Origin of the sequence: Phenylobacterium sp. (assembly GCF_030697305.1) — a bacterium.
Lineage (GTDB): Bacteria > Pseudomonadota > Alphaproteobacteria > Caulobacterales > Caulobacteraceae > Phenylobacterium.
The window spans coordinates 1-53561 of sequence record NZ_JAUYQL010000036.1 but is presented as its reverse complement, the minus strand read 5'-3'; the positions used below and the strand labels follow the sequence as shown (position 1 = coordinate 53561).

General features: G+C 68.5%; 53 protein-coding genes. 30 read left to right on the top strand and 23 right to left on the bottom strand.

Going from position 1 to position 53561, the window contains the following annotated elements; genetic code table 11:
- A partial coding sequence (locus tag Q8R27_RS04120) for a Fur family transcriptional regulator (protein ID WP_305697810.1) occupies window positions 1–430 on the top strand: 430 nt, incomplete at its 5' end.
- Between the two features lie 106 nt (window positions 431–536).
- Here the strand turns inward: Q8R27_RS04120 and Q8R27_RS04115 are convergent.
- The gene (locus Q8R27_RS04115; RefSeq protein ID WP_305697809.1) at window positions 537–1034 is read right to left on the bottom strand and encodes a GNAT family N-acetyltransferase; all 498 of its coding nucleotides are present in this window, start codon (window positions 1032–1034) and stop codon (window positions 537–539) included.
- Window positions 1035–1242: 208 nt separating this feature from the next.
- Between Q8R27_RS04115 and arfB the strand changes: the two genes are divergently transcribed.
- Window positions 1243–1668, top strand: a complete 426-nt coding sequence (arfB, locus tag Q8R27_RS04110) for an alternative ribosome rescue aminoacyl-tRNA hydrolase ArfB (protein ID WP_305697808.1) — start codon at window positions 1243–1245, stop codon at window positions 1666–1668.
- A 74-nt stretch (window positions 1669–1742) separates the two neighbouring features.
- Window positions 1743–2285, top strand: coding sequence for a hypothetical protein (locus tag Q8R27_RS04105; RefSeq protein WP_305697807.1), 543 nt, complete (start codon window positions 1743–1745; stop codon window positions 2283–2285).
- A 67-nt stretch (window positions 2286–2352) separates the two neighbouring features.
- On the opposite strand, the gene clpB is transcribed toward Q8R27_RS04105, so the two are convergent.
- From clpB to Q8R27_RS04075, 6 genes are all read right to left on the bottom strand, one after another.
- Window positions 2353–4935 (bottom strand): ATP-dependent chaperone ClpB, encoded by a 2583-nt coding sequence (gene clpB / locus Q8R27_RS04100; RefSeq protein WP_305697806.1) that lies wholly within the window; start codon window positions 4933–4935, stop codon window positions 2353–2355.
- Window positions 4936–5041: 106 nt separating this feature from the next.
- A complete protein-coding gene (locus tag Q8R27_RS04095; protein WP_305697805.1) occupies window positions 5042–6136 on the bottom strand; it encodes a hypothetical protein in 1095 nt (364 codons plus the stop codon).
- 77 nt (window positions 6137–6213) lie between these two features.
- Window positions 6214–6642 carry a DUF1178 family protein gene (locus tag Q8R27_RS04090; protein ID WP_305697804.1) on the bottom strand — a complete coding sequence of 143 codons (429 nt, stop codon included), beginning with the start codon at window positions 6640–6642 and terminating at the stop codon, window positions 6214–6216.
- The gene (locus Q8R27_RS04085; RefSeq protein WP_305697803.1) at window positions 6639–7457 is read right to left on the bottom strand and encodes a carbon-nitrogen hydrolase family protein; all 819 of its coding nucleotides are present in this window, start codon (window positions 7455–7457) and stop codon (window positions 6639–6641) included. The genes Q8R27_RS04090 and Q8R27_RS04085 overlap by 4 nt, the downstream gene beginning before the upstream one ends.
- A 9-nt stretch (window positions 7458–7466) precedes the next feature.
- On the bottom strand, window positions 7467–7730 hold the full coding sequence (gene grxC / locus Q8R27_RS04080) for a glutaredoxin 3 (protein ID WP_305697802.1): 264 nt from the start codon (window positions 7728–7730) through the stop codon (window positions 7467–7469).
- Window positions 7731–7763: 33 nt separating this feature from the next.
- Window positions 7764–8549, bottom strand: a complete 786-nt coding sequence (locus tag Q8R27_RS04075) for a ComF family protein (RefSeq protein ID WP_305697801.1) — start codon at window positions 8547–8549, stop codon at window positions 7764–7766.
- Between Q8R27_RS04075 and Q8R27_RS04070 the strand changes: the two genes are divergently transcribed.
- A complete protein-coding gene (locus tag Q8R27_RS04070; RefSeq protein ID WP_305697800.1) occupies window positions 8548–9474 on the top strand; it encodes a methyltransferase domain-containing protein in 927 nt (308 codons plus the stop codon). The genes Q8R27_RS04075 and Q8R27_RS04070 overlap by 2 nt on opposite strands.
- 35 nt (window positions 9475–9509) lie before the next feature.
- On the top strand, window positions 9510–10370 hold the full coding sequence (locus Q8R27_RS04065) for a sterol desaturase family protein (RefSeq protein ID WP_305697799.1): 861 nt from the start codon (window positions 9510–9512) through the stop codon (window positions 10368–10370).
- Here the strand turns inward: Q8R27_RS04065 and mutT are convergent.
- The gene (gene mutT, locus Q8R27_RS04060; RefSeq protein ID WP_305697798.1) at window positions 10313–10723 is read right to left on the bottom strand and encodes an 8-oxo-dGTP diphosphatase MutT; all 411 of its coding nucleotides are present in this window, start codon (window positions 10721–10723) and stop codon (window positions 10313–10315) included. The two genes, Q8R27_RS04065 and mutT, sit on opposite strands and share 58 nt — an antisense overlap.
- Before the next feature lie 326 nt (window positions 10724–11049).
- On the opposite strand from mutT, the gene Q8R27_RS04055 reads away from it, so the two are divergent.
- Window positions 11050–12423, top strand: a complete 1374-nt coding sequence (locus Q8R27_RS04055) for a DEAD/DEAH box helicase (RefSeq protein ID WP_305697797.1) — start codon at window positions 11050–11052, stop codon at window positions 12421–12423.
- A gap of 72 nt (window positions 12424–12495) precedes the next feature.
- Here Q8R27_RS04055 and Q8R27_RS04050 read toward each other — a convergent pair whose 3' ends face one another.
- From Q8R27_RS04050 to Q8R27_RS04040, 3 genes are all read right to left on the bottom strand, one after another.
- Entirely contained in the window at window positions 12496–13599 is a 1104-nt protein-coding gene (locus Q8R27_RS04050) for a phosphatase PAP2 family protein (RefSeq protein WP_305697796.1), read from the bottom strand.
- A gap of 101 nt (window positions 13600–13700) precedes the next feature.
- Window positions 13701–15161 (bottom strand): bifunctional glutamate N-acetyltransferase/amino-acid acetyltransferase ArgJ, encoded by a 1461-nt coding sequence (gene argJ / locus Q8R27_RS04045; RefSeq protein WP_371134642.1) that lies wholly within the window; start codon window positions 15159–15161, stop codon window positions 13701–13703.
- A complete protein-coding gene (locus tag Q8R27_RS04040; protein ID WP_305697795.1) occupies window positions 15158–16132 on the bottom strand; it encodes a peptidylprolyl isomerase in 975 nt (324 codons plus the stop codon). The genes argJ and Q8R27_RS04040 overlap by 4 nt, the downstream gene beginning before the upstream one ends.
- Window positions 16133–16396: 264 nt before the next feature.
- Between Q8R27_RS04040 and secA the strand changes: the two genes are divergently transcribed.
- The 3 genes from secA to Q8R27_RS04025 all read left to right on the top strand — a co-directional run bounded on the left by secA (window position 16397) and on the right by Q8R27_RS04025 (window position 23684).
- Entirely contained in the window at window positions 16397–19156 is a 2760-nt protein-coding gene (gene secA, locus Q8R27_RS04035; RefSeq protein WP_305697794.1) for a preprotein translocase subunit SecA, read from the top strand.
- A 13-nt stretch (window positions 19157–19169) separates the two neighbouring features.
- The gene (locus Q8R27_RS04030) at window positions 19170–20534 is read left to right on the top strand and encodes an MATE family efflux transporter (protein WP_305697793.1); all 1365 of its coding nucleotides are present in this window, start codon (window positions 19170–19172) and stop codon (window positions 20532–20534) included.
- A 228-nt stretch (window positions 20535–20762) separates the two neighbouring features.
- The gene (locus Q8R27_RS04025) at window positions 20763–23684 is read left to right on the top strand and encodes a TonB-dependent siderophore receptor (RefSeq protein ID WP_305697792.1); all 2922 of its coding nucleotides are present in this window, start codon (window positions 20763–20765) and stop codon (window positions 23682–23684) included.
- Window positions 23685–23742: 58 nt separating this feature from the next.
- Here the strand turns inward: Q8R27_RS04025 and Q8R27_RS04020 are convergent, their stop codons facing one another.
- Together Q8R27_RS04020 and Q8R27_RS04015 are read right to left on the bottom strand one after the other, a co-directional pair.
- On the bottom strand, window positions 23743–24690 hold the full coding sequence (locus Q8R27_RS04020; RefSeq protein ID WP_305697791.1) for an SDR family NAD(P)-dependent oxidoreductase: 948 nt from the start codon (window positions 24688–24690) through the stop codon (window positions 23743–23745).
- A gap of 124 nt (window positions 24691–24814) precedes the next feature.
- The gene (locus Q8R27_RS04015) at window positions 24815–25777 is read right to left on the bottom strand and encodes an acetyl-CoA carboxylase carboxyltransferase subunit alpha (protein WP_305697790.1); all 963 of its coding nucleotides are present in this window, start codon (window positions 25775–25777) and stop codon (window positions 24815–24817) included.
- A 183-nt stretch (window positions 25778–25960) separates the two neighbouring features.
- Between Q8R27_RS04015 and Q8R27_RS04010 the strand changes: the two genes are divergently transcribed.
- Window positions 25961–26701 carry a glycine zipper 2TM domain-containing protein gene (locus Q8R27_RS04010; protein ID WP_305697789.1) on the top strand — a complete coding sequence of 247 codons (741 nt, stop codon included), beginning with the start codon at window positions 25961–25963 and terminating at the stop codon, window positions 26699–26701.
- 63 nt (window positions 26702–26764) lie between these two features.
- Here the strand turns inward: Q8R27_RS04010 and Q8R27_RS04005 are convergent, their stop codons facing one another.
- Complete coding sequence (locus Q8R27_RS04005) at window positions 26765–27679, bottom strand: site-specific tyrosine recombinase XerD (RefSeq protein WP_305697788.1); 915 nt, start codon at window positions 27677–27679, stop codon at window positions 26765–26767.
- A complete protein-coding gene (locus Q8R27_RS04000; protein ID WP_305697787.1) occupies window positions 27676–28989 on the bottom strand; it encodes a hypothetical protein in 1314 nt (437 codons plus the stop codon). Before Q8R27_RS04000 ends, Q8R27_RS04005 begins: the two co-directional genes overlap by 4 nt.
- Before the next feature lie 53 nt (window positions 28990–29042).
- Between Q8R27_RS04000 and Q8R27_RS03995 the strand changes: the two genes are divergently transcribed.
- The 5 genes from Q8R27_RS03995 to Q8R27_RS03975 all read left to right on the top strand — a co-directional run bounded on the left by Q8R27_RS03995 (window position 29043) and on the right by Q8R27_RS03975 (window position 34446).
- Entirely contained in the window at window positions 29043–29606 is a 564-nt protein-coding gene (locus Q8R27_RS03995) for a shikimate kinase (RefSeq protein WP_305697786.1), read from the top strand.
- Window positions 29603–30715 (top strand): 3-dehydroquinate synthase, encoded by a 1113-nt coding sequence (gene aroB / locus Q8R27_RS03990; protein WP_305697785.1) that lies wholly within the window; start codon window positions 29603–29605, stop codon window positions 30713–30715. Before Q8R27_RS03995 ends, aroB begins: the two co-directional genes overlap by 4 nt.
- On the top strand, window positions 30712–31992 hold the full coding sequence (locus tag Q8R27_RS03985; protein ID WP_305697784.1) for an HlyC/CorC family transporter: 1281 nt from the start codon (window positions 30712–30714) through the stop codon (window positions 31990–31992). The genes aroB and Q8R27_RS03985 overlap by 4 nt, the downstream gene beginning before the upstream one ends.
- A gap of 70 nt (window positions 31993–32062) precedes the next feature.
- Complete coding sequence (locus Q8R27_RS03980; RefSeq protein WP_305697783.1) at window positions 32063–34069, top strand: HWE histidine kinase domain-containing protein; 2007 nt, start codon at window positions 32063–32065, stop codon at window positions 34067–34069.
- Window positions 34066–34446 (top strand): response regulator, encoded by a 381-nt coding sequence (locus Q8R27_RS03975; protein ID WP_305697782.1) that lies wholly within the window; start codon window positions 34066–34068, stop codon window positions 34444–34446. Before Q8R27_RS03980 ends, Q8R27_RS03975 begins: the two co-directional genes overlap by 4 nt.
- A 7-nt stretch (window positions 34447–34453) precedes the next feature.
- Here Q8R27_RS03975 and Q8R27_RS03970 read toward each other — a convergent pair whose 3' ends face one another.
- Window positions 34454–34726: a BolA family transcriptional regulator gene (locus Q8R27_RS03970; protein WP_305697811.1), complete on the bottom strand. Its 273-nt coding sequence runs from the start codon at window positions 34724–34726 to the stop codon at window positions 34454–34456.
- Between the two features lie 52 nt (window positions 34727–34778).
- On the opposite strand from Q8R27_RS03970, the gene Q8R27_RS03965 reads away from it, so the two are divergent.
- Both Q8R27_RS03965 and cobS read left to right on the top strand, forming a co-directional pair.
- Entirely contained in the window at window positions 34779–35429 is a 651-nt protein-coding gene (locus tag Q8R27_RS03965; protein WP_305596109.1) for a DnaJ domain-containing protein, read from the top strand.
- Window positions 35430–35516: 87 nt separating this feature from the next.
- Window positions 35517–36518 (top strand): cobaltochelatase subunit CobS, encoded by a 1002-nt coding sequence (gene cobS / locus Q8R27_RS03960; protein ID WP_305697781.1) that lies wholly within the window; start codon window positions 35517–35519, stop codon window positions 36516–36518.
- Between the two features lie 77 nt (window positions 36519–36595).
- On the opposite strand, the gene Q8R27_RS03955 is transcribed toward cobS, so the two are convergent.
- Window positions 36596–36775, bottom strand: a complete 180-nt coding sequence (locus tag Q8R27_RS03955) for a DUF1328 domain-containing protein (protein ID WP_305596105.1) — start codon at window positions 36773–36775, stop codon at window positions 36596–36598.
- Between the two features lie 156 nt (window positions 36776–36931).
- Between Q8R27_RS03955 and cobT the strand changes: the two genes are divergently transcribed.
- From cobT to Q8R27_RS03940, 3 genes are read left to right on the top strand one after another with little or no spacing between them, the layout of a single operon-like run.
- Window positions 36932–38857 (top strand): cobaltochelatase subunit CobT, encoded by a 1926-nt coding sequence (cobT, locus tag Q8R27_RS03950; protein ID WP_305697780.1) that lies wholly within the window; start codon window positions 36932–36934, stop codon window positions 38855–38857.
- On the top strand, window positions 38857–39846 hold the full coding sequence (locus tag Q8R27_RS03945; RefSeq protein WP_305697779.1) for an esterase-like activity of phytase family protein: 990 nt from the start codon (window positions 38857–38859) through the stop codon (window positions 39844–39846). Before cobT ends, Q8R27_RS03945 begins: the two co-directional genes overlap by 1 nt.
- A 13-nt stretch (window positions 39847–39859) precedes the next feature.
- Window positions 39860–40606, top strand: coding sequence for a dienelactone hydrolase family protein (locus tag Q8R27_RS03940; RefSeq protein ID WP_305697778.1), 747 nt, complete (start codon window positions 39860–39862; stop codon window positions 40604–40606).
- Between the two features lie 61 nt (window positions 40607–40667).
- On the opposite strand, the gene rpmB is transcribed toward Q8R27_RS03940, so the two are convergent.
- The 3 genes from rpmB to Q8R27_RS03925 all read right to left on the bottom strand — a co-directional run bounded on the left by rpmB (window position 40668) and on the right by Q8R27_RS03925 (window position 42598).
- Window positions 40668–40967, bottom strand: a complete 300-nt coding sequence (gene rpmB, locus Q8R27_RS03935; protein WP_305598368.1) for a 50S ribosomal protein L28 — start codon at window positions 40965–40967, stop codon at window positions 40668–40670.
- Window positions 40968–41219: 252 nt separating this feature from the next.
- On the bottom strand, window positions 41220–41486 hold the full coding sequence (locus Q8R27_RS03930; protein ID WP_305598367.1) for an EscU/YscU/HrcU family type III secretion system export apparatus switch protein: 267 nt from the start codon (window positions 41484–41486) through the stop codon (window positions 41220–41222).
- Window positions 41483–42598, bottom strand: coding sequence for a flagellar hook-length control protein FliK (locus Q8R27_RS03925; RefSeq protein ID WP_305697777.1), 1116 nt, complete (start codon window positions 42596–42598; stop codon window positions 41483–41485). Before Q8R27_RS03925 ends, Q8R27_RS03930 begins: the two co-directional genes overlap by 4 nt.
- Before the next feature lie 148 nt (window positions 42599–42746).
- Between Q8R27_RS03925 and Q8R27_RS03920 the strand changes: the two genes are divergently transcribed.
- The 10 genes from Q8R27_RS03920 to Q8R27_RS03875 all read left to right on the top strand — a co-directional run bounded on the left by Q8R27_RS03920 (window position 42747) and on the right by Q8R27_RS03875 (window position 51092).
- On the top strand, window positions 42747–43379 hold the full coding sequence (locus Q8R27_RS03920) for a TetR/AcrR family transcriptional regulator (protein ID WP_305697776.1): 633 nt from the start codon (window positions 42747–42749) through the stop codon (window positions 43377–43379).
- Window positions 43376–44350: an HlyD family secretion protein gene (locus Q8R27_RS03915; protein ID WP_305697775.1), complete on the top strand. Its 975-nt coding sequence runs from the start codon at window positions 43376–43378 to the stop codon at window positions 44348–44350. Before Q8R27_RS03920 ends, Q8R27_RS03915 begins: the two co-directional genes overlap by 4 nt.
- Window positions 44347–45264 carry an ABC transporter ATP-binding protein gene (locus Q8R27_RS03910; RefSeq protein ID WP_305697774.1) on the top strand — a complete coding sequence of 306 codons (918 nt, stop codon included), beginning with the start codon at window positions 44347–44349 and terminating at the stop codon, window positions 45262–45264. The genes Q8R27_RS03915 and Q8R27_RS03910 overlap by 4 nt, the downstream gene beginning before the upstream one ends.
- A complete protein-coding gene (locus tag Q8R27_RS03905) occupies window positions 45261–46394 on the top strand; it encodes an ABC transporter permease (protein WP_305697773.1) in 1134 nt (377 codons plus the stop codon). Before Q8R27_RS03910 ends, Q8R27_RS03905 begins: the two co-directional genes overlap by 4 nt.
- 56 nt (window positions 46395–46450) lie before the next feature.
- The gene (locus tag Q8R27_RS03900; protein ID WP_305697772.1) at window positions 46451–46699 is read left to right on the top strand and encodes a type II toxin-antitoxin system ParD family antitoxin; all 249 of its coding nucleotides are present in this window, start codon (window positions 46451–46453) and stop codon (window positions 46697–46699) included.
- On the top strand, window positions 46699–46989 hold the full coding sequence (locus Q8R27_RS03895; RefSeq protein WP_305697771.1) for a type II toxin-antitoxin system RelE/ParE family toxin: 291 nt from the start codon (window positions 46699–46701) through the stop codon (window positions 46987–46989). The genes Q8R27_RS03900 and Q8R27_RS03895 overlap by 1 nt, the downstream gene beginning before the upstream one ends.
- Before the next feature lie 49 nt (window positions 46990–47038).
- On the top strand, window positions 47039–49588 hold the full coding sequence (locus Q8R27_RS03890) for a helicase-related protein (RefSeq protein ID WP_305697770.1): 2550 nt from the start codon (window positions 47039–47041) through the stop codon (window positions 49586–49588).
- Window positions 49585–49872, top strand: a complete 288-nt coding sequence (locus tag Q8R27_RS03885) for an RNA-binding S4 domain-containing protein (RefSeq protein WP_305697769.1) — start codon at window positions 49585–49587, stop codon at window positions 49870–49872. The genes Q8R27_RS03890 and Q8R27_RS03885 overlap by 4 nt, the downstream gene beginning before the upstream one ends.
- Before the next feature lie 96 nt (window positions 49873–49968).
- Window positions 49969–50310, top strand: a complete 342-nt coding sequence (gene fdxA, locus Q8R27_RS03880) for a ferredoxin FdxA (RefSeq protein WP_305595879.1) — start codon at window positions 49969–49971, stop codon at window positions 50308–50310.
- Between the two features lie 272 nt (window positions 50311–50582).
- Window positions 50583–51092: a CarD family transcriptional regulator gene (locus Q8R27_RS03875; RefSeq protein ID WP_305697768.1), complete on the top strand. Its 510-nt coding sequence runs from the start codon at window positions 50583–50585 to the stop codon at window positions 51090–51092.
- Between the two features lie 77 nt (window positions 51093–51169).
- Here Q8R27_RS03875 and Q8R27_RS03870 read toward each other — a convergent pair whose 3' ends face one another.
- The 3 genes from Q8R27_RS03870 to Q8R27_RS03860 form a co-directional block, all read right to left on the bottom strand.
- Window positions 51170–51529, bottom strand: a complete 360-nt coding sequence (locus Q8R27_RS03870) for a response regulator (protein WP_305697767.1) — start codon at window positions 51527–51529, stop codon at window positions 51170–51172.
- Window positions 51529–52677, bottom strand: a complete 1149-nt coding sequence (locus Q8R27_RS03865; protein WP_305697766.1) for a sensor histidine kinase — start codon at window positions 52675–52677, stop codon at window positions 51529–51531. Before Q8R27_RS03865 ends, Q8R27_RS03870 begins: the two co-directional genes overlap by 1 nt.
- A gap of 99 nt (window positions 52678–52776) precedes the next feature.
- A partial coding sequence (locus Q8R27_RS03860) for a cation:dicarboxylate symporter family transporter (RefSeq protein WP_305697765.1) occupies window positions 52777–53561 on the bottom strand: 785 nt, incomplete at its 5' end.

Sequence of the window (53561 nt, the reverse complement as noted above, 5' to 3'; positions counted from 1 at the left end):
GGCGCTAAACCATGCGCTTGGCGCGGCCGAACAGCGCTGCGCCGCAACACAGGAGCGGCTGACCGCTCCCCGCCGCCGCGTCCTTGAGCTACTGCTCGAATCCAATTCCCCCCAGAAGGCCTACGACCTGATCGCAGCCTTCGGCGCACACGGCGAGCCAGCCAAGCCTCCGACCGTCTATCGGGCGCTCGAATTCCTGGAACGCCTCGGTTTTGCGCATCGGATCGAGAGCCTCAACGCATATGTGCCCTGCCGCATCGACGGCCAGAGCCACCGGGCCGCGTTCCTGATCTGCGACTGCTGCGGAGCGGCCGCGGAGTTCGAACCGGACTTCACGGCCCAGCTCTCCGCCGCCGCCAAGGCGGGCTACCAGGTTTCGACCATCACCCTGGAAGCCCGCGGTCGTTGCGCGGCCTGCTCGGCGGGATAGGAACGCCACCCGGCCAAGCGACTTTTTCCATCTAAGCTCGTTATCCCCGACACTCCGCTTCGCTCCGGTCGATGATGACGATCTAAGGAGTGGGCCGCACAGCGGCCTACGGACGCAACCGAGCCATCGAAATGGCGTCGGCATACGCGCCGTCTCGCCAGGCATAGTCGCGCATCAAACCCTCCCGCTCGAAGCCGAAGCGTTCGTAGAGCGCGATCGCACGGGTGTTGTCGGTCCACACCGTGAGTTCGAGCCGGCGCAGGTTGAGCCATCGATCGGCCTGCTCCACCGCCGCGGCGATCAGCGCCGTGCCCGCGCCCCGGCCGGCATAGGCGTCGTGGACCGCCATGCCGAACGTGCCGACATGGCTGCGCCGCCCCTCCAGCCGGCTAAGGCCCAAGCTGCCGATGACCTTTCCCTCGATCACGGCGACGAGCATCGTTTGGCTTGCTGAGGTCACCTTGAAGCGCTCGCGCCGAGTGGCGACGCTGGTGAACGGCAATTGCATCGTCCCCCAGACGGCGCGCGGCTGGTTCATCACCTCCGTCAGGTCGGGCACGTCCTCAGGTTCAGACGCACGGATCAGGATTTCATCTTGGCTCATCATGGTCTCTCGGTGGGCCGGAGAACGGAGCCAAAGAAAAAGCCCCGTCCGTCGCCGGCGGGGCTGGTGTCGATGCGAACGCTGGCTGTTCCTAGCGCGCGACCTCTTCCACCAACCCGGCCTGGGCGGTTTGAATGGTCACGTGCATAAGGGCGGTCGCGGCGCGCATGCGCTGAAGCTAGATCAAAAGAGAAAATCGGAAAAGCCGGTGATCGAAGTCACCCCCACCATCAGCCTCTCCGAGGACGAACTGACCGAGCGGTTTAGCCGCTCGGCCGGTCCGGGCGGTCAGAACGTCAACACGGTCTCCACCGCTGTGGAGCTGCGGTTCGACGTGCGTCGCTCGCCCTCATTGCCGAACGACGTGGCGATCCGGCTGATGAAACTGGCGGGGCGCAAGGTGACCCAGGACGGCGTTCTGGTGCTGGTGGCGATGACCCATCGAACCCAGGAACGCAACCGGGCCGAGGCGCTGGAACGCCTGCTGGGGCTGATTCGCCAGGCCGCCGAACCGCCGCCTCCCCCCCGAAAAAAGACCCGGCCGACCCTGGCCGCGAAGAAACGGCGGGTCGAGGCCAAGGTGCATCGAGGCGGGGTGAAATCCATGCGTGGCAAGGTTCGCGGGGACGACTGAGGCCCAGGCGTGATCGAACACGCTCAACCAACCTCTTGGCGTCGGTGCAATGAGACGCATAAGGTGCGCGCGACATGTCACGCATCCGCCTTATCTCCGCCTCCGCCGCCCTGCTTCTAGTCGCCGCCTGCGCGCCGACCCTGGGTCCCCCGCCTCCGCCGCCGCCCGGCGCCGATGGGCCGCCCTCGGCCAATACGTTCCGCGCCGGTGATTTCTCCTGGTCGGCCGTTCCGGGCCAGGGTCGCGTGGATGGCCGGTTGGTCTTCAAGTCGGGCCAGACCCGCTACAGCTGCGAAGGCGCCGGCGTCGTCCTGACGCCCGAGACGCCATGGACGCGGCGGCGGATGACCATCCTCTACAAGTCGCCTGATCGCTCGGCCCTGCCGGCCGACGAGGTCCGCGCCCGCACGCCGAACGCCCCCAGCGGCGACTACTCGGCCTTCGTCAAGCGCACGGTCTGCGACGCGGGCAGCCGCTTCAGCTTTTCGGGCCTGGCCAACGGCGCCTGGTATGTGATCACCGTCGCCAAGCCAATTGCCCCTGGCACGGGGCCAGACATCGCCGTCATGCGCCGGGTGGAAATCCGCAACGGCCGCGCCGTGAGCGTGGATCTGTAGCGACCGCGGCCACCTGCGCGTCGAGAAATGAAGAACGCCCCGGGGTCACCCCCGGGGCGTTCGTCGTTTAGTGGACCTTGGCCCGGCCGATCTCCAGGCCATCGGCCGAGGCGCCGACCTGAATGACCGAACCGTCCTCCAGATCGCCCGCGAGCAGCTTGCGGGCGATGGGGTCGACCAGTTCCTTCTGGATGACGCGCTTCAGAGGTCGCGCGCCATAGACCGGGTCGTAGCCCTTGTCGGCCATCCAGTGCCGGGCGGCGGAGTCCAGCACGATCGACATGCGCCGGTCGGCCAGCAGCTTCTCGACTCGCTGCAGCTGGATATCGACGATGTTGTCCATCTCCGCGCGGCCGAGCCGCTTGAAGAGGATGATCTCGTCGATCCGGTTCAGGAACTCCGGACGGAAGTGGCGGCGAACGACGTCCATCACCATCGGCCGCGCGTCCTCGACATCATCCCCCTCGCCCTGGCTGGCGAGGAACTCCGAACCGAGGTTCGAGGTCATGATCAGGATGGTGTTGCGGAAGTCGACCGTACGGCCCTGACCATCGGTCAGGCGACCATCGTCCAGCACCTGCAGCAGCACGTTGAAGACGTCGGGGTGAGCCTTCTCGACCTCGTCGAACAGCACGACCTGGTAGGGCCGACGCCGAACGGCCTCGGTCAACGCCCCGCCTTCGTCGTAGCCGACATAGCCGGGAGGCGCGCCGATCATGCGGCTGACCGAGTGCTTTTCCATGTACTCGCTCATGTCCATGCGCGTGATGGCGCTCTCGTCGTCGAACATGAAGCCGGCCAGGGCCTTGGTCAGCTCGGTCTTGCCGACGCCGGTGGGACCAAGGAACAGGAATGAGCCGATCGGACGGTTGGGGTCCTGCAGGCCCGCACGCGCGCGGCGCACGGCGTCGGACACAGCGACCAGCGCTTCTTCCTGGCCGACGACCCGCTTGCGCAGGGCGTCCTCCATGGCCAGCAGCTTTTCGCGCTCGCCTTCCAGCATCTTGTCGACCGGGATGCCGGTCCAGCGGCTGACCACGCCGGCGATCTGCTCGGCGTCGACGACCTCGGGACTGACTGGGTTCTCGGCCGCTGCAGCTTCTTCCTCGGCCAGGCGCCGCTCAAGCTGCGGGATCTCGCCATAGGCGATCTCCGACGCACGCTGGAGGTCGCCGCGACGCTGAGCGGTGACCAGTTCGGCGCGTAGCCGGTCCAGGGCCTCACGGGCCTGCGCGGCCTGCCCGACCTTTTCTTTCTCCGAACGCCAGCGGGCGGTCATCTCGGTGGACTGGCCCTCGAGATCGTCGAGTTCCTCGTCCAGCTTTTCCAACCGCGCCTGGGAGGCCGCATCGGTTTCCTTGGCGAGGGCCTCACGCTCGATCTTCAGCTGCACGATGCGGCGGTCGATCTCGTCCAGTTCCTCGGGCTTGGAATCTACGGCCATCCGCACGCGGCTGCCCGCCTCGTCGATCAGGTCGATGGCCTTATCCGGCAGGAAGCGGTCGGCGATGTAACGGTTCGACAGGGTGGCGGCGGCCACGATGGCGCTGTCGGAGATGCGGACCCCGTGGTGGACCTCGTACTTCTCCTTCAGGCCGCGCAGGATCGAGATCGTGTCCTCGACCGTGGGCTCGGCGACGAACACCGGCTGGAAGCGACGGGCGAGGGCCGCGTCCTTTTCGACATGCTTGCGGTACTCTTCCAGCGTGGTGGCGCCGACGCAGTGCAGTTCGCCCCGCGCCAGGGCGGGCTTCAGCAGGTTGGACGCGTCCATCGCCCCGTCGGTCTTCCCGGCCCCGACCAGGGTGTGCATCTCGTCGATGAACAGGATGATCGAGCCTTCGGCCTGGGTGACCTCGTTCAGGACCGCCTTCAGGCGCTCCTCGAACTCGCCGCGATACTTCGCGCCAGCGATCAACGCGCCCATGTCGAGCGCGTGGAGTTGCTTGTCCTTCAGGCTTTCCGGCACGTCGCCATTGACGATGCGCAGGGCCAGGCCCTCGACGATCGCGGTCTTGCCGACGCCAGGCTCACCGATCAGCACCGGGTTGTTCTTGGTTCTCCGCGACAGGACCTGGATCGTGCGGCGGATTTCTTCGTCGCGGCCGATCACCGGGTCGAGCTTGCCGTCACGGGCGACCTGGGTCAGGTCGCGGGCGTAGCGCTTCAGCGCGTCATAGCCCTCCTCGGCCGAGGCGCTGTCTGCGGTGCGGCCCTTGCGCACCCCCTTGGCGGCTTCCTCCAGGCCGGCGGCGTTGACGCCAGCGGCCTTCAGCGCGTCAGCAGCCTCTCCGCCCTCCTCCGCCAACGCCACCAACAGGCGTTCGGTGGTGACGAAGGCGTCGCCCTGCTGCTTGGCGTCCGCCTCGGCCTTGGCGAACACTCTAGCGGCGTCGGGGGCCATGTAGAGCTGGCCAGAGCCGCCCTCGACCTTGGGCATCCGGGCGATGGAGGCCTCGCTCGCAGCGTCGGCCGCGTCGGGGCGGCCACCGGCGCTCTGGATCAGCGCGCGCGCCAAACCGTCCTTTTCCTCCAGCAACACCTTGAGCAGGTGCTGCGGGGCCAGTTGTTGATGTCGGCGGGCGAGCGCGAGGCTCTGGGCGGACTGGATCGCCTGCTTGGCGCGGTCGGAATAGATGTCGATGTTCATGGGCGTCCCCTCAAAGGCGGCGTGCCGCGAGCCGCCTTGCATCAAGCACGGCCCGCGTCACCGGGGATGTAGTGTGGCAATTCCGTCACACAAGGTGGGCGCGACGTTAGAGCGGTGCGATCTCGTCCGAGACCAGCAGGCTACGCGGGAGGATCGCCTTGAACGACGACATTTCTGCGGCGCGCGCCGAGGGGTAGCTGAACTCCAGGCGCACCAGGCCGCCTTCGCGGTTGTGATAGGCGGCGGAGATCTCGCGACCGTTCTCCTCGTAGGTGATCTCCATATCGCTGTTCACCCGCGTGTAGTTGCGGTTGGAGACGCCCGGCCGTTCGGCGCTGAGTTGCTCGACGAGGGCGTTGAACGCGGTGTCGCTGAGCGATGGGTCGACAGCGATCTCCAGCACCGACGCGCCGTCGGCGCTCGCGAAGCGCTGGACCTGGCCGTTACGCTCTGCGCGCGGCAACAGGGTCGCTGGATAGCCTGCGGTCCAGCCGCGGGCGGGATCGCCCAAGGCGGTCCAGCCTGCGCGCGCCTTCGCCGCCTGGGCGCCGGCCCGTAGCACCGCAAGGTCCTCCTTGAGGATCAGTCCGGTCGCCGGGCGGCCCTGGTCGGACTGCCAGTCGGCCAGCGCCTGGCGCTGCAGCCAGCTCACCGGGCCGTCTTCGGTGGAACCGAAGGCGGCCGGCGCGCCATTCCACATCAGCAGATCGGCAAGCTCGATCGCGCCCACGACGCCTGGCGCGGCCAATTCGCCAACGCCCGGGATCGGACCGGTCAGCGAAGTGAAGCGCAGCGTGGTCTCGCCCAGCGTCTTGCCCTCGCCGTCAGTCAGCACCATACGCCCCCCGCCGGGCGCGCCGGAGCCGGCGAGGTCGGCGCTGATCTCGATCTTGCCCTGGTCGAAGTTGGCATAGAGCGCGCAGCGGATCTCGACACAGGCGCCGCGGATCTCGTCGGCCCCGCGGATCGGGGCAAGCGCGGAGAACCAGCCCTCGACCTCGCTGCGGAACGCGCCCTCTCCGGGGAGCACCTGGGCGTCGATGACGAAGCGCGGTTGGACGCCCATGATCGGCGTCAACGCTTCTCCGACCACACGCAGGGTTCTAGGCGATGCGGATTCCGCCGCCGCGCCGCCGCTCTGGCCCGCGGCCAGGATCGTCGCCACTGAGGCGACGGAGAGCCAGTTTCTGATGATCGACATGACGCCCGCCTTCCTAGTCCCCGCCTCGGAACATGAAGCAGGATGCGACGGCGCACAACGCGAGCCTGGACGCAGCGTCAGTTGATATCCGACTTCTTCGGCGGCGCCGGCGGTAGCGCGGCCACCTTGACCCCTTCCTCGGCAAGTGCGCGCACCTGCGTGGGGCTGGCCTCGCCGTAGATGCCGCGGTCCTCCGCGCGGCCCTGGTGGATGGCGCGCGCCTCGTCGGCGAATCCGTCACCGAGGTAGTCGAAGTTCTCCTCCACGTGGCGGCGCACCCGGCTCATCGCCTCCGCCATCATCGCCTGTGAAGGCTCGGGGGGCGCTGGGTCGCGCTTCTTCGCCCCCGCCACGGCCGGCGCCATGATCTGCTTGCTGACCTCGCGCGCGCCGCACATCGGGCACTCGACCAGGCCGCTGGCCACCTGTTCGTCATAAGCTTCGGACGATCCGAACCAGCCCTCGAAGCCGTGGCCATGAGCGCAGGCGAGCGCATAACGGATCATGGGCCGGTGAACGCGCGTGCGTTCTTCAGGGCGGGAATCGCCGCCCGCGCCTTATCCACCGCCTCCAGATCGAGATCGACCAGCAGGACGCCGGGCTCGTCGTGATCCAGCTTGCCGATCACCTCGCCCCAGGGCGCGATGGCCGTGGTGCGTCCCCAGGTGCCGCGACCGTCCTCGTGGCGACCGCCCTGCGCGGGGGCCAGCACGAAGGCGCCGGTCTCTATGGCGCGTGCGCGCAACAGAATCTCCCAGTGCGCCTCGCCGGTGGGCCGCGTGAAGGCGGCAGGGACGGTCAACACCTGCGCGCCTGCCAGCGCCAGCGCCCGGTAGAGCGCCGGAAAGCGGATGTCGTAGCAGACACTCAGTCCCAGCCGCGTGCCGGCGGCGTCCGCCGTCACCGCCTGAGCGCCAGGTTCGTAGGTCTCGGATTCCCGCGCACGCTCGCCGTTCGGCAGGTCGGCATCGAACATGTGCAGCTTGTCGTAGGTGGCGGTGACCACGCCGTCCGGCGAGATCAGGGTGGAGCGGTTCGCCGCCTTGCCATCCTCACGCCGGACCATAGCCGAGCCAATCAGCAGCCAGACTCCGAGCTCGGCGGCCGCTGTACGCAGGCCCGCCACCGCGGGATCCTCATCCAGCGAAACGAGCTGGGCCATCAGCGCCGAACGCCGGCCCTGCAGCATGTTGGTCCCTTCGGGCGTGACGATCAGCTGCGCGCCGCCCGCCGCGGCCTCACGCACCAGCGGCAGGACATGCTCAAGCGCCGCGGCCTGAGAGGCCGGCGAACGGGTCTGGATGAGGCCGACCTTCAGCATCGGCGCAAACTAGGCCTCGGCCTGGAGCAGGACGTCGAGCTTCCCGTCGCGTTCCAGCGCCACCAGGTCGTCGCAGCCACCGACGTGATGATCGCCGACGAAGATCTGCGGGAAGGTCGCCCGACCGCCGGAGCGATCGACCATCTCGCGCTTCTTGTCGGGGTCGAACGCCGCCTCGATCTCGGTGAAGGTGACGCCCTTCTTCTCCAGCAGATCGATCGCGCGGGAGCAGAACGGGCAATAGGGTTTGGTGTAGATGGTGACTTGGGTCATGCGCCTGCTAACGGGTGAAGGTCCTGTGACGCTTCATATGGCGCCTGAATCTCTTTCGTGAACCCTTGCGATGACGGCCACATCGACGCGGGCGGCTCCAGCGGCCAGTAATGCGCGCGCACAGCCCTCGGCGGTGGCCCCCGTGGTCATCACGTCATCGACCAGCAGGATGTTGCGCCCCGCCACCTGTCGCGCCCTCGCGGGAGGCACGGCGAAGGCCGCGGCGACGTTGCGGCGGCGGCCCGATCCGGAGCGTCCGGCCTGGGTTTCGGTGGCGCGCCGACGGACCAGGGCGTCGGCCAGATAGATCACGCCCCTCAGGCCCGCCAGCGGCCGGGCGATCTCGGCGGCCTGGTTGCTACGGCGACGCAGCAGCCGCATCGGATGCAGCGGCACGGGCGCGATGGCGTCGGCCTCTTCCAGCAGGCCGTGGGCGGCGCGCGACAGCCAGCGGGCGAACATCGGCGCCAGATCAAGGCGGTCGGCGTGTTTCAATTTCAGGATCGGATCGCGCGACGTCTCATCGTACAGGCACGCCGCGCGGGCGCGGGAAAACGCCCTGGGCCTGGCCATGCAGGCCGCGCACCGCACGCCTTCGCCGTGGTCGTATTCAAACGGCGCGCCGCAACCGTCGCACACCGGCCCGTCGAGGAAATGGATCCGCGTCCAGCTCTCCGCGGACAGGCCCGCCGCCATGGCGCGGCCCTCGCCGTCGAGCGCGCGCGGCGGCAGCATGAGGTCGAGCACGCTGCGGACCGCGCCCCTGACGCCAGGGCCGGGTTTCCATAAGCCCGCTCCAAGGCCATGTTCCAGGCTCATGCCCGCTTCGCCCCATCTGTTCGACCGCGCCCTGCACGCCCGCCGCCTGACCCGCGCGGCGCCCGGCTTCGCGCACGCCGATTTCCTGCACGCCCGCGCCGCCCGAGACATCGTCGAGCGGCTGGAGCCGATCATGCGCGACTTCCCGCTAACGGTCGAGCTTTCGGCCCGCACCGGCCAGTTCCGCACAGCCCTGGCCGGCAGCGATGCGGCCGCCAGGGTCGGACTGCTGGTCGAGACGGATCTGGTCCTCGGGATGCTGGCGGGCCGCCCCGGGCCCCGGGTGGTGCTGGACGAGGAACGCCTGCCGTTCGCGCACGGCACGCTCGACCTCGTGGTCTCGACGCTGGGCCTGCACTGGGTGAACGACGTGGTCGGCGCGCTGATCCAGATCCGCCGCGCCCTGCGCCCGGACGGCCTGTTCATCGGCGCCTTCCTGGGTGGCCTGACCCTGACCGAGCTGCGACAGTCGCTCGTCGCCGCCGAGGAGGAGCTCACCGACGGATCGGGCCAGCGGGTCTCGCCGTTCGCCGACGCGCCGGACGCCGCAGGCCTGCTGCAGCGGGCGGGGTTCGCCCTGCCGGTCGCCGACGTCGATCGGGTCAAGGTGCGCTACACCCATCCCCTGAAGCTGCTCGCGGACCTGCGGGCTATGGGCCAGACCCACGCGCCGGCCGAGCGACATCCGCACGCGCTCAGCCGGCAGGTGCTGGGCCGTGCGCTTGAGATCTACGCCGAACGGTTCTCCGAGCCCGACGGCCGGGTGGTCGCCACGTTCGAGATCGTCACCCTCACCGGCTGGGCTCCGCACGAGGCCCAGCAGAAGCCGCTGCAACCCGGCTCGGCCAAGATGCGGCTGGCCGACGCCCTCGGCACAGTGGAGATCCCCCTGCCCCGCGACGAACCGCCGTCGTCGCCGCGTTAAGGGACCAGCAGCCCTGCCCGCGCTAGGCAGGGGCCATGTCGGAAGTTGTCGAACTGCTGCGCGGACTGGGCGGGCGCTGGCTGGAGCTGGGCGTCCTCGCCGTGGCGTTCTGCGCGCTGGCCCTGATCGTCAAGCGCGGCCGCGCGCTGGCCGATGGCCGCGCCGCGGCCGCCCAGACCCGCATCAATCTGGTCATCACGGTGATCGACCAGATCACCGTGACCCCGCTGGTGGTGCTGGCGATGACCGCCGTCACCGCCGCGCTCACGGCCGCAAACCTCGTCGCGCCCACCGCCGGGCTGTGGGAGCGCCTGGGATTCGGGGTGACCGGCATAGTCGCCCTGGTGATCGGCGACTTCCTCGGCTACTGGCGCCACCGCGTCCAGCACAGCCGCTTGCTATGGCCGGCGCATGCCATCCACCACAGCGACACCAACCTCACGTGGTTCAGCCTGGAGCGTATACATCCGGTCGACCGGCTGGGGACAGCGGTCGATCCGATCCTGATGGCGTTGATGGGCTTTCCCGTGTGGGCGATCTCGCTGACCGTCCTCGCCCGCCACTACTGGGGCTACTTCATCCATGCCGACGTGCCGTGGAGCCTGGGCAAGGCGGGCCTGATCCTCAATTCGCCGATCCTGCATCGCTGGCATCACGCCCGCGACGTCGAGGGCTCAGGTTCGAACTTCGCCACCCTGTTCTCGATCTTCGACCGAGCGTTCGGCACCCTGCATGATCCCGGGCCCTGCACCGCGCCGCTTGGCGTACGCGAGCCCATGGGTCGCGGCGCGCTGGGCCAGTACCTTCACCCGTTCCGCGTCTGGGGCGCGGCGATCGCTCAGATCAGGTCGCGCAGCCAGGCGACCAGGGGCGCGTCGGCCGGCGGCATCGGATAGGCGTCCATGTCGTTCGGCCTGACCCAGGCCAGCGCCTTGTGCTCGCGCGCCGTCACCTGGCCCTCCCAGCGCCGGCACAGATAAAGCGGCATCAGCAGGTGGAAGCCCTCGTAGGCGTGGCTGGCGAACACGAACGGCGCCAGGCAGGCGTGGCTGACGACGATCCCCAGCTCTTCCTCCAGCTCGCGGATCAGGCAGGCTTCCGGCGTCTCGCCCGGCTCGACCTTGCCGCCCGGAAATTCCCACAGGCCCGCCAGTTGCTTGCCCTGGGGGCGCTGGCAGATCAGGACGCGGCCGTCGACGTCGACGAGCGCCGCGGCGGCGACCAGCAGCATGGGTTTGGGATCGGCCATCGCGGCTCCTTCGCCTCTCCAGGCAGGCTTTGCAACAGGTCCACGCCGTTGCGTCCCCGGCGCCACAGCCTGCGGCCATAACGCATCCATGACTTGACTTGACGGTGGATAACCCCGATGTGCGGCAGGCGTCCTCATCGGACGCTATCGGCGCTCCAGCCGCGTGAGGGCTTCCAGAACAGGAAGCCCAGCCTGTCGAGCGCCCTGAAGATTACATAGATCGCCCGGCCACGCGGGGCGCTTCCCCATCTTCTCAGCCGCCCAGCGCGCGAGACTTCGCATCGTTCGAAGCCGCGCGCTCACGCGGCGTACGTGAAAGACATCACTTGACTCAATTCACCGACCTCGGCCTCGACAAACTGCTGCTCAAGGCCCTCGCCGACGAAGGCTATTCTCAACCGACCCCGATCCAGACCCAGGCCATTCCCGGCGTCATGGACGGCCGCGACCTGCTGGGCATCGCCCAGACCGGCACCGGCAAGACCGCGGCCTTCGCCCTGCCTATCCTCCATCGCCTCGCCGCCGACCGTAAGCCCGCGCCGCGCCGCGGCTGCCGGGTGCTGATCCTGGCGCCGACCCGCGAACTGGCCACCCAGATCGGCGAGAGCTTCAAGACCTATGGCCGCTACCTGGGCTTCACCACGGCGGTGATCTTCGGCGGCGTGAAGTACGGCGCGCAGATCAAGGCGCTGGCCGCCGGCATCGACGTGCTGGTCGCCACCCCTGGCCGCCTGCTCGACCACCTGCAGGAAAAGATGGCTGTGCTCAGCCAGACCGAGATCTTCGTGCTCGACGAAGCCGACCAGATGCTCGACCTGGGCTTCCTGGTGCCGATCCGCAAGATCGTCGCACACCTGCCCAAGCAGCGTCAGAACCTGTTCTTCTCGGCGACCATGCCGAACGAGATCGGCAAGCTGGCCGGCGAGCTGCTGAAGGATCCGCTGAAAGTGTCCGTCGCCCCGCAGGCGACGACCGTTGAGCGCGTCAACCAGCAGGTCCTCTACATCGAGAGCCCCCGCAAGCGCGCCCTGCTCGCCGAACTGTTCGAGGACAAGGCCTTCACCCGCGTCATCGTCTTCACCCGCACCAAGCGCGGCGCCGACCGCGTCGCCCGCTCACTGGAGCAGGTCGGCGTCGAGGCGGCTTCGATCCACGGCGACAAGAGCCAGGGCCAGCGTGAGCGCGCGCTGGCGCAGTTCAAGGCCGGCGAAGTCCGCGCCCTGGTCGCCACCGACATCGCCGCGCGTGGCATCGACATCGACAGCGTCACCCACGTCGTCCAGTACGAGTTGCCGAACGTGCCGGAGGCCTATGTCCACCGCATCGGGCGGACGGCGCGGGCCGGCGCAAACGGCAGCGCGGTCAGCTTCTGCGCCGACGACGAACGCAATCTGCTGCGCGACATCCAGAAGGTGACGCGCCAGACCATCCCGACCTTCGATCGCCGCAACGATCGGCAACTGGGCGCGATGACCGCGGCCATGCCGGAACCAGCGGGCGTGCGGGCCGAACGTCCGGCGCACCCGCCGCGCGACAGCCACGCCAAGCGCGGCGGTCGTCCGCAAGCCAAGTCCGGTCAGGGCAAGGGTTCGGGCGGCGGCGGCGCGGCCAAGACCGGCTTCCGCGGCCCCAAGCGTGGCGGCGGTGGCGGCGGAGAAGCAGCCCCGGCCCGTCGCACCGGCGTCTGGTCCAACCGCTAAACCAAACGAGCCGCCGCATCCGCCATAGAACCGGCGGGTGCGGCCGGCGCGTCCCCGCATCAGCCTAACGGTTCAAGCCCTCGGTGCAGACCCGCCCTCGCGCGCGTCCGCGCCCCGGGTCGCCCAACCGGCGAGCTTCCACAGGCAGACGCTGCTGACGATCGCGAACAGGCCGTCGGCGGCGTAGTGCCAGGCCAGGTGGATCGAGCCTGCGGTGATCACCAACGCAAAGGCGAGCATCGCCCAGCCGGCGCGCCGATCGAGGCGCCATGCCGCCAGGACGCATAGCGTGGTCATGCTCATGTGCATGCTCGGGAACGCCGAGATCCCCGCCCCAAGGCTCGAGAGCTGGTGCTGATAGAGGTTCCACAGCATGTGCTGGCCGGCGCTGGCCGACATGGACCAGTCGAGGTTGTACTGCAGGTACGACACCAGCTGCCCGAACCGCGCGGCGTCGCCGGTCACCTGGGCGAAGAATGCGGGCCCCGCCGACATCATGAGTCCGGCGACCAGGGTGCCGTTGACCGACCAGGCCAGCAGATAGGCCGCGAGGAACTGATTGCGCAGAGCGCCGCGCCGCATGAACGCCGCGGCGAACAGCGGCGCCAAGAGCATCATGCTGATCCACACCGGCCCGTAGATGAACTCGACCACCGAGGTGACGGGGTAACTCCCCAACAACGGCTGCAACCACAGCCACGGGTCGCGCCCGAAGAACAGCGCCCGGTCGAAATCGGCCAGCAGGGCGTCGGCCCAGAACGGGCGCGCGTGCGGCAACATGCATTTGATGGCCGTGAACGCTGCGGTGAACAGGCCCAGGCCGGCGAACAGCAGCAGGCCCGCGGCGATCTCGGGGCGAAGGCTGTGGCGCACCGCCTTGCCCGCGGCCTCCCATCGGCCGCGCGCCGAACCGCGCACCAGCGCGCCGCACAGCCCGATCGTTAGGCTGAGCGCCAGTGCGCTGACGATCAGCTGCACCCACACCCGGAAGTAGGCGCCGTCGAAATGCAGCTCACGCCGCGCGAGGGCGGCGAAGGCGAATCCGGCGGTCACATAGGCGGCTATGGCGACGTAGAAGCCGCGGTCGGCGTGCAGGGCGGCCGAGAAACGCTTCAGCCAAGCCTCGTCAAGACGCCGGCTCGCCTCAGCTGAAAGGTCGCGCTCGAAGACAACCATGCGCCGCCCCCAGTTGCTCCGCGTCAGGACATACAGCAACGACAGGCTTAATCAAAGGTGACGCTTGGGCGCGGCGCGCTCGCGACGCGCGATCGTACAGGCTATGAGCGGTAGTCGCCGTTGATCGCGACATACTGCTTTGTCAGGTCGCAGGTCCACATCGACGCCGAGCCGCGACCGACCCCTACGTCAACCTGAACCTCAAGCTCCTGGCGCTTCATGTAGGCGCTCATCTTCGCCTCGTCGTAGGACGCGGCGATCAGCCCGTCCTGCGCCGCCCACAGTTCGCCGAAGCGCACGCTCATCCGATCGCGGTCGACCGGTTCGTCAGCGCGGCCCACCGCCATGACGATGCGACCCCAGTTGGCGTCCTCGCCGGCGAAGGCGGTCTTCACCAGCGGGCTCTCGGCGATTGTGCGCGCGATCTTGCGGGCGGAGGCGGGGCTCTCCGCGCCGTTGACGGTGATCTTGACGAACTTGGTGGCCCCCTCCCCGTCACGCACCAGTTGCAACGCCAAGTCGAGGAGCACGCCCTCCAGCTTCTCGCGGAAATCCGCCAGCCGGCGGTCGCCCGCACGGCTGATCCGCGGCGCTCCCGCCTGGCCGGTGGCGAACAGCAGCAGGGTGTCGTTGGTCGAGCGGTCGCCGTCCACCGTCACGCAGTTGAACGTGGTGCGCGTATAGAGGCTCAGCAGGGTCTGCAGGGCCGCCGGCGCGATTGAAGCGTCGGTGGCCACGAACGCCAGCATGGTCGCCATGTCCGGCGCGATCATGCCGGAGCCCTTGGCGATGCCGCCGATGCTCACCTTCACCCCGTCGATCTCAGCGGTGGCGAACGCGCCCTTGGCGAAGGTGTCGGTCGTCATGATGGCCTGGGCGGCGCCGGCCCAGCCGTCAGCCGACAGCCTGGCGTCCAGCTCAGGCAACCGATGGGTGATGCGCGCATCGTCCAGCAACACGCCGATGACGCCCGTCGAGGCCGTCATCACGTCGCGCTGGCGGCAGTCGAAGCGCTTGGCCGCAGCCGAGGCGACGCGACGCACGGCGTCGGCGCCCGGGCGGCCAGTGAAGGAGTTGGCGCAACCGGCGTTGACCACCAGGGCGCGCACATCCGCGCCGCCCGAAGCGGCCAACTGGCGCTTGCACCAGTCCACGGGTGCAGATCCCACGCCATGACGGGTGAACACGCCGGCCGCGGTGGCGCCTTTGGCGAACCGCATCAGCAGCAGATCTTCGCGTTCGTGCTTGTAGAAGCCTGCGCGACCGGTCGCGAGCTCGACGCCGGCGATCGGCGGCATGGCCGGAAACGGCACCGCCAGCGGCGAGATCGGCAGCGCCGAATTCGCCGGCGCGATCGGCGGCGCGTCAGCCTTCTCCGCAATCTGCCGGCTGACCTTGTCGGTGCGTTTCAACGCGGCGCGTTTCAGGGCGCTGGCCAGCGGATCCAATGCGCGCTCGATGGTGTGGCTGACCACCTCGACGGGATTGACCGGCGCTTCTTGCGTCTTGCCGCGCGGAGCGGCCTTGGACTTCTTGGGCGGTTCGACCGGCTTGCGGCTCACGGCTGCGCTCCCTTGGCGGGCGGTTTCGGCGCGGGGCCGGCAGGCGGCGCAGCGGGCGCAGGCGCGGCCGCCGGCGCGTCGGCCGGCTCCTTCGGTTTTCCGGGGACGGCGGCTTGGGCAGGCAGCAGCGGCTCGATCTTGGCCTTGCCGCGCAGCTTTTCCAGCAGGTCGCGGATCTGGTCATAGGTCAGGAAGCGCACAATCTGCGGCCGCGCGCTCTCCATGGTGATCGGCGCTTCCGGCCGGCGGTCCTCGACCTTGACCAGGGCCCAGCCGCCTTCGACCGCGAACGGCCCCACGAGCTCGCCGGCCTTGGCGGTCTTCAGCGCCCCATCGTAGGCGTCCGGCATCACATCGGTGGTGAAATAGCCAAGGTCGCCGCCGTTGAACCGGGTCGCGGCGTCGGTGGAACGCTCCATCGCCAGGGCCTCGAACGACGCGCCGCTGGCCAGCAGCTTCTTAACGGCTTCCGCGTCCTCGGGCGTCGCCACGACGATCTGGCGGGCGCGGATCTCCTCCGACGTCTTCGAGAGCTTGAGCTGTTCCTGGTAGAGGTCGCGCACGGCGTTGTCGTTGACCGCATCGGCCACCACCCCTTCGACCAACATGTCGCCCAGGATCCGTTCCCGCGCCGCGGCCAGGCGTCGCTGGGCGGCTGGCGTCTTGTCCAGTTTGCGCTTCAGCGCCTCGCCGGCCAGCAGCTTCTGGTCGACCACCTCGTCCATCACCCGGCGGAACAGATCCGAAGAGACGTCCAGCGGCTCGCCCTCGCCGATCAACCCCTGAGCGATCGCCTCGCGCTTGACGTCGGAGGCCCAGACCACCGAACCGTCGACCTTGGCGACGGCCAGGTCCCCCGCTTCCGGCGGACGCTCCGCCGCGCCACGCTGTCCACAGCCTGCCAGCGTCACGGCGGCCAGGATCGCGGCTGCGGCGAAGCCCAAGGCGCGGAACCGGGTTTTCATCGCCATCTGGGGGAGGTCCTTGCGATGCAGGCGCACGCGTCGGCGCCTGGCGACCCGTAGCCACTTACGGAGAGGATGCAAACCCCCGCCGCGGCGTGGGAGCGCATGCCATCGCCTTCCCCGTGCGCTGCGTTGACACGGAGAGGCGCCCTGCTTAAGTCTCGCGCGCGCTAATCGCGTGGGATTCCGTGCAGGCGAAGGGTGTTCAAGCACCCCCAAAGCGCGGCCGCCGCCGGCGCTTCTCGACGCACCATCCGGACGCCGCACATCATGTTTTTCCAAAGATTCTTTGGCTCTTCCAACGACCGCAAGGTCAAGGCGATGGCCGCCCGCGTGGGCAAGATCACCGCTCTGGAGACCAAGTTCCAGGCTCTGTCCGAAGCCGAGCTGCGCGGCAAGACCGAGGAATTCCGCGCCCGCCTGGCCCAGGGCGACACGCTCGATTCGCTGATCGAAGAGGCGTTCGCCGTTGTCCGGGAGGGCGCGCGCCGCACGCTGGGCCAACGCCACTACGATGTGCAGATGGTCGGCGGCATGGTGCTGCACCAGGGCGGCATCGCCGAGATGCGCACGGGCGAAGGCAAGACCCTGGTCGCCACCCTGCCCGTCTATCTGAACGCGCTCAGCGGCAAGGGCGTCCACGTCATCACCGTCAATGACTACCTGGCGCAACGCGACGCCGAGTGGATGGGCCAGGTCTATCGCTACCTCGGCATGAGCGTCGGCGTCATCGTCCACGGCTTGTCGCAGACCCAACGCAAGGAGGCCTACGCCTCCGACATCACCTACGGCACCAACAACGAGTTCGGCTTCGACTACCTGCGCGACAACCTGGTCTACGACATCGGCGAGATGGTCCAGCGCGGCCACCACTTCGCGATGGTCGACGAGGTCGACTCCATCCTGATCGATGAGGCGCGCACGCCGTTGATCATCTCCGGCCCTACCGAGGATCGCAGCGAATTCTACAAGATCATCGACGTGGTGATCAAAGACCTGATCAAGGACCCGACCAACTTCGACCACGACGAGAAGCAGCGCCAGGTGTTGTTGACCGAAGAGGGCGCGGAGCGCGTCGAAGAGATCCTGCAACAGGCCGGCCACCTGGCCGAGGAGACCACCGGCCTCTACGACGCGGCCAATGTTTCCGTGGTTCACCACGTGAACCAGGCGTTGAGGGCGAACATCCTCTACAGCCGCGACAAGGACTATATCGTGCGCGCCGGCGAGGTGATCCTCATCGACGAGTTCACCGGCCGCATGATGCAGGGCCGCCGGCTATCGGAAGGCCTGCACCAGGCGATCGAGGCGAAGGAAGACGCGGTCATCCAGCCCGAGAACCAGACCCTCGCCTCGGTGACCATTCAGAACTATTTCCGCCTGTATTCGAAGCTGTCGGGGATGACCGGCACCGCCTCGACGGAAGCCCAGGAATTCCTCGACATCTACAAGATGGACGTCGCCGAGATCCCCACCAACCGACCGGTGGCGCGGATCGACGACGATGACGAGGTCTACCGCACGGCCGCCGAGAAGAACGCCGCGATCCTGCAGCAGATCGAAGCCTGTTTCATCAAGGGCCAGCCGATCCTGGTCGGGACCGTGTCGATCGAGAAGTCAGAGCAGCTCTCGGAGATGCTGAAGGTCCACGTCTTCGAACACGAGGGCAAGACGGTCACCGGCATTCCGCACAACGTGCTGAACGCCCGCTATCACGAGCAGGAGGCGCTGATCGTCGCCGACGCCGGCGTGCCCGGCGCAGTGACCATCGCCACCAACATGGCCGGCCGCGGCACCGACATCCAGCTGGGCGGCAACATCGACCTTAAGGTCCTGAAGTGGCGCGATGAACAGCGCGCGCTGGGCATCGAGGTGACGCCGGAGATGGCCGCCGCGCACCGTCAGGAGCTGGACGCCCAGACCGCGGTGCTGAAGGAGCGCTCGCTCGCCGCCGGCGGCCTGTTCGTGCTGGGCACCGAGCGTCACGAGAGCCGCCGCATCGACAACCAGCTGCGCGGCCGCACCGGCCGTCAGGGCGACCCTGGGCATTCGAAGTTCTTCCTGTCCTGCGAGGACGACCTGCTGCGCATCTTCGCCGGCGACCGGCTGGACTCGATCATGCGCACCTTCGGCGTCCAGGAAGGCGAGGCGATCACCCACAAGTGGCTGAACAGCGCCATCGCCACCGCCCAGAAGCGCGTCGAACAGCGCAACTACGAAATCCGCAAGAACCTGCTGAAGTACGACGACGTCGTGAACGACCAGCGCAAGGCGGTGTTCGAGCAGCGCCAGGAGTTCATGGAGGCGAGCGACCTCTCCGAGATCATCCGCGAGATGCGCGTCGACACCATCGAGGACTTCGTCGCCCGCCACCTGCCGCCCAAGGCCTACGCCGAGCAGTGGGACGTGGAAGGCCTCGATGACCACGTGCAGCAGTACCTGGGCCTCGAACTGCCGATCCGCGAATGGGCGGCCGAGGACGGCATCGCCAACGAGGAGATCCACGAGCGCATCTCCGCCGCCGCCGAGGCCCGCGCCGCCGAGCGCGAGTCCTCGATCGGCGACCACATGCGCACCATCGAGAAGAGCTTCCTGCTGCAGATGATCGATCTGCAGTGGCGCGAGCATCTGATGCACCTGGACCACCTGCGCAACGTCATCGGCCTGCGCGGCTACGGCCAGCGCGACCCGCTGAACGAGTACAAGACCGAGGCCTTCTCGCTGTTCGAGAAGCTGCTGGTCGACCTGCGCCAGAACGTCACCCGGTGGTTGCTGACGGTGACTTTCGAGTTCTCCGAGCCCGAGCCCCTGGCCCCGCCGCTGGGCGCCCTCACCGAAGTCCACATGGACCCACTGACCGGCGAGAACGCCGCGCAGATGGGCGCGCTGCCCGAGGGCCTGTCGGTGGATCAGCGCGAAGCGCTGCCAATCTCCGCCCTGCCCGACGGCTGGGAAGCGACCGGCCGCAACGCCGGCTGCCCGTGCGGTTCCGGCAAGAAGTTCAAGCATTGCCACGGGGCTTTGGTCTGACGCGCGGCCGGCCGTGACCACGGCGCCGCGCCCGGTCCCGGCGCTGGTCAGCAGTCCGCTGCTGCCGACTTTGCTGAAACTCGCCGCGCCTGCGGCCTTCTCGCAGGTCGCGGCGGCCGCCGTTTCGGTCGCCGAGACCGTGTACATCGGACGGCTCGGGACCGTAGCGCTGGCGGCCGTGGCGGTCGTGTTTCCCTTCGTCATCCTGGTCGGCATGCTGTCGGCGGGCGCCATGGGCGGTGGCGTCGCGTCGGCCATCAGCCGCGCGCTGGGCGCAGGCGATCGGGAACGGGCCGGCCGTCTGGCGATACACGCCCTGATCATCGGCCTGGCCGGCGGCATCTTCTATACGGTGGCGATGATCGGCTTCGGCCCGGCCGCCTTCTCCTTCCTGGGAGCGCGCGGCGTGGTGCTGGAGCAAGCGCTGGCCTACTCCCACCTGCTGTTCGCCGGGGCGATCTCGATCTGGGTGGCCAACATCCTCGCCTCGGTCCTGCGCGGCTCGGGCGACGTCAAGACGGCCTCTATGGTGCTGATGGGCGTCAGCCTCGCCCAGATCGTCATCGGCGGGGTCCTGGGCCTCGGCGTCGGCCCCGCCCCGCGGCTGGGCATGCCGGGCGTCGCCTCCGGCTCGCTGATCGCCTACAGCGCCGGCGCGCTGTTCCTGCTGTGGCGGGTGATGGGTCCTGGCGCGCGCCTGCCGATCCGGTTCAAGGGCTTTCGTCCTCATCGCGGCCTGTTCGCCGACATCCTGAAGGTCGGTGGCGTCGCCTGCATGTCGTCGGTGCAGTCGGTGGCGACGGTGCTGATCTTCACCCGCATCGTCGGCCACTTCGGCCCCGAGGCCCTGGCCGGATACGGCGTCGGCGCGAGGCTTGAGTTCCTGCTTACGCCACTGGCCTTCGCCGTCGGCGTCGCGGCGATCCCGATGGTCGGCATGGCCATCGGCGCCGGCCAGATTGCGCGCGCGCGCCGCGTCGCCTGGACCGCCGGCGCGCTCGCCGGCGCCGCCTCGGGTCTGATCGGCACTGTGATCGCGCTGAAGCCCTCGCTATGGACCCACCTGTTCACCAGCGATCCAGGCGTTCGCGCCGCGGCCGCGGTCTATCTGCACTGGGCGGGGCCGGCGTTCCTGTTCCTGGGCCTGGCCATGGCGCTGTACTTCGCGGCCCAGGGCGCGGCGAAGATCGTCGGCCCGGTGTTGGCCCAAACCGCCCGACTCGTGGCGGTGCTTGGCGGCGGTCTGTGGCTCGCGCACACCCAGGCGCCGGTGTGGCAATTGTTCGCGCTCGTGGCGTTCTCGCTGGCGGTCTACGGACTGTCGATGGCGGGCGTCATCTATTTCACCCGCTGGGGACCGAAGCCGGCGCGTCCCTGACCCTGCCGCCGCCTGTGGCGCGCAAAGCGCACTCACCGAGAACTCGTGCGGCTCGACCAGGTCATTTCGGCCCGGATTCACCCAATTATGGTTCCGATAAGGTCTCCATGAGACCTATGGCTCGCCGCTACGTTGCGTTTTCCGCTCGGAACACGCGCGTGACCGGCCTCGGTGGCGTCGGCTGATCGTCTCCGGGAAGCGACTCCAGGCGACATGATGAAAGCACCGATGAACAGTTTGCTCCGCACGACCCTGCTCGGGTCGGCCGCCGCCGCCGCCTTCGCGGCCCCGAACCTCGCCGCAGCCCAGACCGCAGACGCGCCGCAGGGCGAGACCGCCGTATCGGAGATCGTGGTCACCGGTTCGCGGATCCGCCGCGACAGCTTCGAGGGCCCGGCGCCGATCGCGGTGATCACCGGCGAGCAGATGCGCATTTCCGGCTACACGCTGCTCAGCGACGCACTGCTGGACCTGCCGACGCTCAACGCCAACTTGAACGGCCAGAACTCGGCCGGCACTTCGTTCCTCGCTGGCCAGACACGGGCCGACATCCGCGGCCTCGGCGCCCAGCGCACCCTGGTGCTGCGCGACGGTCGCCGGCTGGTGAACAACGACGCCTCCGATCCTGCGGTGGATCTCAGCCAGATTCCGACCCTGTTGATCGACCGCGTCGAGATCGCCGCGGGCGGCGCCTCGGCGGTCTATGGCTCGGAAGCCATCGCCGGCGTCGTCAACATCATCATGAAGAAGCGCTTCGAAGGCTTCGAGGCCGACGTCGACGCGGGCGTGCGCCAGGAAGGCGATGGCCAGGAGTTCCGCATCGGCGGCCTCTACGGCGCCAGGCTGCTGAACGACCGCTTGAGCGTGATGGTCGCCGCCGAGGTCGGCCGTATCGAGCCGATCCTGCAGCGCGACCGCAGCGAGCTCTACCCCGGCCTGCGCCGCGACAACGGCAATCCGCAGGGCGTCGTCGGCGCATCGAAGGCCAACATCAGCCCGCTGGGGGTGTTCCAGATTCGCCAGGGCGCGGTCAATGTGGCCTACGCCCGCGACGTCAATGATCCGACGCGCCTGGTGCAGCTCAGCGCAGCGTGCTCGACCGTCGTGGTGTCGCCGACTTGCCAGGATCCGGCGCTGATCTACCAGAGCCAGTACGCGGCGCTGCAGAGCAAGTCGCTGCGCGGCATCATCGACACGCACATCGAATATGCGATCGACGATACGACCAACCTGTTCGTCGAAGCGAGCTACGCCCGCAGCCGCGGCTACGCGACCCAGTCGCCGGCGTTCGTCAGCCCGCAGGCGACGGCCGAGACGGTCATCCCGATCTTCGCCAACAACCCGTTCCTCGCCGTCGGCCCGATCGGACCGCAGCTCCGCGCCGCGTTCCTCGCTTCAGGCGCCGCCGCGAACTCGCCGATCCTGATCGGCAAGTATTTCGACGACTTCGGCGGGCGCGACACCCGCGCCGACCGCGAGACGACCCGCGGCGTCATCGGCATGAACGGCGCGCTGGAGATCGCCGATCGCGACGTCCACTGGGACTGGTACGCGCAGTACGGCCGCACCAGCGCCGAGACCACACACTACAATGTCCCAAACCTGCTGCGCATCACCCAGGCGGTCGACCCGGTGCTGGTGGCGGGGCAGATCGTCTGTCGAGACGTCGCGGCGCGCGCCGCCGGCTGCGTGCCCTACGACCTGATCAACGGCGGTTCGCGCGAAGCCGCGCTGTGGGTCAACGCCAACGCCTACACGCAACAGCGCATCGAGCAGTCGCTGGTGGCGGCCAACATCACCACCACCCTGTTCGAGTTGCCCGCCGGCCCGCTGGCGATCGCCGCCGGCGCCGAATACCGCAAGGAAGAGAGCGCCTTCGGCCAGGATGCTCTGAGCGCTTCGGGCGCGCTGTTCTTCAACGCCACCGGCGTGCGCGCCGGCCAGTACGACGTGCGCGAAGGCTACGCCGAGTTGCGCATTCCGGTTCTGAAAGACCTGCCGTTCGCCTATGACCTGAGCTTCGAGGCAGCGGGCCGCGTCGCCGATTATTCTACCGTCGGCCAGACCGACCAGTACCGCCTGGTGGCCAACTGGGCGCCCGTGCAAGACCTGCGCTTCCGCGCCAGCCAAGGCACCGCGGTGCGCGCGCCCAACATCGTCGAACTGTACGCGCCGCAGAGCACCAGCTTCGCCGCGGCCAACGCCCCCGTCCAGGATCCCTGCGACCGCGTGAACTTCGCCTCGACCACGGCCGCCCAGCAAGCCGCGCGCCGCATCACCTGCGCGGCCGCGATCCCCGGCTATAACCCGGCGACCTTCGTCTCCAACATCGGGGCCGGTCGGCCGGCCGCGCGCCTGCTCGTCGGCGGCAACCCGAACCTCGGGGCGGAAACCGCCAACACTTACCAAGCCGGCTTGGTGATCAAGCCGCGCTGGACGCCGAACCTGTCGATCTCTCTCGACTGGTTCAAATACAACATCGAAGACCAGATCGGCACGGTGCCTACCGCCTCGCTGCTGCAAACCCTGTGCTACGACTCGAGCGCGGCCTATGCGACCAACCCGTTCTGCGCCCAGGTGACCCGCAACGCCGCCGGCGGCGTGGTTCAGATCAACCAGACCCGCCAGAACATCGCCAAGGTGAAGCTGGAAGGCTGGGACGGCGCCATCGCCTATTCCATGCTGCCGGGCGACCTGTTTGGCGGCGCCGACTACGGTTCGCTGGCGTTCAAGCTGGACGCCACATGGACCTACCGTGCGGCTCAGCAGAACATCCCGAATGTCGCCTACACCCAGCTCGCCAACTCGATCAACGGCGGCCTGCCGGAATGGCGCGCCACGGCGCGGGCGGACTGGAGAATGGGCGCGCTCAGCGTCGGCTGGACCGGCCATTACATCGGCTCGATGATCGCCAGCACCCAATTCACCCAGACCCAGCTCAATCCGTACTACACCGGCGACTACTACAGCCACGACGTGCGCGCTCAGTACCGCCTCACCGACGGCGTCGTGGTCCGCGGCGGGATCAACAACGTGGCCGACGAATATCCGCCGTCGCTGCCCGAGACCTACACCGGCACGGGACAGGGCGCGTCGATCTACGACAACGGCGGCCGTTACTTCTACCTGGGCGCTTCGTTCAAGTACTGAGATTTCGCGCACCGCCTCCGGGCGGTGCGCGCAGGATCGGCCTGGAGTGTCCCGACGCTCAGCCCGGGAACGATTTTCCGGTCATCTTCTCGCTGACGCTCCACAGCCGATCGGCCAGGGCCGGGTCGACCGCCCAGGGCCGCACGCCTCCCGGCGTCTGCTTGTCGGCGGGAACGCCCTCGGCGATGTCGCCGTTCTCGCAATAGACGCCGCCGTGGCCCTCCAGCATCGGCGAGGTCGCCGCCCACACCGTAGTCGCCGCCCCTTGCGGAATGGTCTTGGTCGCGCCCAGCGCGCCGGCGGTCTGCGACATCTCCTCGCTCGACAGGAAATGGAACAGGTTGGTGTCGTGGATGATGCCCGGGTGCACGGCGAAGGCGCGCACGCCGTCCTTCTGGCCACGCTGGTCAAGGCCCACTGAGAACAGCGCATTGGCGCTTTTGGCCTGACCGTACGCCTTGAACTTCTCGTATTCGGTGGTCTCGAAGTTGATGTCGTCGAACAGCACCGGACTGCGGCGGTGGGCGCCCGACGACAACGTCACCACCCGCGCGCCGTTCGCGCGCTTCAGCGCCGGCCAGAGGCCCGCGGTGAGCTGGAAATGCCCCAGGTGGTTGGTCGCGAACTGCATCTCGTAGCCGCGCGCGTCGCGGGCCAGCGGACAGGCCATGACGCCGGCGTTGTTGATCAGGATGTGCACCGGCGTCCCTGTCGCCTCGACGCGCGCAACGAAGGCGTCGATCGAGGCCGGATCGGCAAGGTCGAGTTGTTCGATCTGCACGTTCTTCACACCGGCGAGCGCAGCCTTGGCCCGCTCCGGCGAGCGTACGGCGGCGATGATCTTCGCCCCAGCCTGGGCCAGAACGCGCGCGGTCTCCGTCCCCAGTCCGGAAGAGGCGCCGGTGACCACCACAGTCTTGCCGGTCAGGTCCGCCGCGCCAAGCGCCTGATCGGCCGTGCTGTCGCGATCCAGGCCGGAGCCCAAAGGCCTCTGCTGCGTGGTCATGTCTCACTCCCTGACAGATTTTGTTGTTTGCGCGCCTGAGCGCGTCGCCCGACCAGCGGCCGGATGCCTCGCCTGATCCTAGGTGGGTTCACGACGCTGCATCAAGCACGCCGGTCGCAGCGTGCTAGCGAAGGCCCGTACGTCCGATGGCGTAGAAGCGATCGGCGCGCCGCTTGCGCAGTTCGTCGGGATTGAAGCCGGCCAGCGCCTTCAGCTCGTCTTCCACCGCGTCGCCCACCGCTTGGATCGTAGCGTCCGGGTCGGAGTGGGCGCCGCCCGGAGGCTCGGGGATCACCCGATCGACGATCTTCATCGCCAGCAGATCCTGGGCGGTGATCTTCATCGCCTTGGCGGCGTCCTCGGCGGTGCGCGCGCCGCGCCACAGGATCGAGTTCGCGCCTTCCGGCGGGATCACCGAATAGATGGCGTGCTCCAGGATCAGCACGCGGCTGCCGCAGGCGATGCCCAGCGCGCCGCCTGATCCGCCCTCCCCGGTCACCACCGCGATCATCGGCACACCCAGCATCAGGCTGCGCTCGGTGGACCGGGCGATGGCTTCGGCGACGCCGCGCTCCTCGCTGACGATGCCGGGATAGGCCGCCTGGGTGTCGACGAAGCTGATCACCGGCAGGTTGAACCGCTCGGCCATGTCCATCAACCGGACCGCCTTGCGGAAGCCCTCAGGGCGCGCCGAGCCCCAGTTGTGTTTGACCCGGGTGACGGTGTCGCGGCCCTTCTCGTGGCCGATAACCACCACGCCCTGGCCGCGAAAGCGCCCCAGCCCGCCCATGATCGCCTGGTCGTCGGCGAACTTGCGGTCGCCGCGCAGCTCGACGAACTCGTCGATAAGGCCGGCGACGTAGTCGACGAAGTGCGGTCGCTCGGGATGGCGGGCGACCTGGGTCTTCTGCCAGGCGTCCAGCTTACCATAGGCGTCGCGCCGCATCTCGTGCAGGCGCGCGCGCAGCGCCTCGATCTCGGCGTCGAACGCGGCCGGCCCGGCGGATTCCGAGAGCTTCGACAGTTCCTCGATCTTGGCTTCGAGATCAGCGATAGGGCGCTCGAACTCGAGGTAATGCGTCGCCATTCAGGGAATCTTTTCCAGCCGTTCGCGGAACGGCCGGAAATTAGGCGGGAAGGCCTTGCGTCACAAGTCCGTCGAAAATCCACCGCTCCATGTCCTTGCAACCTTAGCCATAAGCATGCGTTTGGGTTTCGGGACAACGCGGGCTGAACAGAAGCGCCCGCGGCTGAGGAAATGGAGCCAAAGATGCATACCACCCTGAAGCTCGGCCTGGCTGGAGCGCTGGCGATCGCCACCGCCATGCCTGCCGTCGCTCAGCCGTACGGCGCGTATCGCCCGACGGAGCAATACCAACGCGACCTGCGCAGCTATGATGCTGACCGCCGCGACTACGAGGCCTCGCGCGCCGAGTATGACCGCCGCCGCGAGGACTATGAACGCGCGCGCGCCGATTATGACCGTCGATACGGCTACGGGTCCTACGCCCGCGCCTATGGTCCGGCGCCGGTGTGGAGCGACGACGGCTATCGGGACGGCGAGCGCGCGTATAACGATCCGCGCTACAACGACCAGCGCTACAATGACCCGTGCCGGCAGCGCTCGAACAACAATGCGGTGGCCGGCGGCCTGATCGGCGCGATCGCCGGCGCCGCGCTGGGCTCGAACGTGGCCGCCCGCAACGCCCGCACCGAGGGCGCGGTCCTGGGCGCCGTGGTCGGCGGCGCGCTGGGCGCCAACATCGGCAAGAGCACCGCCAAGTGCGACGAGACGGGCTACTACTTCAGCTACGACGAGACCATCCCCTACCGCGAAAGCCGTTGGGACCGCGATCGGCGCTATCGCAGCGGCCGCTATGACACCGCCTACTACAATCGCCAGCGCTGTCGTCTGGCGCCGGCCCCGGTCGAGTGGAACAACGGCGCCAGCGAGTACCGCTACGTGCGTGTCTGTCCGGATGGCGCAGGGCGCTATCGCATCACCGGCTAATCCGGAGCAAACCTGATCACGGCCAAGAGCCCTTCTCCTTTGCGGGAGGAGGGCTTTTGTCTGTCAGGGCTTCTTGCCCAGGGGATGCTTGGTGCGCACGACCTCCGCCAAGCGCTCCCCGGCGACGTGGGTGTAGATCTGGGTTGTGGCGATGTCCGCGTGACCCAGCAGGGTCTGCAGCACGCGCAGGTCCGCGCCGCCTTCCAGCAGGTGGGTGGCGAAGGCGTGGCGCAGCACGTGCGGACTGACCCGCGCCGGATCGACGCCAGCGGTGCGGGCCGCCTCGTCCAGCAATTGCGCGAAGCGCCGCGGCGTCAGACGTCTCGCCTTGCCGCGTGACGGAAATAGCCACGGGTTGGCGGCGTCTCCTTTCGGCAGGAACTGGGGTCGCACCGCAAGGTAAGCCTTGATGGCGGTGCGCGCCGTGGCGTTCAGGGGCGCCAGGCGTTCCTTGCCGCCTTTGCCCACGACCATCAGATAGGCCGGATCGCGGGCCAGGGCCGCCAGCGTCAGGGCGGTCAGTTCAGACACCCGCAGGCCCGATGCGTACAGCAGCTCCACCATGCAGCCGAGCCTAAGCCCTTGAGCCCCGTCGATGGATGCAGCGGCGGCGATCAGCGCGTCGACCTCCGCGCGGCTCAGCGTCTTGGGCAACGGGCGGCCCTGCTTGGGAGCATCCACCCGCCGCGAGGGATCGTCGGTGCGCCAACCTTCGCCGAGCGCAAAACGATAGAACTGGCGCAGCGACGCACGCCGCCGCGCCGCCGTGGACGCCGCCAGCCCGCGCGCGCCGAGAAACGAGAAATAGGCTTCGATGTCCGCCGCCTGGGCGCTGGCCAGATCGAGGCCTCGGGCGTGCAGGAAGCCCTGGGCGTCGGCCAGGTCCTTGGCGTAGGCGGTGAGCGTGTTGCGGGCCGCCGCCCGCTCGACGGCCATCATCTCCAGGAACGCTTCGGTCCAGCCCGAGCCGTCGCTCATCGCAGCGCCAGCAGACCCTCGAGGGCGAAGGCGCGGGCGTCGGCCTCCAGGCCCGCGGCGCGGAGCGCGCGCACGATGCGCACGCGATCGCCCAGCGCCGGGCCGGCCGCGCCGGCGTCCGCCGCGGTCCACAACGCCAGCATGGCGCTCTCGCCCAGCAGCTTCTGTTCGCCGGCGAGTTCGAGGGCCAGGGCGCGTGCCGCGGGCGCCTTGGACTCTCCCGCCGTGAAGGCCGCGAGCTCGCCCCGCGAGTCAGGACCCAGAGGCGATCCGAGCGCGGCCAGCAGCAAGGCCGCGGACTGCGCCCTCACTCGCGCCTTGGCCTCGCCCATGCCGCCGCGCTCGACCAGCCGGTCGAGGGTCGGGCCGTCAGCGGCGCCAGTAGCCGCGGCGATCGCCGCGTCGAGGATCGCCAGGTCGACGGGGCCGGTGTTGGGGATCTGGTCCTGGACCATAGCGGCGCGCATGGCCTGGGCGCGCGCGAGGTCGCCGGCGCCCAGCGCCGCCAGGGCCGCGCCGACGTCGCTGACGCCCGGATCCATCGGCCAGAACGCCGCGCCAGGCGTCGCGGTGGAGAGCGCCGAGGCTATCGCGGGCGACGCCTTTGCAGCGGCCAGGTCCAGGCCAAGGCTGCGCGACAGGGCGTAGTCGAGGCCATTGCGAAGGCTGGCCTGGCCGGGGTCGCCGGCCCCGGCGAGCTTGGCGCCCATCAGTCGGCCGTAGACCGCGTCGCGCGCCTGGGTCTGGGCGAGCTCGAAGGTGAGCTGCGCCGCGCCCGCCTGCCCCGCCAGCGCCTGGCAGAAGGCGCGCAGGCGCAGCCAGTAGGCTTCGTCCCGGCCGACGTTCAGCGCGTCGGCGACGGCGCAGGCGCGCGTGTTGTCGCCGCTGAGCAAGGCCGCTTCGGCGGCGGCCTGGGACAGCGCCGGATCGCGTTCGACTCCGGCCGTGCGAGCAAGGATCGCCGAGCCGGCCTGAAGGTCGCCCGCCGCGATCAGGGCGTTGGCGCGCAGGCCCGCCATCGTGCGATCCTGGCCGGCGCCCTGCGGGCCGTTGGCGCCGGTCGCCAGCACCCGCCGAGCGAGCGCCGCCGAGGCTGGCGACAGGGGCTTGGTTGCGATCAACGGCAGCACGGCGCCCAGGGTGCGGGCCGAGGCGCCGCGCCACAGGTCGGCCGGCAGCCCGGTGTCGCGCCCCCCGGTGGAGAACAGGTCGGGCGCGGCCAGCGGCGCGACCTCCACACCCTGCGCATGCGCCGTTCCGGCAAGGATCGAGACCGTCGCGAGACCGGCCAGAAGCGAATTGCGGATCATGGGCGCCAGCATAACCTGATGCGGGAAGTTGGCGCGAGCCCGGCCGCTCGTGTATGGCTGCCCTGTTCATGGACCGCTACTCACCGCTGCGCACTCGCACCATCGCCCTGGTGGGCCTGATGGGCGTTGGCAAGACCAGTGTCGGCCGCCGCTTGGCGACGGTGCTGGAACTGCCATTCCGCGACGCCGACGTCGAGGTTGAGGCCGCGGCCGGCCGCTCCATCCCCGAGATCTTCGCCGACCTGGGCGAACCGGCGTTCCGCGAGGGCGAGCGTCGCGTGATCTCACGGCTGCTGGACGAACCGCCGCACATCCTGGCCACCGGCGGCGGGGCCTTCGTCAGCGACGAGACCCGCGCCCTGATCAAGGCCAATGCGGTGTCGGTGTGGCTCAAGGCGGACCTGGACGTGCTGGCTAGACGCCTGGCGCGCAAGGACAACCGCCCTCTGCTCGCCGGGCGCGATCCGAAAGAGGTGCTGCAGCAGCAGGCGGAGGCTCGTTACCGCTATTACGGCGAGGCCGACGTCACGGTCGAGACCAGCGACGCCGCCCATCAGGTCAGCGTCGACCAGGTGATCGAAGCCGTGTCCGCCTACATCGAAAGCCAGCCGAAATGATCCGCAGCGTCGCCGTGGGACTGGGCGAGCGGTCCTACGAGGTGGTCATCGGGCCTGGCCTGTTGGATCAGGCCGGCGAGCGGATCGCGCCGTTCGCGCGCCGTCGTCGGGTCGCCATCGTCACCGACGAGACGGTCTGGGGCCTGCACGGGGCGCAACTCACCGCCAGTCTGGAGGCCGCCGGCCTCGCCTGTCCGGTCATCGCGCTGCCGCCGGGCGAGCAGACCAAGAGCTTCGAATGGCTGGCCGAACTCAGCGACCGGCTACTGGCGCTGGCGCTGGACCGCGGCGACCTGGTGGTGGCGTTCGGCGGCGGCGTGGTCGGCGACCTCGCGGGGTTCGCGGCCGCCGTCTACAAGCGCGGCATAGACTTCGTGCAGATCCCGACGACCCTGTTGGCCCAGGTGGACTCTTCAGTCGGCGGCAAGACCGCCATCGACACGCCGCGCGGGAAGAACCTGGTCGGCGCTTTCCATCAACCTCGCCTGGTGCTGGCCGATCTGGATGTGCTGGCCACCCTGCCCGAGCGGCAGATGCGCGCCGGTTACGCCGAGGTGGTCAAATACGGTCTGCTGGGCGACTTCGACTTCTTCCAATGGCTGGAAGCCAATGCGCCCGCCGTGTTGGCGCGCGAGCCGCAGGCGCTGGCCCACGCCGTCGCCCGCTCGGTCGAGATGAAGGCCGAGATCGTCGCCGAGGACGAAACCGAACAGGGCCGCCGCGCCCTGCTCAACCTGGGCCACACCTTCGGCCATGCGCTGGAAGCCGAGACCGGCTTCGGCGAGGCGTTGCTGCATGGCGAATCGGTGGCCGCCGGCCAGGCGCTGGCGTTTCGCTTCTCCGCCGCACAGGGGCTCTGCACGACGCAGGACGCCCACCGCGCCGAGGCGGCGATCCGCGCCGCCGGCCTGCCGACGTCCATGGCAGACACGCGCGCCCAGCCCTACGCCGTCGAACGGCTGCTGGAGCACATGGCCCAGGACAAGAAGGCCGAGGGCGGCGCACTGACCTTCATCCTCGCCCGAGGACTGGGCCAGGCGTTCGTCGCCCGTAACGTGGACGTGAACGCCGTCCGTGAATTCCTGAAGGCCGAGGGAGCCGAAACGTGACCGCCATCCTGGCGCTGGCCCCGATCGTCTTCGGGCTCCTCGCGATTTCGGCCCTGTTCTCCGCCGCTGAAACGGCCCTGACCGGGGCCAGCCGTTCGCGGATGCACCAGCTCGATCGCGAGGGCGACCGCCCGGCGCGGCGGGTCAACCGATTGCTCTCCGACCAGGAGACGATGATCGGCGCGGTGCTGTTGGGCAACAACCTGATCAACATCCTGGCCTCGGCCCTGACCACTCAGGTGGTCACCGCGGCGATCCCCGGCGGACTGGGCGTCGCCGCGGCCACCGCGCTGATGACCGTTTTGGTGCTGGTGTTCGCCGAGGTGCTTCCGAAGACCCTGGCGATCCTGCGTTCGGACGATGTGGCCCGCGCGCTGTCCGGCCCGACCCTGGTTGTCGTCAAGCTGTTCGGCCCGATCATCTATGCGATCCAGTGGATCGTGCGGCGGACCCTGCGGCTGTTCGGCGTGCGTCTGACCATGGAGGTCGACGTGCTGGCGGCGCACGAGGAGATCCGCGGCGCGGTCGAATACCACCACTCCGAGGGCCTGGTGGAGAGCCGTGACCGGCACATGCTGGGCGGCGTGCTGGACCTGTCGGAGATGGATGTCGGCCAGGTGATGGTCCACCGCACGGCGATCGCTATGGTCGACGCCGACCTGCCGCCGCGTGAGTTGGTCGCCGCCGTGCTCGACAGCGGCCACACACGCGTGCCGCTTTATCGTGACGACGCGGAGAACATCATCGGCGTGGTGCACGCCAAGGACCTGCTGCAGGCGATCTCGCAGGCCGATGGCCGCATCGAGGCGTTGGACGTGCCGACGATCGTGCGTGCGCCCTGGTTCATTCCCGAGACCACCAACCTCAAGGACCAGCTCAGTGCTTTCCTGCGCCGCCACACCCACTTCGCCCTGGTGGTGGACGAATACGGCGGACTGCAGGGGCTGATCACGCTTGAGGACATCCTCGAGGAGATCGTCGGCGAGATCGAGGACGAGCATGACGTCACCGTGCGTGGCGTGCGCCCACAGCCCGACGGCTGGGTGCTGGTCGATGGAGCGGTGCCGATCCGCGACCTCAACCGGGCGATGAACTGGGACCTGCCTGACGAGGAGGCGGTGACCATCGCCGGCCTGCTGATCCATGAAGCCCAGACGATCCCGCAGATCGGCGAGGCCTTCGATTTCCATGGGCGCCGCTTCGAAGTGCTGGGCCGCAAGGGCAACCAGGTCACCTCGCTGCGGATCTCGCCGCCAGGGTCGGAGGGGGAGGACTGACGCGAAGGGAACCATTTCCGATCGTCGCCGTTCTGGCCGGTTGGCGAAGGCTGTCGGGGCGGCGGTCCAGATGCACATGGTTGGCGCGCGCGAGCGCGGGGACGAGACGGCTCTGGTGACAATCGAGGATCTCAGCGCGCGGTTGGCGATGGCGGAAAACGCTCTTGCCGAGGAAAGCCGTCGCGCCGATTTGCTGAACCGCATCGCCGCCGCAATCGGCGCGGGTTCCGATCTCTCCGAGGTCGTCCAGACCGTTGTGGATGGCGGAGTCGAACTGACCGGCGCGCAGTTCGGGGCGTTCTTCTACAATCTCGTGGACGCGGACGGCGAGAGTTACACCCTCTACACGCTGTCAGGCGCGCCACGCTCGGCCTTCGCCGACTTCCCCATGCCGCGCAACACCGCGGTGTTCGCGCCGACGTTCAGCGGCGCGGGACTTGTGCGATCCGACGACATCACCAAGGACCCTCGCTACGGCCACAACGCGCCGCACCACGGCATGCCGACGGGACACCTACCGGTGCGCAGCTACCTGGCGGCGCCGGTGGTGTCCGGCAGCGGCGAGGTGTTGGGCGGACTGTTCTTCGGCCACGCCCAAACCGGAATGTTCACGCCGCGGCTGGAGCCTCTGTTGCACGGATTGAGCGCCCAGGCCGCGGTGGCGATCGACAATGTGCGCCTCGGGGAGGCCGCGCGGCGTGATCTACAGCAGCGCCGTCGGGTTGAGGCCGCGTTGGCCGAAAGCGAGAGCCGCTTCCGGATGATCGCCAACACTCTGCCGACCTTGTGCTGGGAAGCCGATCTCGAAGGTCGGGTGACATGGCGCAACCAGCGCTGGCACGACTACGTGGGCGTGGAGTCCTATCTGCCGGGCGCGTTTTGGTATGACGTCGATGACGCCCAGGCGCGCGTCGAAGCGCAGGGCCGGTGGCGTGAGGCACAGGCGACCGGCGGGCCTCTGGAGCTGGTGTTGCCGTTGCGCGGTCGCGACGGCGTGGCGCGTCCGTTCCTCACGCGCGTGGAGGCGGCCCGTGATGCGGTGACCGACGAGATCGTCCGTTGGATGGGCGTCAACCTGGACATCGCCGCCGAGACCGCCGCCCACGAACGCTTGCAGTTCGCGCTGCAGGCCGGCCGGCTGGGGTCGTGGGAGCTCGACGTCGAGACGCGCGACTACACGGCCTCGGACCTCTGCAAGGCGAACTATGGGCGAAGGCCTGACGAGACGTTCGGCTTCCATGATCTCGTCGCCGCCGTCCATGACGAAGACCGAGACCGGATGCGCGCAGCCATCGAGCACGCCATCGCCACCGGCGCCGACTACGACATCGAATATCGCGCCATCCATCCGAGCGGCGACGTGCGCTGGGTGCACGCGCGCGGTCGCGTGGCCGAGAAGGCCGACCACGGCGGCGTGCGGCGGATGGCCGGCGTGTCCCTGGACATCACCGAACGCAAGCGGGCCGAGGAACGGCAGCGGCTGCTGCTCAATGAGCTGAACCACCGGGTGAAGAACACCCTGGCCACCGTGCAGTCGATCGCCAGCCAGACGCTGCGCTCGGCGGCCGATACGCGCGCGTTCCGCGACGCTTTCGAATCACGCCTGCTGGCGTTGTCCCAGACCCACAACCTTTTGACCGACGCCAACTGGGAAGCCGCCAGCCTGCATGCGATCCTGGTGATGGAGCTCAGTCCCCACGCAGGCGGACGCCAAGGCGGCGGTGGTCGCTTCGTGCTGGAAAGCGATCGCGACATCCGGCTCAACCCCAAGGCCGCAGTGGCGTTGGGCATGGCCTTGCACGAACTGGCCACCAACGCGGTGAAGTACGGCGCTCTGTCGACGCCGTCCGGCCGGGTGCTGGTCCGCTCGCGAGTGAGCGGCGCTGATCTGGTGCTGGAATGGATTGAACAAGGTGGGCCGACAGTCGTGCGGCCGAGCCGGCGCGGGTTCGGCGGGCGGCTGCTGGAGCAAGGCTTGGCCGGTGAACTCGCCGGGCGAGTCGTTCTTACCTATGATCCCGCGGGATTGTCGTGTCGTATGCAACTGCCAATGCGCGCGCTGGAGCCCACTGAATGAGCAATGTCCCTGATCTGGCGGGTCTTCGCGTCTTGGTCGTCGAGGACGAGATGATGGTCTCGATGCTGATCGAGGACATGCTGGGCGACCTTGGCTGCACCGTGGTCGGACCAGCGTCGCGGCTGGACGAGGCGATCGCGCTCGCCAACGCCTCGGAGCTGGATTGCGCGGTGCTGGATGTGAACCTGGGCGGTCAGCCGATTTTCCCTCTCGCCGACATCCTGCGTGCGCGGGGCGCGCCGTTCGCCTTCGCCACCGGTTATGGCGACGCGGGCCTACGCGACGTCGACAAGGGTTCGCTGGTCCTGCAGAAGCCGTTCCGCGAAACAGACTTGGCTCGGATCCTCGGGGAACTGCGCGCCGCCGCCGGCGTTTGACGCCGGCTCAGGCCTCGCCAGGCGCGAGCGCTCGGATCGCCAGCGCATGCACCGGCCCGGCCAGCTCCTCGGCCAACGCCTGATGCACCATCCGCTGGCGCGCGATGCGGGAAGCGCCAGCGAACGCTTGCGATTCGATGGTGACGTTGAAGTGGCTCTCGCCGCTGTCACGCGCGCCGGAATGGCCGGCGTGGCGTCCAGAGTCGTCTTCGATCTCCAGCCGCGTGGGCTCGAAGGCGTGGTTCAGCTTGTTGCGGATGGCTTCGAATATGGCGCCCATCGTCGGCATCTTCAATTCTTGAAAGGGATTCAGGTCCCCCCATACTTGGCTCATGGCAGGCGCGTTTCAATATAAGCCTAAGTTCGTCGACATCCGGGTCCGTCCTCCCACCGAGGAGGAGGCTGCGGCCGAGGACGTGTGGGCGCTGAAGCCCGGCGAAAGGGCCTGCGATCACCCGGGCTGCCGGGTGGCGGCGACGGCGCGCGCGCCGAAGTCGCGCGACATGCTGAACGAGCACTACTGGTTCTGTCAGCCGCACGCCGCGGAGTACAATCGCAGCTGGAACTTCTTCCAGGGCATGAGCGAGGGCGAAATCCGCGCGCGCCAGGAGAACGAGATGTTCACCGGCGGCCGGCCCACCTGGGACTTCAAGGCCTCCAACCGCTCCCGCGAGGCGGCGGGCGCCTTCGCCGGCAAGTTCGCCAAGGGCCAGGGATATCGCGACCCCTTCGACATGTTCGGCCGCAACGCCGGGCAACCCAACCCGAGCTCGTCTGGTCGCAGTCTCGGCAAGCTGGAACGCAATGCGCTGGCAGATCTCGATCTCGACGACGCGGCCGACGGCCCCAGCATCCGCGCGCGCTACACCGAGCTGGTGAAGCGCTGTCACCCGGACGCCAACGGCGGCGACCGGTCGTCGGAAAACAAGTTGCAGCGTGTGATCAAGGCCTATCAATCGCTGCGCAAAGCCGGGATGGTGTAGTCTCTGCCCCTTGCGGCGGCGACCGCTCGCCGTCTCCGGAATCACCCGTTTCCTTTGACCCCATAACTATGTAATCGACACAGCGCGATGACCGCCTTCGACGAGACTGACGATAAGCTGCTTCTGCTGGCCCCGGACACCAAGGTGTCCGTCCGCGAGGCTTTCGGGCTGGATAGCGACCTGATGGCGCCGGCCTTCAGCACGCGCGATCCGCACGTGCCGGATTTCGATCCCGCCTACAAGTTCGACCCCGAGACGACGCGGGCGATCCTGGCCGGGTTCACCCACGACCGCCGCGTGATGGTCCAGGGCTATCACGGCACCGGCAAGTCGACGCACATCGAGCAGGTGGCGGCGCGGCTGAACTGGCCGCTGGTCCGGGTCAACCTCGACAGCCACGTGTCGCGGATCGACCTGGTCGGCAAGGACGCCATCGTCCTGAAGGACGGCAAGCAGGTCACTGAATTCCGCGAGGGCATGCTGCCCTGGGCGATCCAGCGGCCGATCGCCCTGGTGTTCGACGAGTACGACGCCGGCCGTCCGGATGTGATGTTCGTCATCCAGCGCGTGCTGGAAGCGCAGGGCAAGCTGACCCTGCTGGACCAGAACCGGGTGATTCGCCCGAACCCCTGGTTCCGGCTGTTCTCGACCACCAACACCATCGGCCTGGGCGACACCACCGGGCTCTATCACGGCACCCAGCAGATCAATCAGGGCCAGATGGACCGCTGGTCGATCGTCACCACGCTGAACTATCTGGCGCACGACGTGGAAGCCGAGATCGTCCTGGCCAAGGCCCCGACCTACGACACGCCTGAGGGCCGCCGTACGCTGGCCGCCATGGTCCGTGTCGCCGACATGACCCGCAACGCCTTCATGAACGGCGACATCTCCACGGTGATGAGCCCGCGCACGGTGATCACCTGGGCGCAGAACACTGAGATCTTCGGCGGCGACATCGCATTGGGCTTCCGGATGACCTTCCTGAACAAGTGCGACGAACTGGAACGCGCGACAGTCGCGGAGTTCTTCCAGCGCGCGTTCGGCGCTGACCTGCCCGAGAGCGCGGCGCGCGTCCGCGTCGCCTAGCGCCGTCAGCGAACGCGCAAGAAAAAGCCCCCGCGGCCGCTGGCGCGCGGGGGCTCCTCCGTCGCCGGATCCGGCCCCTATCCGCCGGTGATCTTCCGGCCGGCGAACACGCCGAGCGCCAGGAAGATCAGGAAGCCAACGACAAACACGAAGAACAGCAGCTTGGCGATGCCCGCCGCCGCGCCCGCGATGCCGCCGAAGCCAAGCGCACCCGCAATCAGGGCCACTACGGCGAAAATCAGCGCCCACTTGAGCATGTGTATCTCCCGCTAAGGGGTCGCCTTGACCCATTGGAGAAACGCGGTTCTGACAGCGGCGTTCCGCAGGCCCGCACGCCGTAACACGGTAATCCGAACGCCAGCCGGCGATTTCTTCTTCCGCCGCCCTCGACGCCTGCTTTAATGACGACAGCAATGGCCAAAGATCCCCAAAGCCCGGTCGAACCGTTCAAGCGCGCCTTGGCGCACGCCGCGCGTTCGCTGGCCGAAACCGCCGACCTGGAGATCGTCTATTCCGGCGAGGGTCCATCGCTGGTCGGCAACCGGGCTGTGTTGCCGCATCCGCCCCGCGACCTGACCGCGGCGGACGCCTCGCGCATCCGCGGCCTCGCCGACCAGATGGCGCTCCGCGTCGCCCATCACGACATCGAATCCCACGCTCGCCTGCGGCCCCGATCCCCCGAGGCGACGCCGCTCTATGACGCCATCGAACAGGTGCGCGTGGAGTCCATTGGCGCCAACGCCTTGGGCGGAGTGCGCGCGAACCTGGCCTCCCTGCTCGACCAGACATACGCCCGGCGCAATTTCCATACCCTGGAGGCGCTGAACGATCCGCCGATGGTCGACATCGTCTCGATGATTGTGCGCGAGCGCCTGACCGGCCAGAAACCGCCGCTGGCCATCCGGCCGCTGGTGGACGCCCTGCGCGCCGACATCGAGACCAAGGCCGGCCCTGATCTCGACAAGCTGTCCTCGGTGCTGGACGACCAGCAGGCCTATGCGCGCGTCGCCCGGGCGATCCTGCACGACCTGGAGATTGGCGACGAACTGCAAGACGTCGACACGCAGGATGACCAGGACGCCCAGGACAACGAAGGCGACTCCAACGAGCTCGATCAGGAAGACGAAGGCGACGCCGACACCCAGTCGCCGCAGCAGTCGAGCTACGAGGAAGACGACAGCGGCGATCCCGATCCCGGCGACAGCCAGACCATGCAGGCCGAGCCCAATCCCGACGGCGAGGAGAGCGACGAACCGCCTGAGATGGGCGAAGGCGCCCAGCCGGCCAGGCCGCAACCCGACACCGACGGCAAGATCACCTATCGGGTGTTCACCGCCGCCCACGACGAGATCGTGCCGGCTGAGGAGCTGTGCGACGGCGAGGAACTGAGCCGGCTGCGCGGCTATCTCGACCAGCACTTGGCCAACCTGTCGAACGTGGTCTCCCGGCTGGCCAACCGGCTGCAGCGCAAGCTGTTGGCTCAGCAGAACCGCGCCTGGAGCTTCGATCTCGAGGAAGGCATCCTCGATGTCGCGCGCCTCACCCGGGTGATCACCGACCCCACCGCCCCGCTCTCGTTCAAGGACGAGGAGGAGACTGAATTCCGCGACACGGTGGTAACCATCCTGATCGACAACTCAGGCTCGATGCGTGGCCGGCCGATCATGGTGGCGGCGGTTTGCGCCGATATCCTGGCCCGCACTCTTGAGCGCTGCGCCGTGAAGACCGAGATCCTCGGCTTCACCACCCGAGCGTGGAAGGGCGGCGCGGCGCGCGAGGACTCGCTGCGGGCCGGCAAGCCCGCCCAGCCCGGGCGCCTGAACGATCTGCGCCACATCATCTACAAGGCCGCCGACATGCCGTGGCGCCGCGCGCGCCGCAACCTGGGCCTGATGATGCGTGAAGGTCTGCTCAAGGAGAACATCGACGGCGAAGCGCTGATCTGGGCCCACCATCGGCTGATCGGGCGGCCCGAGCAGCGTCGCATCCTGATGGTGATCTCCGACGGCGCGCCGGTCGACGATTCGACCCTGTCGGTGAACTCCGGCCATTACCTGGAACGTCACCTGCGCGAGGTGATCGCCGAGATCGAGGCCAAGAGCCCCGTGCAGTTGATCGCCATCGGCATCGGCCACGACGTCACCCGCTACTATCGTCGCGCGGTGACCATCGTCGACGTCGAGCAACTGGCTGGCGCGATCGTTGAACAGCTGGCGGGGCTATTCGAAGAGGACGTGAAGAAGGCGACCCGCGCCTCCCGCGACCTGTTGCGGCCGCCGCCCCAGGGCGATGGCGCGCCGCCGCCCTCGGCGCGCGAAATCCGCAGGTCCGTCGCCTGATGCGCCTGCGGGCGGCGCTGCGCCTGGGCTGCGCGCTGGCGCTGTCCGCGCTCGCCGCCTGCGCGCCGACCGCCACTGCGCCCCTGCCCCCGACGCCGGTGGCGGCGGGTCCTGCGATCACCATCAAGGCAGAGCCGGCGTTCCTCGATCCCGCCGCGCCGGGCCCGGTAAAGATCGGCCGCTTCACCTTCGTGGGCGGCCTGCAGCTCACCTCCACCGACACCGCGAGGCTGCACGGTCTGTCGGATATCCGCGTCACCGCCGACGGTCACACGACGATCGTCACCGACGAGGGCGACCTGTTGCGGGCGCGCCTGGTGATGGACGCGCAAGGAAAGCCCATCGGCGTCGCCGACGCCCGGCTGACCGGCCTGCTGGGCCTCGACGGCGCGCCGCTGCAGGGCAAGGAGCAGTCGGACTCCGAGGGCCTGGCGATGCTGGCGGATGGATCGCGCCTGATCAGCTTCGAGCTGAACGACCGCATCTGGCGCTATCCAGCCGGCGACGGCCTGCCCGCACGCGCGCCGTCACCCGAAAGGACCTTCCCCCGCAACGCCGGCATGGAGGCCCTGGCCGAGGATCCGGCCAATGGCCCTGACGCCTATCTGGTCGGTGGCGAAGATAGCGGCGAGGTCTGGCGCTGCCGCCTGTCCGGCGCCTGTGCATCGGCCCATGTGATCGAGAAGCCGGGAGAGTTCGGCCTGGTGGCCGCCGCCCCTCTGCCGGCTGGGCGCTGGGCGTTCATGTTGCGCGCCTACGATCCGATCCGTGGTGTGCGGATCATCATCACGATTCGCGATGCGGCTTGGGCCGAGGTGGACCGCCTGGAGCTCGCGCGCCCGCTTAACCTCGACAATTTCGAAGGCCTGGCCGCCGTGCCCGCGGCCGACGGAATCGTGCGCTTGTATCTGATTTCCGACGATAATTTCTCCAACGCCCAGCGGACGTACCTGTTCGCGTTCGACTGGGCGACCAAAAAACCTGACTGAGGGAGCCCCGAGGATGAGCCGCACTGAAGTTTCGATCCCCATGCCCGAAGGAAGCGCCCGGGCCTTTGTCTTCACCCCAGACCAGGGCGAAGGCCCGTGGCCGACCGCGGTGATCTTCATGGATGCGCCGGCGATCCGGCCCTCGCTGTTCGAGATGGGCGAGCGACTGGCCTCGCACGGCTATTACGTGCTGTTGCCGGACATGTTCTGGCGTCTTGGACCGTACGAGCCGATCGACCTGCAGGCGGTGTTCCGTGATGAGGCCGTCCGCCGCGAGGTGTTCGGCAAGATGACCGGCTCCACCAATCCGCAGAAGGCGGTGGCCGACATGGCGGTATGGTTCGACTGGCTGGAAAAGCAGCCCAAGGCCAAGGCCGACAAGATTGGCGTCACCGGCTACTGCATGGGCGGCGGGCTTGCGCTGCGGGCGGCGGGGAATTTCCCGGACCGAGTGGTGGCGGCCGGCGCCTTCCACCCCGGCAACGTAGCCACCGACGCCCCCGACAGCCCGCATCTGCTGGCGCCCAAAACAAAGGCCAAGGTGCTCGTGGGGGGCGCTGATCAGGACGCGGGCTTCGACGAGGCCCAGAAGGACCGGCTGGACAAGGCGTTCCGCGACGCCGGCGTCGAGGCCGAGGTCGGCATCTGGGCGGGCGCGAAGCATGGCTACGTGCCCACCGACATGCCGGTCTACAACAAGGACGCCGCCGAGCGGCACTGGCGCGAATTGATCGCGCTGTTCGATTCGAAGCTGAAGTAGGCAAACGAAAGAGGCCGGCCCTTGCGGGGCCGGCCTCTTGTCGTCGTCCGATCGGTTCGGATTAGGCGGCGGCGGGCTGTTCGGCGAGCTTCGCCTTGAGCTGGCGCTTGATCTTCAGCGCGCGCGGTGACAGCGCCTCATCGCGGGCCTTCAGCAGGAAGACGTCGAGGCCGCCGCGGAAGTCCAGGGTCCGCAGCGCCGCATTGCTGATGCGCAGGCGGAAGCTCTGGCCCAAGGCGTCGGACTGCAGAGTCGCGGGCGACAGCGCCGGCAGGAAGCGGCGCTTGGTCTTGATGTTCGAGTGGCTGACGTTGTGGCCGACCATCGGACCAACGCCAGTGAGTTCGCAACGGCGCGACATGGTGAGAACCTTCGCGAGGACAGGGATAGCGTAGACAAGGCCCACGCGGGAGCCGGCGATATAGAGGAAGCTTTCGCCGCCCGTCAAGGCGAAGCGGCGGCATAGGGCGCGCAACCCGGAACGCGATTGTGGTTCGGCGCGCTACAGCTACAATAGCTGGTAGGGAACAAATGCCGAATCGGACCGAGTCGCTGATTCGGTCCTGATTTGTTTCGCGCGTGTTCTGCACGGCGCAGCTTGCGCGTTAATCTGTCAGCGCAGACGCCCTGAAGCCCGCAACAGGAAACCCAGGATCTCCGCCACCGCGAGATACAGCGGCTCCGGAATCTCCTCCTCCAGCTCGACCCGCGACAGCGCCTCGGCCAAGGCCGGATTGTGCTCCATCGGCACGCCGTGGGCGGCTGCGGTCTCAAGGATGCGTTCGCCGACCAGGCCCCTGCCCTTCGCGATCACGCGCGGCGCGCCCTTGCCCTCGTAGCGCAGGGCGACGGCCAGGGCGCGTTTGGGTTCGAGGCTCATGAAGTTCGATCCACCAACACGCCGGCGGCCGGCGGCGGCGGGCGATGCGGCGCGCCCGAATAGACCGCTACATCCGCTGCGAAGGCGGCATCCTGCAGCGCCAGTCTGAGCAGGCTCGATTGCTCGCGGAGTTGCTCGGCGCAGGCGTCGCGTTCGGCCCACAAGGTGACCGCGGCGCGGCCGTCGACGCCCAGCACCACCTGGGCGTGGACCGGGCCCAGCGGCTCGACATCCAACGAGAAACGGACCCGCCAGGCTGGAGCGACCTGCTCGCCGGCTCCGCCGCCCGCCATGTCGTGAGCGATCTCGAACTGGGCGATGGCGGCGCCCTGGGGCGTGGCGAACGGGATCTCAAGCAACCAACGCGGTCCTAGCGACTCTTCGGGGCGCTCGGCGCCGCGCGCTTCTGGGAGCGAGGCCAGTTGATGCAACTCCTGGCGCGCGATGGCGGCGCGCGTCTCCACCGTCAGCCGTCCTGCGAGGGCTTCGGCAGGCGCGTCGGCCGCAATGCTGGGTTCGGCCGGCGATTGAGCGGCGGTCGGCGATCCACGATAGGGGGGCGGCGGCGCGATGAGCGGACGGGCGCCGTCAGCCGCCGGTTGGACCGCAGCGTGCGCCTGGCGCGGCGCGCCCGCCTCGGGCGGTTCCCACTGCTCAAGCTCATGACCGACGGTGAGCAGAGCGGCCTTGATATCGGTCGGCGGCGGCGCGGGTGATCCCGGCGGCGCAGCCCGTCCACCGGCGGGCGTCGCGGCGAGGTCGGCTTCCAGGAACAGGCCGGAGGTTTGCACCGCGCGGCGGATGTCGCCCGCACCCAGCGCCGGATGCAGGGGCGTGCGCAGCGCTAACAGGTCGGCGATCGCGGTGCGGGCCGCCGTCGGCAGGTCGCTACGGCGCAGCGCCTGGCCGAGATCGGCGAACAGTTGCGACAGGCCGCCTTGACTGGAGGCGGCCGATTCCAGGGCCGCACGCACTGCGGCCACCAGCGGATCGGGACGCACGGCCACGGCGGGCGGCGTGGGCGCTGCGTCACGCAGCATCCCTTCCAGGGCCGCGGAGATGCGGGCCTGCGGGTCGCCTGGGGTCAGCGGTGTGATCGGCGCGAGCGTCACGGCGAATGGCGCCTCGTCATTGCGAAGGGACTCCAACCTAGCGCCGGCTTGGTGAAGCCGACTTTAAGGCGGCGGCCGTCCCATCCGATTGCCAAGCCTGATCATCTTATATATAACTAACTGGTCAGTAATTAGCTGGAACCGCGCGGTGCAGGCAGGCGAACCCAAATTCCGCCGACGCAAGGCCGAGCGTCCGCGAGAGATCGCGGCCGCGGCCCTCGAAGTGTTTGCTGAAAAGGGCTTCGCGGCGGCCAGGCTGGAGGATGTCGCCGCCCGCGCGCGGGTCTCCAAGGGCGCGCTGTACCTCTACTTCGAGACCAAGGAAGACATCTTCCGCGCCGTGGTCGAACAGGCGGTCGCGCCGGACATCGCGCGGATTGCGGCCCTGATGGCGGCCCATCCCGGCCCCTTCCCCGACCTGTTGCACGCGATCGTCGAGCGGCTGGTGCAGGTGGTCGGCGGCGCGCATGTGGGAGGAGTGGCCAAGATGGTCATCGCCGAGGCCCGCAACTTCCCCGAACTCGCCCGCGTCTGGCACGATCAGCTAGTGTCGGTGGCGCTGGGGGCGCTATCGACCGCCATCGCCGCAGCCCAGGCGCGCGGCGAGGTGCGGGCCGGCGATCCGCGCGCCTACGCCCTGCAAGTCATCTCCCCGATGCTGGTGGGCGTGATCTGGCGCGAAACCTTCGTTCCCGTTGGCGCTGCGCCGTTCGATCTGCCCGCCCTCGCCCGTCAGCACGTCGCCACCCTGCTGGATGGACTGAGCCTGGAGGCCGCATGAAGCTCTCTCGCCCCCTGGTCGCCATCCTGTTGCTGGCGGCAGCGGCGATCGTCGCGGTGCTGGTGTTCGCGCCCCGCCTGACCCGCGCCCACACCCTGTCCGGATACGTCGAGGGCGAACCGCTGTACCTGGCCTCGCCGGTGTCCGGGACGGTACAGGAGGTGCGCGTATCGCGGGGCGACGAGGTCGCGGCCGGCCAGCCCCTGTTCGTCGTCGACCCGCGCCAGCTTCGCGCCCAGCGCGATCAGGCCGCCGCCGACCTCGCCGCCGCCCAGTCCCAGGCGCTGGACGCACGCAAGGGACAGCGCCCCGTCGAACTCGCGGTGTTCGAAGCCAATATCGCCGCCGCAGAGGCCGAGGCCCGGGACGCCGCCGCCGTGCTGCGCCGAACCGAACCGCTGGTCCGACGCGGAATCTACGCGCCGGCGAGACTGGACGACGTGCGTGCAACGGCCCAGGCGGCTCAGGCGCGGCTCGCCGCCGCTCGCCGCCAGCGCGACGCCGCGACGCTGGGCGCCCGTGACGATCAGATCCTCGCCGCCGAGTCCCGCGTGACCCAAGCGCAGGCGGCGCTCGCCGGCGCCCAGGCGAGGCTGGACGATCTGGCGCCGCGTGCGCCGTCGGCGGCGCGTGTCGAGGACACCTTCTTCCAGCCCGGCGAGTGGGCGGCGGCGAACGCACCGATCCTGGCCCTGCTGCCCTACGACCGGATCAAGCTGCGATTCTTCGTCCCCGAGGCGTCGCTGGCTGCCTACAAGCGCGGCGCCAGCGTGCGCTTCTCCTGTGACGGTTGCGCCGCGGGCCTGAGCGCCCGGGTCACCTTCGTCAGCCCGCGCCCTGAGTTCACCCCGCCAGTGATCTACAGCCGCGAAGCGCGCGACCGGCTGGTCTACCTGGTGGAGGCCAGGCCCAGTGTGCGACTCAATCCTGGTCAGCCAGTGGACGTGGTCCCGCTGGAGCCGGCGCCGTGACCCTGGCCATCGACGTCAGCGGCCTGAACAAGAGCTTCGGCGCGCGCCGCGTCGTGCAGGACGTCACCATCCAGGTCGAGGAAGGCCGCATCTGCGGGTTCCTCGGTCCCAACGGCTCGGGCAAGACCACCACGCTGCGCATGCTCTGCGGCCTGCTGACGCCCGACAGCGGCGCCGGAACCTGCCTGGGGTTCGACATCCTCAAACAGGCCGACCAGATCAAGCGGCGCACCGGCTACATGACGCAGAAGTTCTCGCTCTACGAGGACCTGACGCTCGCCGAGAACCTGCAGTTCACTGCACGCGTCCATGGCCTGGACCGCCGCGAAGCCCGCGTCGCCGACGCGCTGGAGCGATTGGGCCTGTCCGGGCGCCGGGACCAGCTTGCCGGCACGTTGTCCGGCGGCTGGAAGCAGCGCCTGGCCCTTGCCGCCGCCACCCTGCACGAGCCGCGCCTGCTGCTGCTGGACGAGCCGACCGCCGGCGTCGATCCCAAGGCCCGGCGCAGCTTCTGGGACGAGATCCATGCGCTGTCCGCCCAGGGCCTGACCGTCCTGGTCTCCACCCACTACATGGACGAGGCCGAACGCTGTCACGAGATCGCCTACATCAGCTACGGCAAGCTGATCGCCCGCGGCACGGCTGACGAGGTGATCGCCGAGGCCATGCTCACCACCTTCCACGGCGAAGGCCCGGGCATCGACCGCCTCGCCGCCGAGATCGCCGCCCTGCCCGGCGTAGAGACCGCCGCCCCATTCGGCGCCGCGCTGCATGTCAGCGGGCCGGACCGGGCGGCGCTTGAGCAAGCGCTGGCTCCCTACCGGCGCGCACCGTTCCACTGGAGCGAGACCCCGCCCAACCTGGAGGATGTGTTCATCCACCTGATGGCCGGCGCCGAGGACAACTTCCAATGAGCGGGTTCTCGAGCCTGCGCGTGCTGGCGGTGCTGGCCAAAGAGTTCAAGCAGCTCACCCGCGACCGGCTGACCTACGCGATGATCCTGGCCATGCCGGTCGTCCAGTTGCTGCTGTTCGGCTACGCCATCAATTCGGAGCCGCGCCACCTGCCCACCGCCCTGCTGGTCCAGGAGGACAGCGTGTTCGCCCGCTCGTTGATCTCGGGCCTGCGCAACAGCGCCTTCTTCGATCTCGATCGGCAGGTTCGCAGTCCGGCCGAGCTCGACGACCTGCTGCGCCGGGGCGACACTCAGTTCGCCATCACCATCCCCGGCGATTTCACCCGGCGCGTGGTGAGGGGCGACCACGCCCAGATCCTGGTGGAGGCCGACGCCACCGACCCTTCGGCCACCGGCGGCGCCGTGGCGGCGCTGCAGGCGCTGTCGAACCAGGCGCTGGCGCGAGATCTTCAAGGGTCTGTCGCGCAGCCCTCAAAGGCCGCGCCGCCATTCGAGGTGGTGGTCCACAGCCGCTACAATCCCGAGGCCGTCACCGCCTACAACATCGTGCCGGGCCTGCTGGGCGTGATCCTGTCTATGACCCTGGTGATGATGACGTCGCTCAGCGTCACCCGCGAGACCGAGCGCGGCACCATGGAATCGCTGCTGGCGACGCCGGTGCAGCCGATCGAGGTGATGGTCGGAAAGCTCGCACCCTATGTGCTGGTCGGCTTGATCCAGACCGCGCTGATCCTGCTGCTCGCCGGGACCCTGTTCCATGTTCCGCTGGGCGGCGGCTGGGCAGGATTGAGCCTTGGCGTCGCCCTGTTCATCGTCGGCTCGCTCGCCCTGGGGTTCCTGATTTCCACGGTCGCGCGCTCGCAACTGCAGGCCATGCAGATGAGCATCTTCTACATCCTGCCCTCGATCCTGCTGTCGGGGTTCATGTTCCCGTTCAGAGGCATGCCGGAATGGGCTCAGACGCTGGGCCAGATCATCCCCGTCACCCACTTCCTGCGCGTGGTGCGCGGCGCGCTGCTGAAGGGCCAGTCGCTGGAGGACATGTGGCGCGAACTCGCCGCCCTGGCCGCCTTCGTCTGCGTCGTCTCCGCCCTGGCGATGTTGCGATACCGCCGCACCCTCGATTGACAGGTGGGTTCCGCACCATACCAATATTTGGTATTGATCGACCGGGAGGACGTCCGATGAGCAAAAGCACCTCTTTCAGCCTCGGGGATCATTTTAGCGCCTTCATCGAGGCTGAGGTGGCGACCGGCCGATACGGCTCGGCAAGCGACGTCGTCCGCGCAAGCCTGCGACTACTTGAGGAGCGGCAGCTTCGCCTCGACACACTGCGTGCGGCCTTGATCGAGGGCGAAACGAGCGGAACCGCCATGCCTTTCGACTTCGACGCCTTCATCGCTGACAGGTCGGGCCTCAAGACCTCAACCTGATGAGGACCTACGTCCACACGCCACGCGCCCGGTCCGACGTGGCTGAGATCTGGGACTACACAGAAGCCAGGTGGGGCCGCTCCCACGCCGAGACCTACATCCGAGACCTCCAGCGCGTCATCGAGAGCGCCGCGGAGCATCCGCGTCTTGGCCGGGCAAGCGACGACATCCGGGCTGGCTATTTCAGGCCAACGGCCGGTCCGCACGTGGTGTTCTACCGATTGAATGCTGGGGGCGTCGAAGTGGTCCGCATCCTGCATCAGAGCATGGATTTCGATCGTAACCTCTAAGGCTCCGGCGCCGCTTGCCCTCCAGCGATTCCCACCCCAACTTGGGATTATGAGCGACCGCCCCTCGGGCGCCGCCCCGCCCCGGTTGGTGGCGGTGCTCGGGCCCACGAACACCGGCAAGACGCACCTGGCGGTGGAGCGGATGCTCGGCCATTCCTCCGGGATGATCGGCCTGCCCCTGCGCTTGCTGGCCCGCGAGATCTACGACCGGATCGTCAAGGCGCGAGGCCCCCGCTCGGTGGCGCTGATCACGGGCGAGGAGAAGATCGTCCCGCCGCACGCGCAGTATTTCGTGTGCACGGTCGAAGCGATGCCGCTGTCGCGCGAGGTGGAGTTCCTGGCCGTCGACGAGATCCAGCTGTGCGCAGACCCCGAGCGTGGGCACATCTTCACCCACCGCCTGCTGCACGCCCGCGGCAAGTCGGAGACCATGCTTCTGGGCGCGGCCACGACGGGGCCGCTGGTGCGCCGCCTGTTGCCGCATGCGGAGATCGTCTCGCGCGAGCGGTTCTCCAACCTCACTTACTCCGGGCCCAAGAAGCTCACCCGCCTGCCCCGGCGCACCGCCGTGGTCGCCTTCTCCGCCGACCAGGTCTACGCCATCGCCGAACTGATCCGCCGCCAGCGCGGCGGGGCAGCGGTGGTGATGGGGTCGCTGAGCCCACGCACCCGCAACGCCCAGGTCGCCCTCTACCAGTCGGGCGAGGTGGACTTTCTGGTGGCTACCGACGCGATCGGCATGGGCCTGAACATGGACGTCGACCACGTGGCGTTCGCGGGTCTGCGCAAGTTCGACGGCAAGCGCACCCGCTGGCTGAACCCGCAGGAGATCGGCCAGATCGCCGGGCGCGCCGGGCGCTACCGCACCGACGGCACCTTCGGCGTCACCGGCGAGTGCGAGGACATCGATCCCGACCTGTTCGACGCGGTGGAGAAGCACCAGTTCGAGCCTGTCGCCTCGGCCGAATGGCGCAATGCGAAGCTGGACTTCGGCTCCCTGGCGCTGCTGACGCGCTCGCTGGCTCTCCCGCCCGATCGCAATGGCCTCGCCCTGTCACAGGAGAGCCTGGACGAGGCGACGCTCCGCCGGCTGTCCGCCCTGCCGGAGGTCGCCGATCGCTGCCGCGACCGTTCGGCGCTGCTGAAGCTGTGGGACGTCTGTCAGACGCCGGATTTCCGCAAGACCGGGACCGACGACCACGCGCGGCTGGTGAAGGACTTCTTCGACCACCTGACGACAGGCCCGCGCCATGTCCCTGAGGACTGGATCGCCCGCCAATACGCCCAGCTCGACCACAGCGAGGGCGACATCGACACCCTGGCCTCTCGGTTGGCGAATGTGCGCACGCTGGCCTACGTCGCCAACCGCACCGGCTGGCTGACCGACGCTGTCGGCTGGCAGGGGCGCACGCGCGCGCTCGAGGACCGGCTGTCCGACACCCTGCACGAGCGGCTCATGGCCCGCTTCGTCGACCGCCGCACCAGCGCCCTGATGCGCGGCTTGCGGGTGCGCGAGGACATGCTGGCCGGCGTCGGCGCCGACGGCGCGGTGACCGTTGAAGGCCATTTCGTCGGCCGTCTGCAGGGCGTCGCCTTCGAGCCCGCACAGGGTTCCTCGCTGATCGAGCAGAAGGCGTTGCGCGCCGCAGCGATCGCCGCGGTGGGCCCCGAGATCGCGCGCCGGCTGGGCAAGCTCGCCGCGGAGCCTGACGAAGCGTTCCGGCTGCTGCCGGACGGCGTGGTCACCTGGCATGGGGAAGCCGCCGCGACGCTCGTGGGCGGCGCCCCGTTCACGCCTCGCCTGCGCCTGTTCGGCGAGCTTGGCCCGACCACCGCCCGCGAGCGCGCCCTGCGGCGCATGGAGGCCTTTGTCGCCGCCGAGTCCGGCCGCCGGCTGCCGGCGCTCCGCAGGCTGGAGGCGGCGATGGCGGAAGGCCGCCTCAAGGGCCTGGCTCGCGGTCTCACCTATCGGCTGATCGAAGCCGGCGGCATCCTCGATCGGGCGCCGGTGCGTGAGGAGGCCAAGGCATTGAGCCAGGTCGAGCGCCGCGAGTTGAAAAGCCTGGGCGTCCGCCTGGGCGCGTTCAGCCTGTTCCTGCCCGCGCTGTTGAAGCCCGAGGCCTTGGCGCTGACCCGCGCCTTCGCAGGCCGCGCGGTTCCGGGCTGGAACCCGCCGCTCGCCGGGCCGAGCGCACTGCCCGCCGGCGTGCCGGTGTCTGCGCTCGCCGCGCACGGCCTTCGGGCTGTCGGCGGACACGCCGTCCCGGTCGAGAGCCTCGAGCGGCTGGACGAACTGCTTCGGGCCGCGCCACGGCAAGGACTAGGCGCCCTGCTATCCGATCAGGCGCGTGAGGAACTCGGCTGGACTGAGGCCGAGACCCTGGCGATCCTGCGCTCGCTGGGCTTTTCGCCAATCGCCAAGCCCGTCGCCGGACAGCCGACAGCCTGGCGTCGACGCAACGACGCTCGGCCAGCAGCCCCCGCCAGCGCGCCGACGGCCTCGCCTTTCGCGGCGCTGGCGGCGCTTCGACAGGTTGCTGCGCCCCTCGCCGCGCGCCGGCGACGGCGTAAGCCCAGCCCGAAGGCGCGCGAGGCGTGATCGAGGACGCCAGCGGCTGCCGCGTGGATGTCTGGCTATGGCGCGCACGGTTCTTCAAGACCCGCACGCTGGCCGCCCACTTCGTCGATGAAAGCCGGGTCAGGCTGACGCGCGGCGGCCAGGAAACCCGCCTGGACAAGCCGTCGCGCGCAGTGAAGGTCGGCGACAACCTAGTGTTCGCGGTCGGCGGGAAGCTGACCGCGGTGCGCGTCGAGGCCCTGGGTGAGCGGCGCGGCCCGCCGGCCGAAGCCCGCGGCCTCTATTCGCCGTTGCAGATAACTTGAGGGCGGCGCGCGTCGTCGCGCATTGACAAGCCGGCCCCACGCCGTGAAAAACCCCCGCCTCTCGTAGCGGCCAAGAATTCGGAGCCCAAACCTTCGATGACCTACATCGTCACCGATGCCTGCATCAAATGTAAGTTCATGGATTGCGTGGAGGTGTGCCCGGTCGATTGCTTCTACGAGGGCGAGAACTTCCTCGCGATCAATCCCGACGAGTGCATCGACTGCGGCGTGTGCGAGCCCGAGTGTCCGGTGGACGCGATCAAGCCGGACACCGAGGACGATCCCGACGGCAAGTGGCTGCGCATCAATTCCGACTACGCCCGCGTCTGGCCGAATATCACGGTCAAGGGCGAGCCGCCGGCCGACGCCGAGCAGTACGAGCGTGAAACTGGCAAGCTTGAGAAGTACTTCAGCGAGAAGCCTGGCCGCGGCTCCTGACGCCGGGCGGCAACTCTTTCATTCGGCTTAATTTTATGCTATCGTCATCAACGACGTTACGGCAGGTCGATTTGACTTGCATGCGTCGCTCCTGGAAGTAGCGCCGTCCCCCGGCCGACGAACGCCTGTTAGGGCGAAGGGTGTCTTGGAGATTGCTCCATCTCAGAGGATTGGCGCCGCCGCACGGCAAAAGCGGCCGGCGCTGTTTTGGTCTCTGAGTGTACCCGTCATCGTCGCCGCGCAGGCCCGAACGAATGTTGAGAGGACTAGCAATGAGCAAGAACGGTCTTGATTTCGCGGTTGGCGATCACGTCGTCTATCCGGCCCATGGCGTGGGCCAGGTACAGGGGATCGAAACTCAGGAAGTCGCCGGCATCTCGCTCGAAGTCTACGTCATCACCTTTGATCATGAGAAAATGACCCTGCGCGTCCCCACGGCCAAGGCGCGCACCGCTGGCCTGCGCCCGCTCGCCGAAGGCAATGTCGTGAGCCAGGCGCTGACCACGCTGAAAGGCCGTGCGCGCGTCAAGCGCACCATGTGGAGCCGCCGCGCGCAGGAGTATGAGGCCAAGATCAACTCCGGCGACCTGATCTCCATCGCCGAAGTGGTGCGCGACCTTCACCGCGCCGAGAACCAGCCCGAGCAGTCCTACTCCGAGCGTCAGCTGTATGAGTCGGCGCTGGACCGCATGGCCCGCGAGGTCGCCGCCATCGAGCGGATCGATCGCGACGCGGCGATCGGCATCCTCAACAAGTCGCTGATCAAGGCCGTCGCGGCCTGATCGTCGATCGGAATACCGCCCAGGTTCAAGGACCTGGGCGCATTTCCTAAAATCCTGAACAGACACCGTCGGCGCGCTTAGGCCTGCTCGGTGAACAGGTCGATGATCGGCGCCAGCTTGCCGATGTCGACTGGCTTGTGCAGCAGCGGCGCGCGCTCGAAGCGCACATCGCCCACCGCGCCGTAACCGGTGGCGAAGGCGAAGGGCACCCGCTTGGCCGCCAAGGCCGCGGCGAGCGGGAAGACCAGCTCGCCCCCCAAATTCACATCGAGCAGGGCGCCGTCCGGCGGCGTCTCCTGTTGTTCTAGCCAGATCAGCGCAGGGTTCAGCGAGCCGAACGAGGCTACGACTTCGCAGCCCAGGTCGGTCAGCAGGTCCTGCATCATGAGCGCCACCAGGCTCTCGTCCTCGACCAGAATCACGCGTGGGGACTTCATCAGGCGAGCGCGATCCTCGGCGACAGGGGGACGCGCAGGGTGAACCGCAGGCCTTCGGGCGCGAAATCGACATCGCATTCGCCGTGTAGGTCGCGCGCGAGACCGCCCTCGATCAAACGCATCCCGAAGCCGGCCCGCGTCGGCATGGAGACCGGCGGCCCGCCGGACTCGCGCCATTCCAGCACCACCTCGCGGTGCTCTTGCGCCATGTCGACGCTCCACGTGATCTCAACGCGGCCGTCCTCGGTGGTCAGCGCCCCGTGCTTAGCGGCGTTCACCGCGAGTTCGTGCACCGTCATGTGCACGCTGACGGAGGTCTCCGGCGCCAGTGCGATCGCCGGGCCTTGTAGCGAGATCCGCGCGCCGTCGACCTCGCCGAACGGCGACAGCGCCTGCTCCAGCACATCGTTCAGCCGCGCGCGGCCCCATTCCTGGCGCGTCAGAAGTTCGTGGGCGCGCGACAGCGCGCTCAGCCGGCCATTGAACGCCTCGACGAAGGTCGCCGGCGAGACGGCCTTGCGCAGCGTCTGGTCGGCGATCGACTGCACGGCGGCCAGCGTGTTCTTGCAGCGGTGGTCGAGCTCCCGCAGTAGGAACTTGCGCCGCTCCAGCGTCTCGGTCAGCGAGGCGTACATCTGGGCGTTCTCGAGCGCGCCGGCGGTGGCGCGCGCCATGATCTGCAGCTTGACCACCTCGTCCTGGGTCGGCTGGCGCTCGACGGACCAATAGGCGCCGATGGCCGCGATCGGATCGGCGGGCCGCACCGGCGTCATCACCAGGCTTTTGACGAAGGTCGGGCGGTAGGCGTCATGGGGGATGCGGTCGTCGGCGTAGATGTCCGGGATGATCGCGGTCTGCTTGTTCAGCATCGCCCATCCCGAGATGCAGGCGGTCATCGGAAACCGCAGCCCCTTCCACAATGGCCCGATGGCGTCCTCGTCGAGGTACCAGCATTGGTCCACGTCGCGCAGCACGAACGCCACGCCGTCCGCGCCGGTGATACGCCGCGCCGCCGATCGCACCACCGCAGCCACTTGGTCCACCGTGCGGGCGAGGGACAGCGCCTCGATCGTTTCGACAAGGGTGAACAGGGGATCAACGCCGGCCGGCGCTTCGAAGTCTTCCAGCACTGCGGCGGCTTGGACCATCGCAATCTCCAGCGTCGGCCCGTTACAGGCGACTCGTCAGGTTGAAACCAAGGCGTAACACAGATTCAATCCAAAGTTGTTAAGCCTCGTTGAGCTTGATCAGTCAGCCGGGGAATTCGCTTCGGTCAAGACCGCGTGCGGGATCGCGTCGGGTCCGCGCGCCAGTTCCTGCGCCAGGGTCTCGCGATTGAGGTCGCCTTCCCATCGCGCCACCACCAGCGTGGCGACGCCGTTTCCGACCAGGTTCGTCAGCGCCCGGCACTCCGACATGAAGCGGTCGACGCCGACCAGCAGGGCCAGCGCGGCGATCGGCAGGTCCGGGATCACCGCCAGGGTCGCGGCGAGCGTGATGAAGCCCGCGCCGGTGACGCCGCTGGCGCCCTTCGAGGTCAGCATCGCGACGCCGAGCAGGGTGAGCTCCTGGAAAAGCGTCAGCGGCGTGTTGGTGGCCTGGGCGAGGAACAGGGTCGCCAGGGTCATGTAGATGTTGGTGCCGTCGAGGTTGAAGCTGTAGCCGGTAGGGATCACCAGCCCCACCGTGGTCTTGCCCGCACCCAGCCGCTGCAGCTTCTGCATCATCTGCGGCAACACCGACTCCGACGACGAGGTGCCCAGCACGATCAGCAGTTCCTCGCGGATGTAGGCGATGAACTTGAAGATCGAGAAGCCGCTCACCAAGGCGATCGCGCCCAGCACCAGGACCACGAACAGGATCGACGTCGCATAGAAGGTGGCGATCAGCGCGCCGAGGTTGATCAGCGACTCGACGCCGTACTTGCCGATGGTGAACGCCATGGCCCCGAACGCGCCGATCGGCGCCAGCTTCACCACCAGGCCGATGATCCCGAAGAACACCCGACCGATGTCGTCGAGCACGTTCGCCA

Excerpts from the sequence above, each read along its gene's own strand:
- Q8R27_RS03955 (WP_305596105.1), bottom strand. The coding sequence starts at position 36,775 with ATGCTCAAGTGGGCGCTGATTTTCGCCGTAGTGGCCCTGATTGCGGGT.
- Q8R27_RS04025 (WP_305697792.1), top strand. The coding sequence starts at position 20,763 with ATGAACAGTTTGCTCCGCACGACCCTGCTCGGGTCGGCCGCCGCCGCC.
- Q8R27_RS04085 (WP_305697803.1), bottom strand. The coding sequence starts at position 7,457 with ATGCTGAAGGTCGGCCTCATCCAGACCCGTTCGCCGGCCTCTCAGGCC.
- Q8R27_RS03980 (WP_305697783.1), top strand. The coding sequence starts at position 32,063 with ATGCACATGGTTGGCGCGCGCGAGCGCGGGGACGAGACGGCTCTGGTG.
- Q8R27_RS04010 (WP_305697789.1), top strand. The coding sequence starts at position 25,961 with ATGCATACCACCCTGAAGCTCGGCCTGGCTGGAGCGCTGGCGATCGCC.
- aroB (WP_305697785.1), top strand. The coding sequence starts at position 29,603 with ATGATCCGCAGCGTCGCCGTGGGACTGGGCGAGCGGTCCTACGAGGTG.
- Q8R27_RS04090 (WP_305697804.1), bottom strand. The coding sequence starts at position 6,642 with ATGATCCGTTATGCGCTCGCCTGCGCTCATGGCCACGGCTTCGAGGGC.
- cobT (WP_305697780.1), top strand. The coding sequence starts at position 36,932 with ATGGCCAAAGATCCCCAAAGCCCGGTCGAACCGTTCAAGCGCGCCTTG.
- Q8R27_RS04070 (WP_305697800.1), top strand. The coding sequence starts at position 8,548 with ATGCCCGCTTCGCCCCATCTGTTCGACCGCGCCCTGCACGCCCGCCGC.
- Q8R27_RS03890 (WP_305697770.1), top strand. The coding sequence starts at position 47,039 with ATGAGCGACCGCCCCTCGGGCGCCGCCCCGCCCCGGTTGGTGGCGGTG.
- Q8R27_RS03965 (WP_305596109.1), top strand. The coding sequence starts at position 34,779 with ATGGCAGGCGCGTTTCAATATAAGCCTAAGTTCGTCGACATCCGGGTC.
- Q8R27_RS03940 (WP_305697778.1), top strand. The coding sequence starts at position 39,860 with ATGAGCCGCACTGAAGTTTCGATCCCCATGCCCGAAGGAAGCGCCCGG.
- grxC (WP_305697802.1), bottom strand. The coding sequence starts at position 7,730 with ATGACCCAAGTCACCATCTACACCAAACCCTATTGCCCGTTCTGCTCC.
- Q8R27_RS03945 (WP_305697779.1), top strand. The coding sequence starts at position 38,857 with ATGCGCCTGCGGGCGGCGCTGCGCCTGGGCTGCGCGCTGGCGCTGTCC.
- Q8R27_RS04095 (WP_305697805.1), bottom strand. The coding sequence starts at position 6,136 with ATGTCGATCATCAGAAACTGGCTCTCCGTCGCCTCAGTGGCGACGATC.
- Q8R27_RS03915 (WP_305697775.1), top strand. The coding sequence starts at position 43,376 with ATGAAGCTCTCTCGCCCCCTGGTCGCCATCCTGTTGCTGGCGGCAGCG.
- Q8R27_RS04115 (WP_305697809.1), bottom strand. The coding sequence starts at position 1,034 with ATGAGCCAAGATGAAATCCTGATCCGTGCGTCTGAACCTGAGGACGTG.
- Q8R27_RS03905 (WP_305697773.1), top strand. The coding sequence starts at position 45,261 with ATGAGCGGGTTCTCGAGCCTGCGCGTGCTGGCGGTGCTGGCCAAAGAG.
- Q8R27_RS04000 (WP_305697787.1), bottom strand. The coding sequence starts at position 28,989 with ATGATCCGCAATTCGCTTCTGGCCGGTCTCGCGACGGTCTCGATCCTT.
- Q8R27_RS03970 (WP_305697811.1), bottom strand. The coding sequence starts at position 34,726 with ATGGGCGCCATATTCGAAGCCATCCGCAACAAGCTGAACCACGCCTTC.
- Q8R27_RS03975 (WP_305697782.1), top strand. The coding sequence starts at position 34,066 with ATGAGCAATGTCCCTGATCTGGCGGGTCTTCGCGTCTTGGTCGTCGAG.
- Q8R27_RS04050 (WP_305697796.1), bottom strand. The coding sequence starts at position 13,599 with ATGGTTGTCTTCGAGCGCGACCTTTCAGCTGAGGCGAGCCGGCGTCTT.
- rpmB (WP_305598368.1), bottom strand. The coding sequence starts at position 40,967 with ATGTCGCGCCGTTGCGAACTCACTGGCGTTGGTCCGATGGTCGGCCAC.
- Q8R27_RS04015 (WP_305697790.1), bottom strand. The coding sequence starts at position 25,777 with ATGGCGACGCATTACCTCGAGTTCGAGCGCCCTATCGCTGATCTCGAA.
- Q8R27_RS04005 (WP_305697788.1), bottom strand. The coding sequence starts at position 27,679 with ATGAGCGACGGCTCGGGCTGGACCGAAGCGTTCCTGGAGATGATGGCC.
- clpB (WP_305697806.1), bottom strand. The coding sequence starts at position 4,935 with ATGAACATCGACATCTATTCCGACCGCGCCAAGCAGGCGATCCAGTCC.
- Q8R27_RS04040 (WP_305697795.1), bottom strand. The coding sequence starts at position 16,132 with ATGGCGATGAAAACCCGGTTCCGCGCCTTGGGCTTCGCCGCAGCCGCG.
- Q8R27_RS04105 (WP_305697807.1), top strand. The coding sequence starts at position 1,743 with ATGTCACGCATCCGCCTTATCTCCGCCTCCGCCGCCCTGCTTCTAGTC.
- fdxA (WP_305595879.1), top strand. The coding sequence starts at position 49,969 with ATGACCTACATCGTCACCGATGCCTGCATCAAATGTAAGTTCATGGAT.
- Q8R27_RS03995 (WP_305697786.1), top strand. The coding sequence starts at position 29,043 with ATGGCTGCCCTGTTCATGGACCGCTACTCACCGCTGCGCACTCGCACC.
- Q8R27_RS03865 (WP_305697766.1), bottom strand. The coding sequence starts at position 52,677 with ATGGTCCAAGCCGCCGCAGTGCTGGAAGACTTCGAAGCGCCGGCCGGC.
- Q8R27_RS04020 (WP_305697791.1), bottom strand. The coding sequence starts at position 24,690 with ATGACCACGCAGCAGAGGCCTTTGGGCTCCGGCCTGGATCGCGACAGC.
- secA (WP_305697794.1), top strand. The coding sequence starts at position 16,397 with ATGTTTTTCCAAAGATTCTTTGGCTCTTCCAACGACCGCAAGGTCAAG.
- Q8R27_RS04075 (WP_305697801.1), bottom strand. The coding sequence starts at position 8,549 with ATGAGCCTGGAACATGGCCTTGGAGCGGGCTTATGGAAACCCGGCCCT.
- Q8R27_RS03930 (WP_305598367.1), bottom strand. The coding sequence starts at position 41,486 with ATGAGCCTCGAACCCAAACGCGCCCTGGCCGTCGCCCTGCGCTACGAG.
- Q8R27_RS03895 (WP_305697771.1), top strand. The coding sequence starts at position 46,699 with ATGAGGACCTACGTCCACACGCCACGCGCCCGGTCCGACGTGGCTGAG.
- Q8R27_RS03875 (WP_305697768.1), top strand. The coding sequence starts at position 50,583 with ATGAGCAAGAACGGTCTTGATTTCGCGGTTGGCGATCACGTCGTCTAT.
- cobS (WP_305697781.1), top strand. The coding sequence starts at position 35,517 with ATGACCGCCTTCGACGAGACTGACGATAAGCTGCTTCTGCTGGCCCCG.
- Q8R27_RS03870 (WP_305697767.1), bottom strand. The coding sequence starts at position 51,529 with ATGAAGTCCCCACGCGTGATTCTGGTCGAGGACGAGAGCCTGGTGGCG.
- mutT (WP_305697798.1), bottom strand. The coding sequence starts at position 10,723 with ATGGCCGATCCCAAACCCATGCTGCTGGTCGCCGCCGCGGCGCTCGTC.
- Q8R27_RS03900 (WP_305697772.1), top strand. The coding sequence starts at position 46,451 with ATGAGCAAAAGCACCTCTTTCAGCCTCGGGGATCATTTTAGCGCCTTC.
- Q8R27_RS04065 (WP_305697799.1), top strand. The coding sequence starts at position 9,510 with ATGTCGGAAGTTGTCGAACTGCTGCGCGGACTGGGCGGGCGCTGGCTG.